This is a genomic window from Pseudomonas sp. BCRC 81390 (assembly GCF_030341915.1).
In the GTDB taxonomy this organism is placed as follows: Bacteria; Pseudomonadota; Gammaproteobacteria; order Pseudomonadales; family Pseudomonadaceae; genus Aquipseudomonas.
The window spans coordinates 264,896-305,379 of record NZ_JATAAG010000013.1 but is presented as its reverse complement, the minus strand read 5'-3'; the positions used below and the strand labels follow the sequence as shown (position 1 = coordinate 305,379).

Sequence of the window (40,484 nt, the reverse complement as noted above, 5' to 3'; positions counted from 1 at the left end):
GCCCGCCCGCTCCCACAGGTACTGCACCGCCCTTACAAGCGGTGCAGTACCTGTGGGAGCGGGCGGGCCCGCGAATCGCCCTCAGCGCCCCATCATCTCCCGAACCATGCGCTGCTGTTCCATGATCTCGCGCTGGCGCTGGTCAATCTGCGCTGCCAGCGGGAAGTTGCCGCCAGCCCGGCGCTTGGCATAGTCCAGCTGCTGGATCGCCTGGTCAAAATCCCCCACCAGCGTGAAGTATTCCGCCCGCGCCCGGTGCAAGCCGATGGTATTGCCCGACAAACCGCGCACTTCGGCCATGTCGTACCACACGTCCGGGTCATCCGGGCGGCTCTTCACCAGTTCGTCCAGCACCTTTTCGGCCTCGGCTGGCTTGTTCTGCTTCACCAGCAGGTCGGCACGTACCTGCTTCAGCGGGTAGTTGCCCGGGTACAGCCCCTGCATGCGCTCGGCCCGCTGCTGGGCATCGGCCAGGCGGTTATTGGTGATGTCCAGGTCGATTTGCGCCAGGTTGTAGGTGATGTCGTTGGGCGCCTTGGCCAGCAGTGGCTTGAGTAGCTCACGCGCTTCGTTGAGCTGGCCGCCCTTGATCTGCGCCAGGGCCAGGCCGTAGCGCGCGGCGTCCAGCTTCGGGTCTTCGTCGAGCTGGGCGCGGAAACGCTTGGCCGCCAGCCCCGGGGTGCCTTCGTAGGTCAGTGCCACCCGGGCGCGGATCAGCTGGTAGCGCATGCTGTCCTCGACGCCGCCCTTGGGTGCCTGCTCGGCACGGTTGCGGGTGTCGGCGATACGCGACTCGGTCACCGGGTGGGTCAGCAGGAATTCCGGCGGCTTGGCGTCATAGCGGTACTGCCGCGCCAGGCGCTCGAACATGGTCGGCATGTTGCGCGGGTCGTAACCGGCCTTTTCCAGGTTCTGGATGCCGATGCGGTCGGCTTCCTGTTCGTTCTGCCGCGAGAAGCGGCGCTGTTCCTGGATCGCCGCCGCCTGGGTACCGGCGATCACGCCGATACCGGCATCGCCACCGCCGCCGGCCGCCAGCACGATACCAGCCAGCAACGCCGCCATCATCGGCAGCTGCATGCGCTGCTGGGCCTCGACGCCACGGGCGAAGTGGCGTTGCGACAAGTGCGCCAGCTCGTGGGCCAGTACCGAGGCGTACTCGCCTTCGGTCTGGGCGTTGAGAAACAGCCCGCCGTTGACCCCGACAATGCCGCCCGGGGCAGCGAAGGCGTTCAGTTCACGGCTGTCGATGAGGATGAATTCCAGGCGCCGGTCCTGTAACTGGCTGGTCTCGGCCAACCGGTACACGCTGGTTTCGACATAATCCTTGAGCTGCGGATCGTTCAGCTGGTTGACCTGGCCACGCAGCAGGCTCAGCCAGGCACGGCCAAGCTGGTGCTCCTGTTGTGGTGAAACGATCGCGGAACTGGCGTCGCCCAGTGATGGCAGGTCGTCAGCATGGCCGGGGAGGGCCATCAGGCAGGCCAGCGTCAGCAGGGTAGGGCGCAGTAGATTCATGCATGAAACTCGCGTCGGTCAAAGATACCTACTGTAGCGGGCTCACACGTTGGCGACCAGTGGCGCTATCCTAGCCGACCTGATCGAGAAGCAGCCTGGCGATGCCTTTGGAGAGCCCCGTAATGAGTGACACCCTGACCTGTGACGCCGAGCTGGACGCCAGTGGGCTGAATTGCCCGTTGCCGCTGCTGAAGGCCAAGATGGAACTCAACCGCCTGGCCAGCGGCGCGGTGCTCAAGGTAATCGCCACCGACGCCGGTTCACAGCGCGACTTCCGCACTTTCGCCCGCCTGGCCGGTCATACCCTGCTGCAGGAGACGGCCGAGGCTGGCACCTACACTTACTGGCTGCGCAAGGCCTGAGTCTTTCCAAGGATCGTCAATGTTCAAAGTGCTTCGCGACTGGATGCAGCGCTACTTCTCGGATGAGGAAGCGGTGGTGCTGGCGGTCTTGCTGTTCCTGGCTTTCACTGCAGTACTGACCCTGGGTGGCATGCTCGCGCCGGTGCTGGCGGGCATGGTGCTGGCGTTCCTCATGCAGGGGCTGGTCAATGCCCTGGAGCGCCTGCGGGTACCGAGCCGGTTGGCGGTGATGTTGGTGTTCGCCCTGTTCATCGGTGCGCTGGCGGTGTTCATGCTGGTGCTGGTGCCGCTGCTGTGGCATCAGTTGATCACCCTGTTCAACGAGTTGCCGGGCATGCTCGGCAAGTGGCAGTCGTTGCTGTTGCTGTTGCCCGAACGTTACCCGCACCTGGTGTCGGACGAGCAGGTGCTGCACGCCATCGAGTCGGTGCGCGGGGAGATCGGCAAGTTCGGCCAATGGGCACTCACCTTCTCGCTGTCCAGCCTGCCGCTGCTTGTCAACGCCATGATCTACCTGGTGCTGGTGCCGATCCTGGTGTTTTTCTTCCTCAAGGACCGCGAACTGATCGGCCGCTGGGTCAGCGGCTACCTACCACGCCAGCGCACCCTGCTGAACCGCGTGGGCAGCGAGATGAACCGGCAGATCGCCAACTATATCCGCGGCAAGGGCATCGAGATCCTGATTTGCGGCATTGCCACCTATATCGCCTTCATCAGCCTCGGGCTCAACTACGCCGCGCTGCTGGCCCTGCTGGTAGGGCTGTCGGTGGTGGTGCCGTACGTGGGTGCGGTGGTGGTGACCGTGCCGGTAACGCTGATAGCGTTGTTCCAGTGGGGCTGGGGTGACCAGTTCATCTACCTGATGACGGTGTACGCGATCATCCAGGCGCTGGACGGCAACGTGCTGGTACCGCTGCTGTTCTCCGAGGCGGTGAGCCTGCACCCGGTGGCGATCATTTGCGCGGTACTGCTGTTTGGCGGGCTGTGGGGGTTCTGGGGGATCTTCTTCGCGATCCCGCTGGCGACCTTGATCAAGGCCGTGCTGGATGCCTGGCCGCGGCAGGAGCCGAGTGTTTCGCCGATGCTTTGATGTAATCGGGGCCGCTTTGCGGCCCTTCGCGGGCACGCCCGCTGCCACAGGTTCCGGCTCGATTTCTGTGGGAGCGGGCGTGCCCGCGAAGGGCTGCAAAGCAGCCCACAGCAATTTCAAGCCTTGTTCAAGGCCTGGGCAGCAGCCAACACGGCATCCACATGCCCCGGCACCTTCACCCCGCGCCATTCCTGGCGCAGTACACCGTCCTTGTCGATCAGGAAGGTGCTGCGGTCAACGCCCAGGTATTCCTTGCCATACAGCTTCTTCAGCTTGATCACGTCGAACAGCTGGCACAGCGCTTCGTCCTTGTCGCTGATCAGCTCGAACGGGAAGCCTTGCTTGGCCTTGAAGTTCTCGTGCGACTTGATGCCGTCGCGCGACACGCCGAACACCACGGTGTTGGCCGCGGCAAAGGCGTCATGCTGGTCACGGAAACCCTGGCCTTCGGTGGTGCAGCCTGGCGTGCTGTCCTTCGGGTAGAAGTACACCACCACCTGGCGGCCCTTGAGTTCGCTCAGGCTCACGGCTTGCCCGCTGGTAGCCTGGGCCTGGAAATCGGCGACCGGTTGGTCGAGTGCTACGGCCATGGTGGCTCCTTACATGGGGTTCTGTGGGCGCCAGGGCTCGATCAGCGCGTCCAGGTTCAGCGCGTCGGCGAAGTCCAGGAACTGGTCACGCAGCCAGCTGATCTGGGTGCCGGCCGGCAGGATCACGGTGAACTGGGCGTTGAGCATGCTGCTGCCGGTTTGCGGTGCCAGGTAGGTGTCGCAGGTCATGGCTTCCAGCTCGACGCGGTGGTCGAGGAAGAACTGGCACAACTCGTTGATGATGTCCGGGCGGTAGGCGGCGCTGACATAGGCCACGTAGGGCAGCGCCTGCGGGCGCACTTCCTGGTCGGCGCTGCGCACCACGTCCAGGGTCAGGCCATGCTTCTTGCCCAGGCCCGGCAGCATGGCTTCGAGGCGTGCCAGGGCATCCCAGCTGCCGCCCACCTGCAGTACCAGGGCGCTGGTCTCGCCATGGCGGCTCAGGCGCGAGGTGACCACCGCGCAGCGGTTCTCGAACGCAGCGCGGCTGAGGACGTTGGCCAGTTCCATGGGGTTCGGGCCCAGGGCACTGATGACAAGGAATTGTTCGCGGACGGTGGGGGTGGACATGCAGCATTCCTAAAGCGATGAGCGGTCGGCACAGGACGGGCGAAAGCCTCCTGTCGGCAGGGCCCTGGGCTCGCATGCGAGGTCGTGGACGCTGGCGGGGAGCAAGGTCGACGGCCCGGCGGGCCGCGCTGCACCGATCAAAGCATCAAGGGTAGCGAAATAAGGCGCCGAGGGGAATGCTCCGCCCGCCTGCTTCGCTTGTGCAAGGCCGATGCCCCCAGTACCATTACCGCTCTCTTTTTCCGGCAGGAGCAGTTACATGATTGCGGGCAGTATGGTGGCGTTGGTCACTCCCATGGATGCACAAGGGCGTCTTGACTGGGACAGCCTCGACAAACTTGTAGACTTCCACCTGGAAAACGGCACCCACGCGATCGTCGCTGTCGGCACCACCGGCGAGTCGGCCACGCTGGATGTCGAAGAGCACATCCTGGTCATCAAGCACGTGGTCGAGCGCGTCAAGCGCAGCAGCCGCCGCGTCCCGGTCATTGCCGGCACTGGTGCCAACTCCACTGCCGAAGCCGTGCACCTGACCCAGAACGCCAAGAGCGCCGGTGCCGATGCCTGCCTGCTGGTCGTGCCGTACTACAACAAGCCGACCCAGGAAGGCCTGTACCAGCACTTCAAGCACATTGCCGAAGCCGTCGACATCCCGCAGATCCTCTACAACGTACCCGGCCGCACCTCCTGCGACATGCAGGCCGAGACCGTGATCCGCCTGTCGAAGGTCAAGAACATCATCGGCATCAAGGAAGCCACCGGCGACCTGGCCCGCGCCAAGGCCATCCTCGATGGCGTCGACAGCGACTTCATCGTCCTGTCCGGCGACGACCCGACCGCCGTCGAGCTGATCCTGATGGGCGGCAAGGGCAACATTTCCGTTACCGCCAACGTCGCCCCGCGCGAAATGGCCGACCTGTGCGAGGCCGCCCTTGCGGGCAATGCCGAGAAGGCCCGCGCAATCAACGAACAACTCATGCCGCTGCACAAAGACCTGTTCTGCGAGTCCAACCCGATCCCGGTGAAATGGGCGCTCGTCGAAATGGGCCTGATGCACAAGGGCATTCGCCTGCCACTGACCTGGCTGAGCGAAGGCTGCCACGAAAAAGTCCGTACTGCCTTGCGCCAGTCCGGCGTACTGGTTTAAGAGGAAGTACACCGCATGAAGCGACTGGCTGGTCTTTCCGCCCTTGCCCTGATCATCTCCAGCACCAGTGGGTGTGGCTGGCTGTGGGGCGAGGATGGCTATTTCCGCGACCGCGGCAGCGATTACCTGCAGGCGCACCCGACCGCGCCGATGCAGCTGCCGCCGGACGCCAGCAACGTCAAGCGCCTTGACCCGCTGCTGCCGATTCCGCGTAACGTTGCCGACGACAACGCCACTGGCGAGTTCGAAGTGCCGCGCCCGCAACCGTTGACCGGTGGCGCCGCCCAGGTCACCGACTACAGCCTGCAGCGCAGCGGCAGCAGCCGCTGGGTGCTGGCCCAGCACTCGCCGGCCGAAGTGTGGCCGGTGGCGCGTCAGTTCTTCGAGGACAACGGCTTCCGCATCGCCGAAGAGCGCCCGCAGACCGGTGAGTTCAACACCACCTGGCAGCGTTTCGATGAACTCTCGGCCTCCCTCGGCCAGCGCCTGGCCAGCACGGCCAGCAGCAGTGACAGCGAAGTGCGCGTGCGCGTTCGCATGGAGCCTGGCGTGCAGCGCAACACCTCCGAAGTGTACGTGGTCAGCGTCGAGCGCCCGGCCGGCAGCACTGCCGAGCCTGACTTCCCGGCTACCTCCAGCAATACCGGGGCCGATGCCCTGCTGGTCGACGAGATGCTCGCCAGCATGAACCGCAGCGCCGAGAAGGGCGGTTCGGTATCGCTGCTGGCCGCGCGCGACTTCGATGCACCCAGCCGCGTCAGCCTGAGCGAAGACGGCAGTGGCAACCCGGTGCTGTACCTGGGTGCCGACCTGGACCGCGCCTGGTCCAGCGTGGGCCGTGCCCTGGAGCAGGGCGGCGAATGGCGCGTCGAGGACATCAACCGCAGCCTGGGCCTGTACTACATCAACCTGTCGGAAAAACCGGAAGACAAGCAGAACGAGCCTGGTTTCTTCGGCCGCATGTTTGGCAGCGAACCGACCAAGGAAGAGCGTGAAGCCCGTGCCGAGCGTTATCAGGTACGCCTGAGCAAGGTCGGTGAGAGCGTACAGGTCACGGTCGAGAAGAACATCAACACCGTGGCCCCGGCCGATGTTGCCCGCCGCGTGCTCAGCGCCATCCAGGATCACCTGGGCTAAGTGCGCTTCGCGGTACTCGGAAGCGGCAGCCAGGGAAACGGCACGCTGATCGCCAGTGGTGACACGTTCATCCTGGTCGATTGCGGCTTTTCCCTGCGCGAGACCGAGCGGCGCCTGGCGCTGCTCGGCGTGTCGGCGGCCCAGCTCAGTGCGGTATTGGTCACCCACGAACATGCCGACCACGTGCATGGGGTCGGCTTGCTGTCGCGGCGCTACAATGTACCGGTCTACCTCAGCCAAGGGACTTTGCGCGGCATGCGCAAACCGGTGGAGGTGGCCGGTTTTCTCGCTTGCGGCGAAAGCCTGCCGATCGGCAGCCTGGAAGTAACTGCGGCGCGGGTCGAGCACGATGCCTACGAGCCGCTGCAGTACGTGGTCAGCGATGGCCAGCGGCGCTTCGGCATGCTGACCGACCTGGGCTCGTACGACACGCGGCTGCTGGAGCGCTACCAAGGGCTGGACGCACTGTTGATCGAGGCCAACCACTGCAGCGACCTGCTGGCACGCGGGCACTACCCGGCCTTCCTGAAGCGGCGGGTGGGTGGCATGCAAGGGCATTTGAACAATCACCAGGCCGCGCGCCTGGTGCACGAGTTGGGCTGGAGCAACCTGCAACACCTGGTGCTGGCCCACCTCAGCAGCAAGAACAACCTGCCACATCTGGCGCGCCAGTGCTTTGTCGACACCCTCGGGTGCGACCCGGACTGGCTCCAGGTGGCGAATCAGGAACACGGGCTCGACTGGCGTGAAATCGCCTAGCCCAACACCTCAAGCAAGCGGAGCCCAATCATGGAAAAACGCGACGAACTCTACCGCGGCAAGGCCAAATCGGTTTACAAGACCGACGACGCCGACCGCTTGATCCTGCTGTTCCGCAACGACACGTCGGCATTCGACGGCAAGCGCATCGAACAGCTCGACCGCAAGGGCATGGTGAACAACAAGTTCAACGCCTTCATCATGCAGAAACTGGAAGAAGCCGGCGTGCCGACCCAGTTCGACAAGCTGCTGGGCGACAACGAATGCCTGGTGAAGAAGCTGGACATGATCCCGGTCGAGTGCGTGGTGCGCAACTACGCCGCCGGCAGCCTGGTCAAGCGCCTGGGCGTGGAGGAGGGCATCAAGCTGGAGCCGTCCACCTTCGAGCTGTTCCTGAAGAACGACGAGAAGGGCGACCCCTTCATCAACGAATCCCACGTTGTCGCGTTCGGCTGGGGCACCGCCGAGCAACTGGCGGAAATGAAAAAGCTGTCGCTGAAGGTCAACGAAGTGCTGAGCAAGCTGTTCGATGACGCCGGCCTGCTGCTGGTCGACTTCAAGCTGGAGTTCGGTGTATTCCACGGCCAGATCGTGCTGGGCGACGAGTTCAGCCCGGACGGCTGCCGCCTGTGGGACAAGGAAACCCGCAAGAAGATGGACAAGGACCGCTTCCGCCAGGGCCTGGGCGACGTGATCGAAGCCTACGAAGAAGTTGCCAAGCGCCTGGGCGTGCCGCTGTAAGCGCTACGTTCACGCAAGCGCCTGATACCACGCGATTTTTTTGAAAAAAAGGTTTGCGTTTCAAAAGAACGCTGGTATGATGCGCGGCATTGGAGAGATGCCGGAGTGGTCGAACGGGACGGATTCGAAATCCGTTGTACTGGCAACAGTACCTAGGGTTCAAATCCCTATCTCTCCGCCATCCATCGAAAAGCCCCGTAGATCAAGGTCTACGGGGCTTTTTCATTTCTGCATTCTACGTAGGCGTTGTACGTAAATTCGCAGCCAGGCTTCAAAATATTGGGACGTTTTTTGATCGGAGCTCTTTGCCATCAGCAGCTCGGTTGCGCTTGTAGTAAGCCTGACGACTAATGCCTAGAAACTGACAAGCCCTGGCAATGCTCAGTCCTGCGACTTGGCCTTGCGAGAGGACTTGCCGGATCGCTTTTTTACGACCGAGACACCATAGTCATTTTTCAGAACACCAACTACCGTCTCAAAGAACTGGGCCTTTTGGCTCATCAGCTCAAGCTGCTGCTCAAGCTCTTTGATCCGCTGCTCTGGAGTGAGCGGTTTGGAGTCAGACATCGCGCAGCTCCTCTTGGCTCGGGCAGAAGCCCCTTGGCTCCAGTCCTGCCGACCATGCTTACGCAACCATACCAGAACCGTTGATCGGCCCTGAATGCCATACCGCTCCTGGGCCTGGCCGTAGGTCATCTCGCCTTTTTCGATCTGATCAACCACCGCCAATTTAAAAGACAGTGAGTAATCACGCTGTGTGCGCTTTACACCTTGCTCCATCTGACTCTCCGGAAACTCGGGATGGGAGGTGTAAACCTTACTCAGGACGGGACAAGCATCCCAATAAAGTGGCGCCACGTAGTCCCTTTAGCCCTTTTCCCAGACCATGCATTCAGTCATCCGGTGGTTACCTACCCTTCGCATGACTTCGGCGAAGCTAGTATGCCTGTGGGGTTCATACGAAAAATTGGGCTCTTCTAATGGTACGTTGACATTACACGATCAAAAGCGCCAAGCTTGCCGTCGTGTTTAGAGCGAACCATAGCTAGGAGGGAACCTTGCCGTACACCCCTAATCCACAGCATCGCAGCAGAGCCTTTGCCGGGATCAAGTCCCAATGGACTGTGCCGTTGAACGACGAAATAACCTGTTTCGAGGATGCAACCAGCGCTCATTGGTTCGCAAATGATTGCTACTGGGGTCTCAAGGTTGATGGGGGTTCCATCCTGCCGCTTGGTATCGCTCCCCCGCCCGATAGCTGCAACGCTCACTTTGCCAAATTTGTGGGCGATTCCCATATGAACTGGCACGGTTATCCAGTAGCCCATTGGATTTCCCCCTGGGACAGGCCTGCACAATCCATACTAAGTGTATGGAAGGAGGGGGGGTACATATCAAAAGTGCAAATGGCCCGTATTGTTAGGGGTAAAAAATGCGCTCTGTGAAAATCAGAATACCAGGTTCATTCTGGGACTCCCAAATATACTCGGGGGAGTTATTGCTGCTTGGGGATGAGGGTGAGTTACATCGGGTAGACTGGGGCGCCTTCATAGATAGGGTTGCGCTTGAAAATTTAGCTATGCAAACAGCAATACGTGTAGCTTTCTCCGACAGCGATCTATTTTACAATCCTAAGGTGAGAAAGATACTTCGTGATCCGCACGTTGAAGCGCCAATAAAGTCACAGCTTTTCTCACTTGCGGATTTTTCGCTTGAGGCTGCCGATAGGCTTCAATCTAAAGATTATTGGACTACTAGTGACAGTCCGTTTGATTTTCTTCCTACTGATACGGAAGTCTATTACAACCAGTTTTTTGCGGGAGGGGAAGAAGGTTTGTTCTCGTTCCCCAGAACTGCAACCGGGAAATCTAAAAAGTCCGAGCTCAATAAACATCATGACGCCAGTGTCTTTCAGGTAAAAGCCTCCGACCGATTCAGTGCCTTAGCGACGGCCGCTGGAGCAGACGGATTGTTTGATTTCAACGTTCCCCGCTTTACAAACCAAAGTGCTGGAAAAATCCTTGGCGATGGACGCCAGTTAGCTACGAATGCTTGCAACGCCTGTGATTGGGCTTTTCAAAGCGTGATGGGTTGGAGCCAAGATCATGGCTTCATGGCGAGCTTTCGAGAAGAACGTGATCCTGGGTCAAACAAAAAATTTAGAGTATTCGATCGCGTGATAGACCAAGAAGAAATTTTTGGTGAAAGTGAAAGCGGTCGTCCTGAAAGCTTTTGGGGGAGTCGTGAGAAAATATATAAGATATCAGATGGTGTGATATCGGTCCTGAACTATGCCGGCACAAAAAGTTTTGCCGGTAGTAATGCTAAGTTTGAGAGAAAAGGTGAGAAGGCTCTGCAGATCAATGAAGAACCGATAGCAACCGGTACAGCTCCATTTGGCACTGTACTTGAAATGAGTGACAAGATCATTGTGCTTCGAAGTGATGGTGAAATTGAAACGTTCCCTGGGGAGCCTGCTCATTGGAGGGTTTTCCCTAGGTCCGAGCACTATAGTAACCAGCTTCATATCGTCTACTCGGACTACGTTGATATCATTTCTTTTACCCATGATTACTTTGTTGATCAAGGTTCTAAGATGTTCGGTTTCACCAAGGGGAGTGACTAACGTCATCTGAAAATATCTAAGATTATTGTATTTGAAAAGCATTGGCAGTAATAATGTGTTCTTGATGTTTGGGGCTCCCTGGGTTATGGCGGGGAGTTTCCAAACGTACTGTTATATAGTTGTTGTCTTGAAAGTAATTTTTTGATTGACTGAAATGTGGTTGCAAACTCAATGTAATGGTAAAAAATCCTCCCCCTAAAAAGGGAGGTAAATTAAGCATTAATTGGGTTTTCGGATTTTCACGTATCGGTACGCATGTATTTCGGCTTCATGGACCTTTGCACGCTGCTGACGTATTCAATGCCTTCGTCACCTTGCGGAACGATGCCCCTTCAGCTTGCATTGCCATCCGTATAGCAGTGTCATCCACAGTCTTTTTACGACCTTGCATACGCCTGATTCCTTAGCCTTTTATTCCTTCCCGCTAACGTGCCTTGACCATTGTGCGCTCAAACTGGGTAACACTGCCCAATAGCGACAGCAATAACTTTTGCATAGGGTTAGCTTTCCAGTGAACAACAATTGTTCGTTATGGAATTGTATGCCGATCATTTTATTGTACAAATCCTTCACCAGCTTCAACAGGTCTTCCAGTGATCGTGCCAGTCTGTCAATGGAATGAACGTGAACGGTATCGCCTTGACGAATAAATCTCAGCATTTCGCTTTGCACTTTTGCAAACACGCCCTTGGTTATCGAAGCCCATATCTTCAAACTACACACACACACACAACAGCGATATCTTCCCATCGTCAGTGCGAAAGGACCATTCATAGCAGTAACCATTCGATTGAGGTTTAGCTATGGGCTTCCCGTCTTTTTTTCTGAACCCCCAAAGTTCGAATGAGACCTACTGATTGAACCTATCCAGTAGGGGTAATACGTGCCAAGGCTGAAGGGGGAAAATTGGGCCGCCCAATTGCAACTGCAACTACAGAAAAGGTTCAAAACTTGAAGGCTTTGGGGTGCATATATACCCAAGTCGCGTCGGATTTGAGTTTAGGTATAGCAACCGTAACTCGACACTGGTCAAATTAGATAGAGCGGCCTCACATTGGAGGCCTCGTAGTACATGTGGGAGATACACCACACACGGTCTAACGGATTTTTGAGTCTCAGGTTGCAGTCACTTTGCTAACAAATTGCATCGTGTGCCTTTCAATCCATTCCCGATTGGCAACCTCTAATGCAACGCCTTTGGGAATATGCACGGGGGTATCCTGTCTGCCTTTAGGACCCCAGATTTCCCAAGTGATTCCGGCGGTTTCCCCTACCACTATCGTTAGCTCTGATGCTGGCCAGCTTGCGGATCGGTTCTGGGATGGAATTAGCAGCCTCATATTAACTCTTGGGGCGACTGTTTCCAGGCTAACGCTAACAGAAACTTCATACCCTTTTTCGGATATAAGTTTTTCAAATTCCCTAAGAACTGGTTCCACCGTAGTGCGGACAAGCTCTAAGGCTGCATTACGTACCCGATCTGCTTGTTCTTTTGCACGTTGCTTTTCCAGCTCTATGCCATTGAGGCGTGCTTCTCGGTCTGCAAAGGCCTGGTCTATACGGCTTTTCAAATCCATGGTGTCCCTTCTGTTTGGTGGTCCGGTTTCGGCAATGTACCCTAAAATGATGGCATTTTGCTGGTTTTCGGGAGTATTGATCAAATTTTGATCATTCTCAATCACTACATGGCATCGAATGCGATAGATGGGACCCCTGAATGTTCACCTCTCCAGGGGCTTTGTCTATGTCTTACTTTTTCATCATCCCCAATTCGGCATCATCCAGCAGCGCCTTCGCCATCGCACTCAGGTAATGCGAAGCCCAGATCAATTTCTGGTCGCCGTCCATCAGGCCGGTGATGGTGAGGTCGCGGACATAGCCCATTAGTTCGGAGGCCTGTTCGCGGGCGTCCTGGCAGGGGATGCCGGGTGCGATGCGAAACAGCGGGTGGGTGTTGTTTTCGCCTTGGTAGAAGCAGGTCTTGCCGGCTGTGGTGGGTTGCTTTGTGTCGTCGGTGGGCATTGTTTTTTTCCCTGGAATCTTGAGTGTCTGGTCCGGCCTCTTCGCGGGCGCGCCCGCTCCCACAGGTACGGCGCAGTACTCGAGTGCAGTGATTACCCCCGTGGGAGCGGGCGTGCCCGCGAAGAGGCCAGGCCTGCTAGTGCAACGTTCGCGGCTCAGCCGGCAAATGGGCCTGCATCTGCAATTGCATCAATGCCGTCTCGACCAGGCCCTGTACCGCCTCCATTTCATGGATAACGGCCTGCATCACGATCGAACTTGGCGCAGCAGGTTTGAGTTGCACGGACTGGCGAGCGACGAACAGCGCGCAGAGTACGTACTCTGAGGATTGGACCAGGGTGTCTTGCAGCGCCTGGGTGGAGTCGAGGGAGTGGGGTGGATCGGGGACCATCTTGCGCATACACATCTCCAGGATCATTGGAGCCGCCGCGAACTTGCTGTCAAACAAGAGGGTGGCAGCTGTACATGGGTTGACAGACCGAGGATCCCGGAGTAACTCGGCGCACACGAGGTGCCCCACGTACAGCCGCCATAAACAGTGCACGTGTGCGGGAAATTGTCGGCCTGTCAAAGCCGGTCGTTGAATTCGCAACGACAAGCCGAGACTAGAGGGCGACTTAATCCGTCGCAACAGTTTGAGCGGTTTGGCAGTATGTTTGGGAAATTGCCTACATGGAAGGGGATTATTCTGAGCTTCAGTTGTAGGGCAGGGGCCGCTTGGCGGCCCATCGCGGCACAAGGCCGCTCCTACAACAGTGCACATTGCGACTTGGATCCAATGCTCGGGTTCTGTATGATCCGCGCGCCATCAGAATGATGGCCGAAGATGATTCATATAAAGGATTTAGTATGAAAAAGCTGTTCAAGGCTACCGTAGCCGTTGCTGTCGTTTCGGGTGTTGCCCTGCTGTCGGGTTGCACTGGCCAGGTTTACAACCAGCCGAAAAACTGCAGCTACGACTACCTGTTCCACCCTTCGGTTTCCATCTCCAAGATCATCGGTGGCTGCGGCCCGATCGATAAACTGCCTCAGCAGCAGTAATCTTGGCGGTACCCTGATCGCGACGCTTGCGGCGTGATCCAAGGCCCCCGGTCATGCACATGGCCGGGGGTTTTTGTTTTCCGGCGCGGCAATCCGTCACTGGGGCAACCCGCCGCGTTGACGCGCCGGGCGGCAATTTGTTTGTGCTGGCAATTCGGTTACAATCCAGAAAAACGATTCAGCGCTGTCGGTCAATTCGACAAAAGGCCGGGTCGTTTTCTGGTTCTCTGGCTGCTGAATAATGAACACAACAAGCCTGCGCTGAAGAACACGCGTCACCTGGGCCAGCCACAGGCCCGCCCTCCGTTCTCCTGACTGGAATTGATCAATGTTCAAGAAAGCTGGCAAGACCTTGCTGGGCCTGGCAGTCGCTGCAAGCTGCATGCACGCGTACGCCGCAGAAACCAAGAAAGTAGACGTGCTGCTGGTCGGCGGCGGCATCATGAGCTCCACCCTGGCCGTGTGGCTGCACGAGCTGGAGCCAAGCTGGTCGATGGAAATGGTCGAGCGCCTGGACGGCGTGGCCGAAGAAAGCTCCAACGGCTGGAACAACGCCGGTACCGGCCACTCCGCGCTGGCCGAGCTGAACTACACCCCGGAAGACAAGGACGGCAACGTCAACATCAGCAAGGCCATCGAAATCAACGAAGCCTTCCAGATCTCCCGCCAGTTCTGGGCCTGGCAAGTGCGCCAGGGCGTGCTGAAGAACCCGCACTCGTTCATCAACACCACCCCGCACATGAGCTTCGTATGGGGCGATGACAACATCAAGTTCCTCAAGAAGCGTTACGACGCGCTGCAGGCCAGCCCGCTGTTCCGCCCGATGCAGTACTCCGAGGATCACGCGCAGATCGCCAAGTGGGTGCCGCTGATGATGGAAGGCCGCGACCCGAACCAGAAGCTGGCCGTGACCTGGACGCCGATCGGCACCGACGTCAACTTCGGCGAGATCACCCGCCAGTTCGTCGGCCACCTGAAAACCCAGGACAACTTCGACCTGAAGCTGTCCAGCGAAGTGCAGGACATCACCCGCAACAAGGACGGCTCCTGGCACGTCGAGTACAAGAACCTGAAGGACGGTACCGAGTCGGCCACCGACGCCAAGTTCCTGTTCATCGGTGCCGGCGGTGGCGCACTCAAGCTGCTGCAGAAGTCGGGCATTCCTGAAGCCAAGGAATATGCAGGCTTCCCGGTGGGAGGCTCGTTCCTGGTGACCGAGAACCCGACCATCGCCATGCAGCACATGGCCAAGGCCTACGGCATCGCCTCGACCGGCGCGCCACCCATGTCGGTACCGCACCTGGACACCCGTGTGCTGGACGGCAAGCGGGTGATCCTGTTTGGCCCATTCGCCACCTTCTCGACCAAGTTCCTGAAGAACGGCTCGTACCTGGACCTGCTGAGCACCACCACCCCGCACAACGTGTGGCCGATGACCAAGGTCGGTATCGACCAGTACCCGCTGGTCGAGTACCTCGCTGGCCAGCTGATGCTGTCTGACGATGACCGCTTCGAAGCCCTGCGCACCTACTTCCCGAACGCCAAGAAGGAAGACTGGAAGCTGTGGCAGGCTGGCCAGCGCGTGCAGATCATCAAGCGTGACGCAGACAAGGGCGGTGTGCTGAAGCTGGGCACCGAAGTGGTTGCCTCGGAAGACCGCACCATTGCCGGCCTGCTGGGCGCTTCGCCAGGTGCTTCGACCGCTGCGCCGATCATGCTGAACGTGCTGGAAACCGTGTTCAAGGAGAAGGTCGCTACCCCTGAGTGGCAGGCCAAGATCAAGCAGATCGTGCCCAGCTACGGCACCAAGCTGAACGACTCGGCAGCGGCCACGCAGAAAGAGTGGAACTACACCGCAGAAGTGCTGCAACTGGAGAAACCACCGGTGATCGACGCCAGCGTCGGCACCACGGTTGCACCGAGCCAGCCGGCGGAAAGCAAGCCTGAGAACGACATGGCGCTGTAAGCGGCCAGCGTTGTGAAACAAGCCACGGGGGAAACCTCGTGGCTTTTTTGTTGCCTGTTCGGTCCTCTTCACGGCAAGCCTGCGAAGAGGACCGAACAGGAAAAATCAGCACTGGCGCAGGATGCAGTCCAACAGCCCGGGGAAGCGCTGTGCCAGCATCTCGCTGCGCAGCGAATTCATGTGGGTGGTGCCGACATTGCGGGTATGCACCAGCCCCGCATCCCGCAGCACGCGAAAGTGGTGGGACATGCTCGACTTCGGCCGGCCGCCGTCCAGCTCGCCGCAGCTGGCTTCGGCCACGCCCGCCAGGTGGCGCACGATGCCAAGGCGCACCGGGTCGCTCAGGGCATAGAGCAGGCGTTCCAAGGTCAGGTCTTCGGAATTGGGATGTTGATAGGCTCGCATGGGCATCATGATAACGGGGCTATCATTAATTGCCATAGTTCGATTAGAATCGAACAAGCGTAATTACATAGCCCGGGAGATTACCATGTCCGCTTTGTTCGAACCCTACACCCTCAAGGACGTCACCCTGCGCAACCGCATCGCCATTCCGCCGATGTGTCAGTACATGGCCGAGGACGGCATGATCAACGATTGGCACCATGTGCACCTGGCCAGCCTGGCCCGGGGCGGTGCCGGCCTGCTGGTGGTCGAAGCCACTGCGGTGGCGCCGGAAGGGCGCATCACCCCCGGTTGTGCTGGTATCTGGAGCGATGCCCACGCCCAGGCCTTCGTGCCGGTGGTGCAGGCGATCAAGGCCGCCGGTGCCGTACCGGGCATCCAGATTGCCCACGCCGGGCGCAAGGCCAGCGCCAACCGCCCGTGGGAAGGTGACGACCACATTGCCGCCGACGACGCCCGCGGCTGGGAAACCATCGCCCCGTCTGCCATTGCCTTTGGCGCGCACCTGCCGAAAGTGCCACGTGAGATGACCCTGGACGACATCGCCCGGGTCAAGCAGGACTTTGTCGATGCTGCACGGCGTGCGCGTGATGCCGGTTTCGAGTGGATCGAGCTGCACTTTGCCCATGGTTACCTGGGGCAGAGCTTCTTCTCCGAACATTCCAACAAGCGCACCGATGCCTACGGTGGCAGTTTCGACAACCGCAGCCGCTTCCTTCTGGAAACCCTGGCGGCAGTGCGCGAAGTGTGGCCGGAGAACCTGCCGCTGACCGCGCGCTTCGGGGTGCTGGAATACGATGGCCGCGATGAGCAGACCCTGGAAGAATCGATCGAGCTGGCGCGCCGCTTCAAGGCCGGCGGCCTCGACCTGCTGAGCGTGAGCGTCGGCTTCACCATTCCCGAGACCCACATTCCGTGGGGCCCGGCGTTCATGGGCCCGATTGCCGAGCGCGTGCGCCGTGAGGCGAAGCTGCCGGTGACGTCGGCGTGGGGCTTCGGTACGCCGCAACTGGCGGAAGCGGCGCTGCAGGCCAACCAGCTGGACCTGGTGTCGGTAGGGCGGGCGCATCTGGCCGACCCGCACTGGGCCTACTTTGCGGCCAAGGAACTCGGGGTGGATAAAGCCTCCTGGACCTTGCCTGCGCCTTACGCGCACTGGCTTGAGCGTTATCGCTGAGGCATAAAGGGGCTGCTTTGCAGCCCATTCGCGGGTAAACCCGCTCCCACAGGATCTCCACTGCCCTCAAGGCTTGTGCAATCCCTGTGGGAGCGGGTTTACCCGCGAAGCGGCCAGCACAGGCTAAAACCTGTCCAGCCGGTAAGCCGCCATATCTGCCCCACTGTCCCTGTCAGCCAAGCGCCCCACCCATTCCGCCGTCAGCGCCGCCTGGGTCAGCCCCAGGTGCTGGTGCCCGAACGCCAGCAGCACCCGCCCATCGCATACCCGGTCGATCACTGGCAACGAGTCTGGCAACGAAGGCCGAAAACCCATCCACGGGGTTGCCCCTTCGGCATTCAACTCGCGCTGGAACAAGCCCTTGCTCAAGCGGTGCAACTGCCAGGCCCGCTGCATGCTCGGGGGTGCCTCCAGCCCGGCGAACTCGACTGTGCCCGCCAGGCGCAAGCCCTCGGCCATGGGCGTCATGATGAACTTGCGCTCCAGGGAGGTGACCGCAAATGGCAAGCGCTGCTGCTCGCCCGGCAGCATCAGGTGGTAGCCGCGCTCGGTATCCAGCGGTACGCGCTTGCCGGTCAGCGCGCCGGTCAGCCGGGCAGAATGCGCCCCACAGCTGATCAACACCTGGCGCGCACTGAGTGCGCCCTGGTCGCTGGCCAGGCTGACCCCGCCGCTGTGCAACTGGCCACCCTCGACTTGCGCCTGGACAAAACGCACGCCACTGGTCTTGGCTGCTTCGAACAGCTCGCACACAACCCGGTAAGGGTCGATGAAGTGCCCGGTACGCGGAAAGAACAGCCCGCCCAGCAGCGATGAACTGAGCTGGGGGGCCGCTGCGCGCAGGCTTTGCGCCGACCAGAAGTCCACCGCCACCGCCTGCTGTTGCATGCGCGCGCGCAGGGCCTCCAGTGCCGCGCGCGATTCGGGCCGCTCGAACACCAGCAACGAGCCATCTTCGCGGAACAGCGCGCTGCGCCCGATCGAGCCCAGCAGCCGCTGCCAGGCGCCCAGGCTGCCTTCGTTCAACCGGCGGATACCGGCCACGCTGCGCTGGTACGGCGCCGGGCGCAGGTTGAGCAGCAGCCGGGTGAACCAGGGCATGGCCCTGGGCAGGTACTTCCAGTCCAGGCGCAGCGGGCCCATCGGGTCCAGCAGCATGCGTGGCAGGCGCTTGAGGATCGACAGGTCGGCAATCGGGAACACCTGCTCGGTAGCCAGGTGCCCGGCATTGCCGTAGGACGCGCCGTGGCCGGGTGCCTGGCGGTCGATCAGCATGACCCGGCGCCCTTGGCGGGCCAGTTGCAGGGCGCAGGCGACTCCGACAATGCCGGCGCCGACCACGGCGATATCGCTTTCACGGTTATCGAGCATGCTCAGCTTTCCCGTTTACCGTCGAGCAGGCGCCGCAAGTGCAGCGGGTTATCCTGCTTCAGCGCCTGCGGCAGCAGGGCATCAGGGAAGTCCTGGTAGCACACCGGGCGCAGGAAGCGCAGGATCGCTGCCGTGCCCACCGAGGTGCTGCGGGCATCGGAGGTGGCCGGGAAGGGCCCGCCGTGAACCATCGCATCGCACACCTCGACGCCGGTCGGCCAGCCATTGACCAACAGGCGCCCGGCCTTGCGCTCGAGAGTTGGCAACAGTTTGCGGGCGCTGTCGATGTCGCCATCGTCCAGGTGCAGGGTGGCGGTCAGCTGGCCTTCCAGGTGCTCGGCAACCAGGCGGACCTGGTCGTCGCTGGCACAAGCCACCACCAACGATGCGGCGCCGAACACTTCGGCCTGCAACGCCGGGTCGGCGAGGAACGCTTCGGCCTGGGTGACGAACAACTGCGCCTGGCACTGGTTGGGGCCTCGCCCGGCCTGGCCAGTGGCGGCGACTTGGGCATTGGCGTTGGCCGCCAGGGCAGCGACGCCGGCCTGGTAGGCAGCGAAGATGCCGGGGGTAAGCATGGTTTGCGCAGTAACCTGGGCAAGCTGCTCGCCAGCAGCTGTGATGAAGCGTTGCAATGCCGGCCCCTGGCGGGCGATCACCAGGCCCGGGTTGGTGCAGAACTGGCCGGCGCCCTGGGTCAGCGAGGCGACGAAGCCTTGCGCCAGCACCTCGGCGCGCGCCTGCAGGGCGGCGTCGAACAGGAACACCGGGTTGATCGAGCTCATTTCGGCGTATACCGGGATCGGTTCCGGGCGCGCCTGCGCGGCCTGGCACAGCGCGATGCCACCGCTGCGCGAGCCGGTAAAGCCAACTGCCTTGATCCGCGGGTCGCTGACCAGGGCGATGCCCACTTCCCGACCGGAGCCGTACAACAGTGAAAACACGCCGGCTGGCAGGCCGCACTGCTGCACCGCGCGGGCCACCGCCTGGCCGACCAGCTCGCTGGTGCCCGGGTGCGCGCCATGGGCCTTGACCACCACCGGGCAGCCGGCGGCCAGGGCCGAGGCGGTATCGCCGCCGGCTACCGAGAAGGCCAGGGGGAAATTGCTGGCGCCGAACACCGCCACCGGCCCCAGGGCTATCTGGCGTTGGCGCAGGTCGGCACGGGGCAGGGGCTGGCGCTCGGGCAGGGCCTTGTCGACCCGTACGTCCAACCATTCACCGGCGCGTACCACGCGGGCGAAAGTGCGCAGCTGGGTGCAGGTGCGGCCACGTTCGCCCTGGATGCGTGCCTCGGGCAGGCCGGTTTCAGCCACGGCGCGGTCAATCAGCGCATCGCCCAGCGCTTCGATCTGCGTGGCGATGCTTTCGAGGAACTGTGCCCGTTGTTCGAGCGAGGTTTCGCGGTAGGCATCGAACGCGGTCCAGGCCAGTTCGCAAGCCAGGGCCACGTGTTCGCCGCTGCCGCCGAGATAGGCCGGCTCCAGCGCCTGGCCGCTGGCCGGGTCGATGGCACGGATGGCTGCGCGGCTGCCGGTTACCGGCGTCTGGCCGATCAGCAGGTTGCCTGTGAGGGACATGGAGCCTCCTTGGGAATCATATTCGAGTATCGCCGGATACCGCAGTGCAGACGCGGGTTTGCCCGCGACCAGGCGACTCGGTGCCTGGCACCGGCTGCGCCGGTGTTCGCGGGTGAACTCGCCCCTGCAAGGGGCTGCGGTTCGGCCTTGAATCAGCTACTCAGGCCACGTTCTGCTCGGCCGACCAGCTGGCATACCAGGTGCGGAACAGCGCGTACTGCTGTTCGGCATAGTTGCGCTGGGCGTCGGTCAGGGCATCGGTCTCGTTGAAGTGCAGGCTGTATTCGCGGTCGCCGTTCAGCACCATCAGGTGCTTGTAATACAGCACCAGGTCGCAGCCTTCGTCGAACGACGACAGCACCGCCAGTGCCGCTTCCAGCTCACGCGCCAGGCGCCGGGCCTTGGCATCGCCCTTGGCCGCCTGCTTGCTCAGGCGCACCAGGTGCAGCACTTCGCGTGGCAGGGCGTTGCCGATGCCGGTGATGGCGCCAGTGGCGTTGCAATTGACGAAGCCATGCACCACCTGGGTGTCGACGCCGACCATCAGGGTGACGTCGTCATCCTTGGAGGTGATGTGCTCGGCGGCGTAGCGCAGGTCGGCGCCACCGCCGAACTCCTTGAAGCCGATCAGGTTGGGGAATTCGCGGCGCAGTTCGAAGAACAGGTCGGCGCGGGTGGCAAAACCGTAGTACGGGCTGTTGTAGATCACCGCCGGCAGCTGCGGCGCGGCAGCGAGGATCGCCGAGAAGTGGTGCTTCTGGGCAATCAGCGAGGCCCCGCGGCTGAGCACGCGCGGGATCACCATCAGGCCGGCGGCGCCCACCTTGGCCGCGTGGGCGGCGTGGGATACGGCTTCGCGGGTGTTCACCGCACCAGTGCCGACGATCGTCGGGATGCCGGCGGCGACCAGGCGGGCCACGCCTTCCTGGCGCTCGGCTTCGGTCAGCAGCGGCCAGTCGCCCATCGAGCCGCAGTACACCACGGCGCTCATGCCGAGGTCGATCAGTTCGCGGCCCTTGCGCACCAGGGCGTCGAAGTCCGGCTTGCGCTCGGCGGTGCAGGGGGTCATCAGGGCGGGCATGGTGCCGGTGAAGATATTGCTGGTCATGGTGTTGCTCCTGGCGGTATTCAGTCTGGGAAAAAAACGGGGCTCAGATGCCCCAGGCGAACGCGTCCTGTTCGTCGATCAGCAAGGTGCTGTCGGCGGTCATGTAGGCGCGGCCGGTGATGAACGGGCGGATGCGTTCGCCGTCGCGCTGGTAGTGGGCGTGGAACTGGCTGCCAGTAATGCTGGCCTGCACCCAGGTCTGGCCCTCAGCAAGCTTGCCGTCGGCGGCCAGGCAGGCCAGCTTGGCGCTGGTGCCGGTGCCGCAGGGCGAGCGGTCGTAGGCCTTGCCGGGGCACATCACGAAGTTGCGGCTGTCGGCATTGGCGTCATCGGCGAACAGCTCGACATGGTCGATCGGCGCCCCGTGCTCGCCGGTGATGCCCTGGGCCTCGAGGGCCTTGAGCATGGCCCAGGTGTAGTCGGTCAGTGCCTCGCGGTTGTCCAGCTCGATGCGCTGGCCGTGTTCGGAAACCAGGAAGAACCAGTTGCCACCCCAGGCGATGTCGCCGTGCACCACGCCGTACCCGGGCACGTCCACCGCCACCTGCTGGCGATAGCGGTAGGCGGGCACGTTGCCGACGGTGACGGCGCCGTCGTCATGCAGGGTGGCAGTGACCTGGCCGACCGGGGTGTCGATCTTGTGTTCGCCCGGGGCAATCAGGCCCAGGTGCTGCAGCGAGGCGACCAGGCCGATGGTGCCGTGGCCGCACATGTTCAGGTAACCGGCGTTGTTGAAGAAGATCACCCCGCAGGTGGCGTCGGCCGAGGTCGGAGGGCAGTACAGCGCGCCGACCAGCACATCGTTGCCGCGCGGTTCCAGCAGGCAGGCGCGGCGCCATGGGTCGTGCAGCTCGCGCAGTTCGTCGCGTTGCTCGGCCATGCTGCGGCCATGCAGTGCCGGGAAGCCTTTCATCACCAGGCGGGTCGGTTCGCCGCCGGTATGCGAGTCGATGACGTGGATGTGTTTCATGGGCTTGTCCATTGGCTAGAGATTCAGGAAGCGACAGCGGGGCGGCTGCTGTAGGTTTCAACGCCAGCTTCGCTTTCATCCTCGCCCTCCAGGCGCACCAGGTGGGCCGGCACGCCAGTGGCTGCGCCCCAGTAGTAGATGCCCAGGGCACAGGCAGCCACGGCCACGGTGTCGAACGGGTGGCCGAGTACCCCCAGGCCGCCGAAGCTGCCCAGCCAGGACAGGAGGATGGTCACCGCGTAGAAGCCGATCAGCCACGCCGACGAGCGCACCTGCCGGGCCAGCGACAAGTGCTGGGTCGGTACGAAGCGGCTGCACAGCAGATACAGCACGAACATCACGATCTGCAGGGCCAGCAGCCACGACACGGTGTTCCAGCCGGACCAGTACACGATCAGCGCGGCGATGATGAACGACAGCGGGCCGAGCACGCCCATGCCCTTGACCCGGAACGGGCGCGGCATGTCGGGGGCATTGCGGCGCAGGGCGGCGACGCTGACCGGGGCCACGGCGTAGCTCAGTACCAGGGCCGCGGAAACCACGTTGATCAGCGCTTCCCAGGACGGGAACGGCAGGGTCCAGAACACCGACAGGGCAAAGGTCAGCCACAGCGCCGGGCGCGGGATGCCGGACTCGGCATCGATGCGGGTGAAGTACTTGAAGAAGGTGCCGGTCTGCGCCCAGCCATAGACCACGCGCGGAGTGGCGTTCATGTAGATATTGCCGCAGCCGCTGGGCGAGATTACCGCGTCGGCCACCACCAGGTAGGCCAGCCAGCCGACACCCAGGGCCAGGGCGATGTCACGGTAGGGCAGGGCCAGTTCCTTGCTCACGCTGGCCCAGCCGTTGGCCAGCATTTCGGTTGGCACGCTGCCGAGGAAGGCCAGCTGCAGCAGGGCATAGATGGCGGTCGACAGCAGCACCGAGAGGATCAGCGCGATCGGGATGGTGCGCTGTGGGTTCTTCACCTCGCTGGCGACCGAAATGATCGGTGTCAGGCCCAGGTAGGCGAAGATGATGCCACCGGCCGAGACCGCCATTTCCACCCCGGACAGGCCGAACGGCGCAAAGCCCTGGACCTCGAAGTTTTCCGGCTTGAAGAAGGTGAACAGCACGCCGATCACCAGCAGCGGCACGATGAACTTGAACACGCTGACCAGGTTGTTGGCCTTGGCGAAGGTTTTCACGCTGCGGTAGTTGAGGAAGAAGAACAACCCTAGCAGGGCGAACTGCACCAGCCAGCCGAGCACGGTCGGGTCGCTGGAGCCGGCTTTGGTCAGCCCGGGGAACCAGGCGGCGGCGTATTGGCGCGAGGCGACCACTTCGATGGCGATCAGGCTGGAAAAGGCAATCAGGGTGATGAAGCCCATCAGGTAGCCCAGCAGCGGGCCGTGCGAGTACACCGGGTAGCGCACCACGCCACCGGCGCGCGGCAGGGCGGCGCCCAGCTCGCAATAGACGATGCCCAGCAAGAGCACGGCAAAGCCGCCCAGGAACCACGAGAGGATGCCGGCCGGGCCGGCAATGGCCGAGACGTGGCTGGCGGCGAACAGCCAGCCGGAGCCGAAGATGGCACCTAGGCCGATGAAGGTGAGGTCCAGCAATGACAACTGTTTCTTGAATTTGCCTGACATGGGGGCGCCTTTTTGTTGGTTATTGGGTAGGCAGTTCTGATGTCACGTGATGCGGCTTGCGTGGGGCATAGAGTGGACCGATCAAGGCGACGGTTCTTGATGGTTTTCTGCAGGACGGATGACGAAATCGGCACAGTTGCAAAAAAACAGTGGTGGCAGGGGAGGGCGGTGGATAGGCTGTAAGCCATACCGCATGAGGGTTGTAGACATTTACTTGCTGTGCCGGCCTGTTCGCGGGTTTACCCGCGAACAGGCCGGCACAGCAAACCGAGACAGAGCAGATGACCAACACCGCCCTGACAACCCTGTACCAGTCCCTCGACCAGCACCGCCCCGCCAACCTCGAAGCCCTGCTGGCCGGTGTGGCGCTGTTGTTGCCGATCCTCGACGCCATCCCCAACGCCGCGATCTTCATCAAGGACCCGGCTGCCCGCTACGTGCTGGCCAACGACACCCTGGTCCGGCGCTGTGGGCTCAAGCGCCTGCAACCGCTGCTGGGCAAGACCAGCGCGGAAGTGTTCCCGGCACAGCTGGGCCCTGGCTATACCGAGCAGGATCGGCGTGTACTCAAGGAAGGCCTGGTGCTGGAAGACCAGCTGGAACTGCACCTGTACGGCAGCCGCGAGCCCGGCTGGTGCCTGACCCACAAGCGCCCGCTGTACAACCAGGCCGGGGAGATCATCGGCCTGGTCGGCATCTCGGTCGACTTGCAGTCAGCGGCCGACACCCACCCGGCCTACCAGCGCCTGGCGGCGGTGGACGAGCACATCCGCCAGCACTTCCACCAACCGATCAGCCTGCGCGAGCTGACCCGCATCGCCGGCATTTCCGTGGCCCAGCTGGAGCGCTACTGCAAGCGGGTGTTCCACCTCACGCCACGGCAGATGATCCACAAGGCCCGCCTGGAACAGGCCCATCGCCTGTTGCACTCGGACCTGCCGATCACCGAAGTGGCCATGCGCTGCGGCTATACCGACCACAGCGCCTTCAGCCGCCAGTTCAAGCAGCTGACCGGCTTCACGCCGCGGCAGTATCGGCAGGCAACCAGCAGTCAGCCGCGTTGAAACAACGCCCGCGCCTCATCAAAGCACTGCTCGGCAATCGCCGAACGTGGCTCGCTGCGACGCAGCAGCAGGCCTACCGGGCTGTGGATGGCGGCGTCGGCCACCGGCAGGATGCGCAGGTGCTCGCTGAGGTCTTCCAGGCCGCAGTCCAGCGGCATGACCGCGCAGCACATGCCGGTGTTGATGGCCTGGATCAGCTGGAAGCTGGAGTCGCTTTCCAGCACCGCATTCGGCTCCAGGCCGCGGCTGCGGAAACTCAGGTCCAGCGACTGGCGGTAGTGCATGCCCTTGCTCAACAGGCCCAGCGGTATGCCGCCGAGTTCGTCCCAGCGCAGGCTGTCGCTGGCGAACTGGAAATGCCGGGTATCGTGCAACAGGCCCATGGTGGTGGTGCCCAGTTCGATCACTTCGAAGAAGCTGGTGTTGACCTGGTCCAGGTAGCAGATACCCAGGTCGAGCTGGTTGCGGCTGAGCCCGTCGATAACCTGCTCCGAGCTCAGCGAGCTGAGCTGGAAGTGCAGCTCGGGGTATTTTTCACGCAGCGGCAGCAGCAGGTGCATAGGGTTGAAGCTGGCCAGCGGTACTGTGCCCAGGCGCAGGCTGCCGACCACCTGGCCACGGCAGCTGGCGGCCTCGGCCTGCAGGCCGTCGTGGGCGGCAAGCAGGGTGCGGGCCCAGGCCAGAATGCGCTCGCCGGCTTCGGTAAAGCCTTCGAAACGCTGGCCGCGCTTGACCAGCACCAGGTCCAGTTCGTCCTCCAGGTTGCGCAGGCGCATGGACAGCGTCGGCTGGGTAATATGGCACAACGCCGCGGCCTGGCCGAAGTGGCGGGTCTGGTCGAGAGCGATGAGGAACTTGAGCTGCTTGATGTCCATGAACGTGCCTGGTATCCGGTTGTGCAGACCTTAACCCACGTCTGCGATAGATGTCATCGATCAGCCGGTACGGCATATCGATTGGACGCCCCTGGGCCATGCCTCTAGCGTGGCTGCAATGCCACTGAAGGAGCTTCGCCGTGCGCGTCCAAGCCGACGCGGTCTTCGTACCGCTCAACATCGCCGTGCTGACTGTCAGCGACACCCGTACCTATGCCAACGACACCTCCGGCGAGCTGCTGGCCAGCCGTTCGGTGGAGGTTGGCCACCGCCTGGTGGCACGGGCGCTGCTCAAGGACGACCTGTACAGGATCCGCGCCCAGGTCGCGACCTGGATTGCCGACGACCAGGTGCAGGTGGTGCTGGTCACCGGTGGTACCGGTTTTACCGGGCGCGACAGCACCCCGGAGGCGGTCGAGTGCCTGCTGGACAAGCGCATCGACGGGTTTGGCGAGTTGTTCCGGGCCTTGTCGATCCTGGATATCGGCACCTCGACCGTGCAGAGCCGCGCGTTCGCGGGGCTGGCCAACCGCACCCTGGTCTGTTGCCTGCCAGGCTCCACCGGGGCTTGCCGGACGGCGTGGGAAGGGATCCTGGCGGAGCAGCTGGATGCGCGGCACCGGCCGTGCAACTTCGTCAAGCACCTGCTGCCGATCGAGGCCTGCGCCAGCCGGGGCTGAGTTTTCTCCTGTACCGGCCTCTTCGCGGGTAAACCCGCTCCCACAGGTACCGTGCAGGGTTCGAAACCTGTGAGGGCCCTGTGGGAGCGGGTTTAACCCGCGAAAGGGCCGGCACAGGCCACGGCATTCTGTCAGCTCAATACATGGCCCACCGGCAACAACGCCGGCGGCAGCTGTTGTTCGCCCAAGCCGGCCAGTACATCGCGCTCCACGGTGCGCACCATGGCATCGGTGGGCAAGTCGTTTTCATCCCGCCCGAACGGGTCTTCCAGCTCGTTGCCAATCGCATCCAGCCCGAAAAAGGTGTACCCCACGATGGTGGTGAACAATGGCGCCAGCCAGCCCAGTGGTTCGGCCAGGGCAAACGGCAGCAACAGGCAGAAGATGTAGATGGTGCGATGCAGCAGCAGCGTGTAGGGGAACGGCAACGGCGTGCCCTTGATCCGCTCGCAGGTGGCCTGCACTTCGGTCAGGCCTACCAGGCGCTGCTCCAGCAGACTGTAGCGCCAGTCACTGATCTGCTGCTGTGTTGCCAGCCGCGAGCAGTGCCCGCCCACTTCGCGCAGGATGGCGTCGCACACATTGTGCGCGCCCAGCGCTTCGGGGCGGGCCAGCCAGGGCCGGGCAGCCGCCAGTTCGTCCTCGTTGCGCAGGTGCGCGTTCAGCGCATGGGCAAAGCCGCACAGGTTGCGCAACAGCTCGGCGCGCAGGGCCGGGTCGGCCATGACCTGGCTCTCGCGCACGAACGAGCGGGTTTCGATGATCAGCTTGCCCCAGGCCTTGCGCCCTTCCCACCAACGGTCGTAGCAGGCGTTGTTGCGAAAACTCATGAAAATCGACAGCGACAGGCCGAGCAAAGTGAACGGGGTGGCGCTGACCGGATAGAAAAACGCCGGGAAATGCCGCTCGACCAGCACGATCAGCGCGGCCAGCAAGGTGATCATCAGGCAGCGCAGGGCAATGCGCTTGACGATCGAGCCCTTGAGGGTGAACAGCACACGCAGCACATCAGGAGCGGGGTGGACGATCATGGCAATCCAGAGACGGCGGCCTAGCCGCCGGTCATGTTCATGAAGCGCAGGATCTGCACGTCGCCACCGACTTCGAAGTGATGGCGGTAGGGTTTGAGGTGCAGCGAGTCGCGAATGGCCTGTTCCAGGCGTTCGGTGTCGCCCGGGTGGGCGCGCAGCACCTGCTTGAGGTCGACCGAATGTTCGTTGCCCAGGCACAGCAACAGGCGGCCCTCGACGGTGAGGCGCACGCGGTTGCAGGTAGCGCAGAAGTTGTGGCTGTGCGGCGAAATGAAACCGATGCGGGTGTTGCTGGCCTCAGCCAGGCGCCAGTAGCGCGCCGGGCCTTGCGACGATTCGGTCGACTCGACCAGGGTGAAGTGCTCGGCCAGGCGTGCGCGCACCTCGTCGCTGGAGCAGAACGACTCGCCGCGCTCATGCTCGTCGATCACGCCCAGCGGCATCTCCTCGATGAAGGTGATGTCCAGCTCGCGGTCGATGGCAAAGCGCACCAGGTCGACCAGTTCGTGGTCGTTGCGGCCCTTGAGCACCACGCAGTTGAGCTTGGTGCGCTGGAAACCGGCGTGGCGCGCGGCGTCGATACCGGCAATCACCTGGTGCAGGTCACCGGTACGGGTCAGTTGCCTGAAGCGCTCGGCATCGAGGCTGTCGAGGCTGATGTTCAGGCGCGTCACGCCGGCGTCGAACAGCGGCTGGGCCAGGCGCCCGAGTTGCGAGCCATTGCTGGTCAGGCACAACTCGCGCAAACCGGGCAGGGCGGCAATGCGCCCGCACAGGTCGACGATGCCCTGGCGCACCAGCGGCTCGCCACCGGTCAGGCGGATCTTGCGGGTGCCGAGGGCGACGAAGCGCTCGGCCACCGCGAACAGCTCTTCGAGGCTGAGGATCTGCTGACGTGGCAGAAACTGCATGTCTTCGGCCATGCAGTACACACAGCGGAAGTCGCAGCGATCGGTGACCGACATCCGCAGGTAGTCGATTTTCCGGTTGAAGCCGTCGATCAGGGCCCGGCTGTTCTGTTCCACGTTCGCGCTCGAATGGGTTGGGACTGAACTCCAAGCTATAACCTGGGGGCAAGGCCGTCAAATTGCTTTGCCCGACCATTTGATCGACCGCTTCTATCATTACTCCCGGCGCATGATCGAAAGCGCTTATCACGCCGTAAGATCTTTCGATTGGACGGCTCTACCCCGCGCTCCATAGGCTGAAAAAAAGCATCGAAGCGTGAGGATTCAGCGCATGAGCCAGGACCGACATATCCGCGACTACAAGGGCGCCGCCGCCGGCTGGGGGGCGCTCAAGAGCGTGACCAAAAGCTGGCTGGGCAGTGACAATGCCTTCAAGAACCTGCGCGCCATGCTCAAGACCAACCAGAACGGCGGCTTCGACTGCCCCGGCTGCGCCTGGGGCGAGTCGCCGGAAAACGACATGGTCAAGTTCTGCGAAAACGGCGCCAAGGCAGTCAACTGGGAGGCCACCGGCCGCTCGGTAGATCCGGCGTTCTTCGCCAGGTACAGCGTCAGCGCACTGGCCGCGCAGAGCGACTACTGGCTGGAATACCAGGGCCGGCTGACCCACCCGATGCGCTACGACGCGGCCACCGACCACTACGTTGAAACCAGCTGGGAAGAGGCATTCGCCCTGGTCGCCCAACACTTGCGCGCGCTCGGCTCGCCCGACCAGGCCGAGTTCTACACCTCGGGGCGGGCCAGCAACGAGGCGGCGTTCCTCTACCAGCTGTTCGTGCGTGCCTACGGCACCAACAACTTCCCCGACTGCTCGAACATGTGCCACGAAGCCAGTGGCGTAGGCATGGCGGAAACCCTCGGCGTGGGCAAGGGCACGGTGGTGTTCCACGACCTGGAACTGGCCGATGCCATCTTCGTCATTGGCCAGAACCCCGGCACCAACCACCCGCGCATGCTCGAACCGTTGCGTGAAGCGGTCAAGCGCGGGGCCCAGGTGGTCTGCTTCAACCCGCTGAAAGAGCGCGGCCTGGAGCGCTTCCAGCACCCGCAACACCCATTCGAGATGCTTAGCAATGGCTCCGAACCGACCAATACCGCCTACTTCCGCCCAGCCCTGGGCGGCGACATGGCGGTGTTGCGCGGCATGGCCAAGTACTTGCTGCAATGGGAGCGCGAAGCCCAGGCCAACGGCGAACCGGCGGTGTTCGACCATGCCTTCATTGCCGAGCACACCAGTGGCATCGACGCCTACCTGAACATCCTGGACGCCACGCCTTGGGCGCACATCGTCGAGCAGTCGGGGCTGACCCAGGCCGAGATCGAGCTGGCTGCGCGCATGTACCGCAAGGCCGAGCGGGTAATCATGTGCTGGGCCATGGGCGTTACCCAGCATCGCCACTCAGTGGCGACCGTACAGGAAATCGTCAACCTGCAACTGCTGCGTGGCAACGTTGGCAAGCCCGGTGCCGGCCTGTCGCCGGTACGTGGCCACAGCAACGTGCAGGGCGACCGCACCATGGGCATCGACGAAAAACCCAGGCCGGCGCTACTCGACGCCCTGGAAAAGCGCTTCCGCTTCCGCGTGCCGCGCGCCCATGGGCACAATGCGGTGCTGGCGATCAAGGCCATGGAAGAAGGGCGGGCCAAGGTGTTCATCGGCCTGGGCGGCAACTTTGCCCAGGCCACGCCGGACACGCCGCGCACCCATGCGGCACTGCGCAACTGCGCGCTGACCGTGCAGATTTCCACCAAGCTCAACCGCTCGCACCTGGTCACTGGCCGCGATGCCCTGATCCTGCCATGCCTGGGCCGTACCGAAATCGACCTGCAGGCCAGCGGGCCGCAAGGCGTGACCGTGGAGGACACGTTCAGCATGGTGCACCTTTCCCACGGCCAGCTGCGCCCGCGCTCGCCACACCTGCGTTCGGAGCCGTGGATCATCGCTGGCATGGCCCAGGCGACCTTGGGCAAGCAGCCGATCGACTGGGAATACGCGGTTGCCGATTACAGCCGTATCCGCAGCATGATCGCCGATGTAATCCCTGGCTTCAGCGATTTCAACGAGCGTCTGCAGCACCCGGGCGGCTTCCACCTGGGCAACCATGCCGCCGAGCGCAAATGGCGCACGGCCACCGGCAAGGCGCGCTTCAGCCCGCAGTTGTTGCCGGCGCAACTGGTGAATGCCAAGGTGCTGGCGCGCGGTGACAAGCCCGACCTGATCTTGCAGACGCTGCGCTCGCACGACCAGTACAACACCACCCTGTATGGCCTGGACGACCGTTATCGCGGGGTGTTTGGCTTGCGTGAAGTGGTATTCGTCAACGAGGTCGACATCCGTCGGATGGGTTTTGAACCGGGCGAGCATGTGGACCTGGTGTCGCTGTGGGAGGATGGTGTGGAGCGGCGGGTGTCGGGCTTCCGCCTGGTGGCGTACGACGTGCCGCAAGGGCAGGCGGCGGCCTATTACCCGGAGACCAACCCGCTGGTGCCGCTGGATAGCTATGGCGAGGGGACCTATACGCCGACTTCGAAATTCGTGGCGATCAAGGTCGAGAGAGCCAAGGCCGGCAACCGGATTGCGGCGCTCAACACTGCAAGCTGAACGGGGCGTTTGCAGGAGAGGGCTGCACAGCAGCCCCCATTACCGAGATACCGGGTACGCCGTGGTGTACTTCATCTGCTCCATGGCAAAACTGGAGGTGATGTTGGAAAGCCCATCGGTGCGGGTGATGAGCTTTTTATAGAAGCGGTCGTACGCAGCGATATCACCCACCACCACCCGCAGCATGTAGTCCCAGTCGCCGGACATGCGATAGCACTCCATCACTTCCTCGAACCCGGTCACGGTCGCGGCAAACTGTTCCAGCCAGGCGCTGTCGTGGCGCTGGGTCTTGAGCTGGACAAATACCGTCAGGCCCAGCCCCAGCCGTTCGGGGTCGAGCAAGGCGACCCGGCCGATGATGTAGCCTTCTTCTTCCAGGCGCTTGACCCGCTTCCAGCAGGGCGTGGTAGAGAGGTTGACGGCCTCGGCCAGGTCCTTGAGCGAGATCGCGGCGTCGCGCTGAAGCAGGGTGAGAATGTGCTGGTCGAAGCTGTCCATGTCGCGTGCGGGCCGTGCAGAAAAATATTTCACAGATTACCCCAAGGCCAGACGATTTGGGTTGTGCGATAGTGGCAACTTTCACTCTGCCAATGGGCCTGACCATGTCCGACAAGCCGCGTAACTTCGCCACCCGTACCATTCATGCTGGCGAGCAGTTCAGCGTCGCTGACAATGCCATTTTCCCGGCGATCGTCACCGCCAGCTCGTTCACCAAACGCAGCCTGGATGACAAGCCGGAATACTCCTACAGCCGGGTTGGCAACCCCACCCGGCATGCCTACGAAACCTGTGTCGCCGCCCTTGAAGAAGGCGTAGGCGCGGTGGCCTGTGCCTCGGGTGTGAACGCCACTGCCACCGTGCTGGAGTTGTTGCCGAAAGACGCTCACGTGGTGGTGATGAATGGCGTCTACGGCGGCACCTTCCGTATTCTCGAAGACTACCGTAGCCGCAGTTCGGGCCTGACCACCACCTACGTCGACCTCAACGACCTCGAGGCCGTGGCCGCTGCCATCCGCCCGGAAACCCAGCTGATCTGGATCGAATCGCCGACCAACCCGTTGCTGCACCTGGTCGACATCAAGGCGGTGTGCGACCTGGCCAAGGCGCGGGGCATCCTCACCTGCATCGACAACACCTTCTGTTCGCCGTGGAACCAGCGCCCCATCACCTTGGGCGTGGACCTGGTCATGCACTCGGCCAGCAAGTACATCGGCGGCCATTCCGACCTGACCGGTGGCGTGGTGGTAGCCGCCAATGATGCACTGCTGGCGCGCCTGCGCCGGATCAGCATGGCCATTGGCGGCGTGCAGGGGCCGTTCGACTGCTACCTGGCCCTGCGCGGGCTGAAGACGCTGGATGTGCGCATGGAGCGCCAGTGTGCCAACGCCCTGCAGGTGGCGCGCTTCCTCGAAAGCCACGCGCAGGTGGAGCAAGTGTATTACCCAGGGCTGGAAAGCCACCCGCAGCATGAGCTGTGCAAGCGGCAGATGCGCAGTGGCGGGGCAGTAGTGGCAATGAAGGTCAAGGGCGACCGCGCGGCGCTCAACCGGTTGGTGGAGGCGCTGCAGATCTTCGTGCTGGCCGACTCGCTGGGTGGGGTGGAAAGCATGATCAACCACTCCTGGAGCATGTCGCACTGCTCGCTGAGCCCGGAGCAGAAGGGCGTGATGGGGATCAGCGAGAACCTGCTGCGGTTGTCGGTGGGGATCGAGGATTACCGCGACCTGGTCGAGGACTTGGATGGGGCGTTGAAAGCGCTGGTTACCAGCTGATGGCTGCTGGCCCTATCGCCGGCTTGCCGGCGACAGGGTCGGTGAATTCAATGGGTTTCAGTCAGGATTTGGGCGGATGAATGATCCGTTCGATCTTGTCCTTGATCAGCAACCGCTCCTTGCGCAAGCGGTTGACGGCCTCGTCGTTGGTACCGTTGCCTTCGGCGGCCAGCACCTCCTTGTCCTTGGCGTTGTATTCCTTGTGCAGTGCGTGCAGCGTCTGGTCCTTGTCGATGAGCGCCTGGAATGCATCAGCGGTAACGTGCAGGTCAGCGAGCAGATCATGCGGAACTGGCATTTCTTCACCTCTGTCGGGGTTGGCGAATGGTCCTGACCTTTGAGGATAGTCGGCTTTGCGCAGGTAGGGGACTGGGGTAGGCTGTCGCATCTCCCCGCGACCCGGAACCTGCGCCATGCCTCACCTGAACCTGGAATACAGCGACAACCTGCGCGAGCTCAACGTCGACGTGCTGCTGCTGCGCCTGAACCACGCCCTGGTCGGCAGTGGCCAGTTCGCCGACGAGGCGGATATCAAGAGCCGTGCCGAAGCCTTCCGGCACTTCCGGGTGGGCACCTCGCCAGGCGAGCGGGCCTTCGCCCATGTGCGCCTGGCGATTCTCGGCGGGCGTTCCCCCGAGGTGAAGGCTCTGCTCTCCAGCAGCCTGCTGGAAGTGCTGCGCGAAGCCATTCCCGAGCAGCCCGGGCTGGATATCCAGCTGTGCGTGGAAGTGCTGGACATCGATCGGGAACCTTACGCCAAGCTGCGCCTGCCAGGTTGAACCGCGGCTTCATGAACTTCTTTTAATGTACAAGGCGCTGGCTAACGGATTTGTTGGCGTCTTTTTCACAAAAAATTGATGGTGTGCTTTCTAGAGTTCGGCCAAGTTTCCGCGGTGCCGCCCAGGCCCTCGGGCTGGTCCTTACCCTTGAATGCGAACACTGATGCCGAACTTCAAATCCCTGCGGACTGAATGGGTCACGCTGCTGGCCAGCCTTTACCTGCTGATCGGCTTCAACTTCTTCCTCTGGCATCACCTCGAACAGGTCGTTCCGCCCGGCTTGCCTGGGCTATGGCTGGGTCTGGCATTCGCCGTGATGATGCTGTTCGCGTTCAACCTGATCCTGACGCTGTTGGCGTTCCGCTTTATATTGAAGCCGGTACTCATTGTGTTGTTCCTGAGTGGCGCCGGTGTTGCCTACTTCATGAACCAGTACGGCGTACTTATTGATGCGGGCATGTTCCGCAATATTGCCGAGACCAATGTGGCGGAAGTGCGCGACTTGCTCTCGCTGAAATTTGCCTTGTATATCCTCGGCCTGGGTGTGCTGCCGTCGATCCTGGTGTGGAAGGCGCCGATCGCCTACCGTGCCTGGCACCGCGAGCTGTTCGGCAAGCTGGTGGTCGGCGGCGCCTGCGTGGTCGCCCTGGGTTCGGTGGCACTGGTCAACTACCAGGGCCTGTCGTCGCTGTTTCGCAATCACCACGAACTGCGCCTGATGCTCACCCCCAGCAATATCGTCGGGGCTTCCTTTGGTTATGTCAGCGAGCGCCTCGGTGCCGCTGCGCAGCCCTTCCAGCATTACGGCGAAGATGCCAGGCGCGATGCCGCCTGGCAAAAACATGAGCGCAAGTCGCTGACGGTGCTGGTGGTGGGCGAAAGTGCGCGGGCAGACCATTTCGGGGTGCTCGGCTATGACCGTGACACCACGCCGAACCTTGCCCGCGAGCAGGGCCTGCTGGCGTTCTCCGATGTACACTCCTGCGGCACGGAAACCGCCGTCTCGGTGCCGTGCATGTTCTCCGGCATGCAGCGCAAGGACTACGATGCCCGCGTGGCGAAGAACCGCGAAGGGTTGCTGGACATCCTCCAGCGTGCCGGCCTGGCGGTGCAATGGCGCGACAATCAGTCGGGCTGCAAGGGCACCTGTGATCGCGTGCAGTTCGTCGATGTCAGCAACCTCAAGGACCCGCAGCTGTGCGCGGACGGTGAGTGTCATGACCAGATCCTGCTGCAGGGCCTGGGCGAGCTGATCGACAACCTCGACAAGGACACCGTGCTGGTGCTGCACCAGATGGGCAGCCATGGCCCGGAATACTTCAAACGCTACCCGGCTGGCGACCAGCGCTTTGCCCCGGTGTGCCAGAGCAATGCCCTGGACCAGTGCAGCGAGCAGGAAATCGTCAACGGCTACGACAACACCCTGGCCTATACCGACAAGGTGCTGGCCGCGCTCATCGACACCCTGCGCAGCAAGCAGGACAAGGTCGACACGGCGATGATCTACCTGTCCGACCACGGCGAGTCGCTGGGTGAATACAACCTGTTCCTGCACGGCACGCCTTACGCCATCGCACCCGAGCAGCAAAAGCACGTGCCGCTGCTGACCTGGTTTTCCGACAGCTACAAGGACGACTTCGGCATCGATACCGACTGCCTGGCCAAGCTCAGCGACGCCCCGTTGTCGCAGGACAACCTGTTCCACTCGATGCTTGGCCTGTTGCAGGTGCACACCGAGGTCTACCAGCAGTCGCTGGACCTGTTCGCCAGCTGTCGGCCATGGCTGGCGGCCAAGCAGTGATCGGTGTGGTGGCTGCGGCCCTGTGGGAGCGGGCGTGCCCGCGAACACGGGCGAAGCCCGTGCCATCCACCGTGGTGCCTGCTTCGCGGGCTTGCCCGCTCCAACAGTGATCGCGCGATCTTCTGAGTATGCACAACAGCACCACTGATCGATATCAAGGATGGCCCGGGTTTCACCAGCAGTGCCCGCGCCGTATATACTGCGCGCCAATGTTAGTGGGAGAGCCTCGTGGCCATCGAAATACACTGGATCCGTGACGACCAGAGCCTGGCCGAACACTGCCGGAACTGGCACGAACTGCCCTTCGTCGCCGTCGACACCGAATTCATGCGGGTCGACACCTTCTACCCCAAGGCCGGGCTGATCCAGATCGGCGACGGCCAGCGTGCCTTCCTGATCGACCCGCTGCAGATCGGCAACTGGCAACCTTTGGCCGAGCTGCTCGAAGACAGCAGTGTGGTCAAGGTGCTGCACGCCTGCAGCGAAGACCTCGAAGTGCTGCTGCGCCTGACCGGCAAGCTGCCCCAGCCGCTGTTCGACACGCAGCTGGCAGCCGGCTACCTGAACCTGGGCTTCTCCATGGGCTATTCGCGCCTGGTGCAGGACGTGCTGGGCATCGAGCTGCCCAAGGGCGAAACCCGCTCCGACTGGCTGCAGCGTCCACTTTCCGAGACCCAGGTCAGCTATGCCGCCGAGGATGCCGTGCACCTGGCCGAGCTGTTCAGTGTGTTGCGCCCACGCCTGTCCGAGGACAAGTACGCCTGGGTGCTGGAAGACGGCGCCGAGTTGGTCGCCCAGCTGCGCCGCGAAGTCGAGCCAGAGAGCCTGTACCGCGACGTCAAGCTGGCCTGGAAGCTGGCCCCCCAGCAACTGGCGGTGCTGCGTGAGCTGTGCGCCTGGCGTGAGCGCGAAGCGCGCAACCGCGATGTGCCGCGCAACCGCATCCTCAAGGAGCACTCGCTGTGGCCGATGGCCAAGAGCCAGCCGAGCAACCTGTCGGCGCTGGCCAAGATCGACGAGATGCACCCGCGCACCATTCGCCAGGACGGTGAGTTCCTGGTCCAGCTGATCAAGCGTGCCGCCAGCCTGCCACCCGAGCAGTGGCCACCAGCCTTGCCCGAGCCGCTACCGATCGAGGCCGCCGGCATCCTCAAGCAGTTGCGTGCCATCGGCCAGGCCGAAGGCGAGCGGCTGGGCATCGCCCCCGAGCTGATGCTGCGCAAGAAAACCCTGGAAGCGCTGCTCAAGAGCGGCTATCCCAATGGCCCCTATCAACTGCCCGATTCGCTGCGCGGCTGGCGCCGTGAGCGCATGGGCCAGGCCCTGCTGGATAGCCTGGCAGGCGCCGGAGAGACCCGATGAAACGCATTTGCTCGATCTACAAGAGCCCACGCAAGAACGAAATGTACCTGTACGTGCTCAAGGCCGATGGCCTGCAGCGCGTGCCCGAAGGCCTGCTGCCGTTCTTCGGTACCCCCATGCACGCCTTTGACCTGGTGCTGACCCCCGAGCGCAAACTGGCCCGCGAAGACATCGCCAAGGTGCTGGAGAACCTCGACACCCAGGGCTACCACCTGCAAATGCCGCCCCCCGAAGACGACTACATCGAGCACCTGCCCGAAGAGTTGCTGCGCCGTAACGACCCGGCCTGATCATGCGCGTACTGATTGCTGAGCATGATCATGCTCGATACGCCGAAATCCTGCGTGCCGCCGCGCCTGAACTGCAAGTGCTGACCAGCGGCGACTCCGCCGAACTGGCCCGCCAGGCACCACAGTGCCCGGTATGGCTGGGCCAGCCGGACCTGCTGGCCAGCCTGTTGCGCCAGGGCCACAAGCCGGACTGGATGCAATCCACCTGGGCCGGCATTACCCCATTGCTGGCCGAGGGCCTGCCGCGTGACTATCGCCTGACCCGCGCCGTGGGCATCTTTGGCCAGGTCATGGCCGAGTACATGCTCACCTACATACTTGGCCATGAGCGCGAGGTGCTGTCGCGCCTGGTCAGCCAGGTCGAACGGCGTTGGGACGACCGCCCGGGGCGGACCCTGGAAGGGCGCAAGGTGCTGATCGTCGGCACCGGCGACATTGGCCAGCGGGTGGCCGAGTTCCTGCAGCCGTTTGGCGTGATCCTGTACGGTGTCGCCAGCAGCGCGCGCGAACAGGCGCCGTTCGTCGAAGTGGCCGCGTTGGCCGGCCTGCCGCGCCTGGTTGGCCAGGTCGACTACGTGCTCAATCTGCTGCCGGACACCCCGGCCACCCACGACCTGTATGACGCGGCGCTGTTCAAGTGCTTCCAGCCCAGCGCGCTGTTCATCAATGCCGGGCGTGGGGCGGCGGTGGTCGACGCCGACCTGGTCGCGGCGTTGAAGGACGGTCACCTGGCAGGAGCGGTGATCGATGTCTGCCGCCAGGAGCCACTGCCCAGGCAGCACCCGTTCTGGACCGCCTGGGGGCTGTTGCTGACCGGGCACAGCTCGGCGCCCACCTCGCCGACGGCGATGGTGCGGTTGTTTGTCGAGAATCTGCGGGCGTATGCGGCGGGGCAGGCGTTGCGAGGCGAAGTGGACTTCGCGCGGGGCTATTGATTTTGAAATGCCTGTGCCGGCCGTTTCGCGGGTTTACCCGCGAAGAGGCCAGTACAGCAAGTGCAAGCCTTACAGGCTGAAATCACCCTCGGCAGCCAGCTCGCTCAGCGGCTTGCGCGGGCTGGGTACTTCGCGCGCCTGCAGGGCTTCGTCCAGGCTGGCCTTGTCGCCCAGCTTGCCGATCGCCACCATGGCATGCAGCACGTAGCCTTCCGGCACTTTCAGCTCCTGGCGTGCCAGCGCCTGGTCGAAACCGGCCATGCCATGGGTGTGCCAGCCGCTGATGCTGGCTTGCAGGGCCAGGTGCCCCCAGGCCGAACCGGTGTCGAAGGTATGCCACAGCGCCGGCTTTTCTTCCGTTGTGCCCGGGGCGGCAAAGGTGGTCTTGGACATGACCAGCACCAACGCCGAGGCGTGCTGCGCCCAGCTGCGGTTGAACGGTACCAGCAGGTTCAGGTAGCGCTCCCAGTTTGGCGTGTCGCGACGGGCATACAGGAACCGCCACGGCTGCGAGTTGTACGCCGACGGGGCCCAGCGTGCGGCTTCGAGGAAGCTCAGCAGGGTTTCTTCGCTGATTGGCTCGGCGGTAAAGGCGCGTGGCGACCAGCGGTTGATGAATTGTTCGTTGATGGCGTAATCGGCAATGCGTGGGCTGGCGCTCATGGCGGCTCCTGCAAACGGACGGGAAACCCGCACGCTACTGCCTTGCGTCGCCACTGACAAGCGGTCTGGCTTTGCCGCGGGCCAGGCTCTAGACTGGCGCCGCCGCGCGCCGCGGCCCCAAGATGAATGCAGGATATCCGTGTCATGATCGCTGAAAACGCCCCGTTCTGGCGGCGCAAGACCCTGGAGCAACTCAGCCCGCAAGAGTGGGAGTCGCTGTGTGACGGCTGCGGTCTGTGCTGCCTGCAGAAGCTCGAGGACGAGGACGACAACAGCGTCTATTACACCCGCATCGCCTGCAAGCTGCTGGACCTGACCACCTGCCAGTGCAGCGATTATCCGAATCGTTTCGCCCAGGTGCCAGACTGCATCCAGCTCACCCCGGGCAAGGCCGATCAGTTCAAGTGGCTGCCGAGCACCTGTGGTTACCGCCTGGTCAGCGAAGGCAAGGACCTGCCGGCCTGGCATCACCTGGTTTGTGGTGACCGCCAGCAGGTGCATGAACAGCGCATTTCCCAGGCGGGGCGTATGCTCAGCGAGCACGAGGTGCACGAAGACGACTGGGAAGACCACCTGATTTTCCGCGCCAGCTGACCGGCGCTGCCCGCTGTGCGGGATACAAGGAGTTTCGCTATGCGTTGCCAGCTGTTGTTGCTGTTGGGCCTTGTCGCCTGCTCGCCAGCCTGGGCCAAGAAGGTCGACCTGGACTACCAGGTGCGCTTGCTGCCGGCCGCCGGCCAGGCGGAAGTCCGCCTTACCTTGGCCGACGGCAGTGCCGTGCGCAGCCTCGATTTCGACCTGGGCAAGGCCGGGGCCTACAGCGGTTTCCAGGCTGACGGCAAGTGGCAGGCGCAGGGCCAGCGTGGTGTCTGGCAGCCGGCTGCCGGCAAGACCAGCCTCAGCTACCGTGTGCAGCTGGAGCAGAAGCGGGGCGGGGCCTATTCGTCGCGCATCAACCCGCATTGGGCGCTGTTTCTCGGCGACCAGTTGGTACCGCCGGCGCACCTCGACCAGCAGGATGGCACCGAATTGGTGGCGCGCCTGGCGTTCGACCTGCCCGAAGGCTGGAACAGCGTCGAAACCGCCTGGCCACGCATCGGCAAGGACAAGTTCCGCATCGACAACGTATCGCGCCTGTTTGACCGCCCGACCGGCTGGATGCTTGCCGGCGACCTGGGCAGCCGCCGCGCACGCCTGGGCGATACCGAGGTAACGGTGGCCGCGCCGGTGGGGCAGGGCATGCGGCGCATGGACAGCCTGACCTTGCTGACCTTCGTCTGGCCGCAATTGCAGGCGCTGTTCCCGCGGAACCCGCCAAAACTGCTGCTGGTCGGCGCTCGTGATGGCATGTGGCGCGGGGCTGCGGCGGCACACGGGTCGTTGTACCTGCACAGCGGCCGGCCGATGGTGAGCGAGAACGGCAGTAGCCCCCTGCTGCGCGAAGTGGTGCAACTGTTTGCGCAGATCCATGGGCGCGACGGCAGCGACTGGCTGGTGGAAAGCCTGACCGACTATTACGCCAGCGAGCTGCTGCGCCGCTCGGGCGGGATAAGCGATGACCGCTACCAGGCCTGGCAGGCGCGTTTGAGCAAGCACGGCGCCAAGGTCACCCGCCTCAAAGGCGAGCATGCCAGCCCGGCGCAGGTGGCGCGCGGGGTAATGCTGTTGCAGGCACTGGACACGGAAATTCGCATCCACACCCAGGCCAGGCGCTCGCTCGACGATGTGGTGCGCGGGCTGATGCGCCTGCCCGGCGTCAGCACCGAAGACTTCGTGCAGATCAGCGAGAACGTGCTGGGGCGGCAGTCAGAGGTGTTGCAGAGCAAGGTATTGCAGTAAAGCTGTTAC

At 62.6% G+C, this 40,484-nt stretch carries 41 protein-coding genes, 1 tRNA gene and 1 pseudogene; 22 read left to right on the top strand and 21 right to left on the bottom strand.

The genetic code is table 11. The features are described from left to right. Positions 1 to 81 precede the first annotated feature (81 nt). Positions 82 to 1,518 carry a M48 family metalloprotease gene (locus tag QSV36_RS07995; protein ID WP_289131103.1) on the bottom strand — a complete coding sequence of 479 codons (1,437 nt, stop codon included), beginning with the start codon at positions 1,516 to 1,518 and terminating at the stop codon, positions 82 to 84. A 122-nt stretch (positions 1,519 to 1,640) separates the two neighbouring features. Between QSV36_RS07995 and QSV36_RS07990 the strand changes: the two genes are divergently transcribed. Beyond that, complete coding sequence (locus QSV36_RS07990; protein ID WP_225778857.1) at positions 1,641 to 1,880, top strand: sulfurtransferase TusA family protein; 240 nt, start codon at positions 1,641 to 1,643, stop codon at positions 1,878 to 1,880. A 19-nt stretch (positions 1,881 to 1,899) separates the two neighbouring features. Next, positions 1,900 to 2,970 carry an AI-2E family transporter gene (locus QSV36_RS07985; RefSeq protein WP_289131102.1) on the top strand — a complete coding sequence of 357 codons (1,071 nt, stop codon included), beginning with the start codon at positions 1,900 to 1,902 and terminating at the stop codon, positions 2,968 to 2,970. Between the two features lie 116 nt (positions 2,971 to 3,086). Here QSV36_RS07985 and QSV36_RS07980 read toward each other — a convergent pair whose 3' ends face one another. Together QSV36_RS07980 and QSV36_RS07975 are read right to left on the bottom strand one after the other, a co-directional pair. Continuing rightward, positions 3,087 to 3,560, bottom strand: coding sequence for a peroxiredoxin (locus QSV36_RS07980; protein ID WP_289131101.1), 474 nt, complete (start codon positions 3,558 to 3,560; stop codon positions 3,087 to 3,089). Positions 3,561 to 3,569: 9 nt separating this feature from the next. Next, positions 3,570 to 4,130 (bottom strand): glycine cleavage system transcriptional repressor, encoded by a 561-nt coding sequence (locus QSV36_RS07975; RefSeq protein WP_013973793.1) that lies wholly within the window; start codon positions 4,128 to 4,130, stop codon positions 3,570 to 3,572. Between the two features lie 259 nt (positions 4,131 to 4,389). On the opposite strand from QSV36_RS07975, the gene dapA reads away from it, so the two are divergent. From dapA to QSV36_RS07950, 5 genes are all read left to right on the top strand, one after another. Further along, a complete protein-coding gene (dapA, locus tag QSV36_RS07970; protein WP_289131100.1) occupies positions 4,390 to 5,277 on the top strand; it encodes a 4-hydroxy-tetrahydrodipicolinate synthase in 888 nt (295 codons plus the stop codon). Positions 5,278 to 5,292: 15 nt separating this feature from the next. Further along, the gene (gene bamC, locus QSV36_RS07965; protein ID WP_289131099.1) at positions 5,293 to 6,414 is read left to right on the top strand and encodes an NlpB/DapX family lipoprotein; all 1,122 of its coding nucleotides are present in this window, start codon (positions 5,293 to 5,295) and stop codon (positions 6,412 to 6,414) included. Beyond that, complete coding sequence (locus QSV36_RS07960; RefSeq protein ID WP_289131098.1) at positions 6,415 to 7,173, top strand: MBL fold metallo-hydrolase; 759 nt, start codon at positions 6,415 to 6,417, stop codon at positions 7,171 to 7,173. Positions 7,174 to 7,203: 30 nt separating this feature from the next. Further along, entirely contained in the window at positions 7,204 to 7,914 is a 711-nt protein-coding gene (gene purC, locus QSV36_RS07955; protein ID WP_004375217.1) for a phosphoribosylaminoimidazolesuccinocarboxamide synthase, read from the top strand. A 91-nt stretch (positions 7,915 to 8,005) separates the two neighbouring features. Beyond that, positions 8,006 to 8,095, top strand: a tRNA-Ser gene (locus QSV36_RS07950). A 93-nt stretch (positions 8,096 to 8,188) separates the two neighbouring features. On the opposite strand, the pseudogene QSV36_RS07945 reads toward QSV36_RS07950, so the two are convergent. Further along, a pseudogene (locus QSV36_RS07945) lies at positions 8,189 to 8,694 on the bottom strand (IS3 family transposase); the annotation flags it as partial. Positions 8,695 to 9,346: 652 nt separating this feature from the next. Here QSV36_RS07945 and QSV36_RS07940 point away from each other — a divergent pair. Continuing rightward, positions 9,347 to 10,540 (top strand): hypothetical protein, encoded by a 1,194-nt coding sequence (locus QSV36_RS07940; RefSeq protein ID WP_289131097.1) that lies wholly within the window; start codon positions 9,347 to 9,349, stop codon positions 10,538 to 10,540. 411 nt (positions 10,541 to 10,951) lie between these two features. Here the strand turns inward: QSV36_RS07940 and QSV36_RS25900 are convergent, their stop codons facing one another. From QSV36_RS25900 to QSV36_RS07920, 4 genes are all read right to left on the bottom strand, one after another. Next, complete coding sequence (locus QSV36_RS25900; RefSeq protein ID WP_353853223.1) at positions 10,952 to 11,200, bottom strand: recombinase family protein; 249 nt, start codon at positions 11,198 to 11,200, stop codon at positions 10,952 to 10,954. Between the two features lie 455 nt (positions 11,201 to 11,655). Next, positions 11,656 to 12,222, bottom strand: coding sequence for a hypothetical protein (locus QSV36_RS07930; protein ID WP_289131096.1), 567 nt, complete (start codon positions 12,220 to 12,222; stop codon positions 11,656 to 11,658). A 67-nt stretch (positions 12,223 to 12,289) separates the two neighbouring features. After that, the gene (locus tag QSV36_RS07925) at positions 12,290 to 12,562 is read right to left on the bottom strand and encodes a DUF3077 domain-containing protein (RefSeq protein ID WP_289131095.1); all 273 of its coding nucleotides are present in this window, start codon (positions 12,560 to 12,562) and stop codon (positions 12,290 to 12,292) included. Between the two features lie 136 nt (positions 12,563 to 12,698). Beyond that, a complete protein-coding gene (locus QSV36_RS07920) occupies positions 12,699 to 12,962 on the bottom strand; it encodes a hypothetical protein (RefSeq protein ID WP_289131094.1) in 264 nt (87 codons plus the stop codon). A gap of 449 nt (positions 12,963 to 13,411) precedes the next feature. Here QSV36_RS07920 and QSV36_RS07915 point away from each other — a divergent pair, with 449 nt between their 5' ends. Then, on the top strand, positions 13,412 to 13,603 hold the full coding sequence (locus tag QSV36_RS07915; protein ID WP_046616491.1) for a YhfL family protein: 192 nt from the start codon (positions 13,412 to 13,414) through the stop codon (positions 13,601 to 13,603). A gap of 96 nt (positions 13,604 to 13,699) precedes the next feature. On the opposite strand, the gene QSV36_RS07910 is transcribed toward QSV36_RS07915, so the two are convergent. Beyond that, positions 13,700 to 13,939, bottom strand: coding sequence for a hypothetical protein (locus QSV36_RS07910; RefSeq protein WP_225778848.1), 240 nt, complete (start codon positions 13,937 to 13,939; stop codon positions 13,700 to 13,702). Between QSV36_RS07910 and mqo the strand changes: the two genes are divergently transcribed. Then, on the top strand, positions 13,932 to 15,569 hold the full coding sequence (gene mqo, locus QSV36_RS07905; RefSeq protein ID WP_289131093.1) for a malate dehydrogenase (quinone): 1,638 nt from the start codon (positions 13,932 to 13,934) through the stop codon (positions 15,567 to 15,569). The genes QSV36_RS07910 and mqo overlap by 8 nt on opposite strands. A gap of 105 nt (positions 15,570 to 15,674) precedes the next feature. On the opposite strand, the gene QSV36_RS07900 is transcribed toward mqo, so the two are convergent. Further along, positions 15,675 to 16,010, bottom strand: a complete 336-nt coding sequence (locus QSV36_RS07900; protein ID WP_289131092.1) for an ArsR/SmtB family transcription factor — start codon at positions 16,008 to 16,010, stop codon at positions 15,675 to 15,677. 49 nt (positions 16,011 to 16,059) lie between these two features. Here QSV36_RS07900 and xenA point away from each other — a divergent pair, with 49 nt between their 5' ends. Next, positions 16,060 to 17,151, top strand: a complete 1,092-nt coding sequence (xenA, locus tag QSV36_RS07895) for a xenobiotic reductase XenA (protein WP_289131091.1) — start codon at positions 16,060 to 16,062, stop codon at positions 17,149 to 17,151. Between the two features lie 123 nt (positions 17,152 to 17,274). Here xenA and QSV36_RS07890 read toward each other — a convergent pair whose 3' ends face one another. The 5 genes from QSV36_RS07890 to QSV36_RS07870 all read right to left on the bottom strand — a co-directional run bounded on the left by QSV36_RS07890 (position 17,275) and on the right by QSV36_RS07870 (position 23,814). Continuing rightward, positions 17,275 to 18,522, bottom strand: a complete 1,248-nt coding sequence (locus QSV36_RS07890) for an NAD(P)/FAD-dependent oxidoreductase (RefSeq protein ID WP_289131090.1) — start codon at positions 18,520 to 18,522, stop codon at positions 17,275 to 17,277. Between the two features lie 2 nt (positions 18,523 to 18,524). Further along, complete coding sequence (locus QSV36_RS07885; protein ID WP_289131089.1) at positions 18,525 to 20,102, bottom strand: aldehyde dehydrogenase (NADP(+)); 1,578 nt, start codon at positions 20,100 to 20,102, stop codon at positions 18,525 to 18,527. A gap of 160 nt (positions 20,103 to 20,262) precedes the next feature. Further along, positions 20,263 to 21,210: a dihydrodipicolinate synthase family protein gene (locus QSV36_RS07880; RefSeq protein ID WP_289131088.1), complete on the bottom strand. Its 948-nt coding sequence runs from the start codon at positions 21,208 to 21,210 to the stop codon at positions 20,263 to 20,265. A gap of 43 nt (positions 21,211 to 21,253) precedes the next feature. Continuing rightward, the gene (locus QSV36_RS07875) at positions 21,254 to 22,180 is read right to left on the bottom strand and encodes a 4-hydroxyproline epimerase (protein WP_289131087.1); all 927 of its coding nucleotides are present in this window, start codon (positions 22,178 to 22,180) and stop codon (positions 21,254 to 21,256) included. 23 nt (positions 22,181 to 22,203) lie between these two features. Beyond that, positions 22,204 to 23,814 carry an APC family permease gene (locus QSV36_RS07870; RefSeq protein WP_289131086.1) on the bottom strand — a complete coding sequence of 537 codons (1,611 nt, stop codon included), beginning with the start codon at positions 23,812 to 23,814 and terminating at the stop codon, positions 22,204 to 22,206. Between the two features lie 281 nt (positions 23,815 to 24,095). Between QSV36_RS07870 and QSV36_RS07865 the strand changes: the two genes are divergently transcribed. Further along, entirely contained in the window at positions 24,096 to 24,878 is a 783-nt protein-coding gene (locus QSV36_RS07865; RefSeq protein WP_289131085.1) for an AraC family transcriptional regulator, read from the top strand. On the opposite strand, the gene QSV36_RS07860 is transcribed toward QSV36_RS07865, so the two are convergent. Continuing rightward, positions 24,866 to 25,753, bottom strand: a complete 888-nt coding sequence (locus QSV36_RS07860; protein WP_289131084.1) for a LysR family transcriptional regulator — start codon at positions 25,751 to 25,753, stop codon at positions 24,866 to 24,868. The genes QSV36_RS07865 and QSV36_RS07860 overlap by 13 nt on opposite strands. A 140-nt stretch (positions 25,754 to 25,893) precedes the next feature. Between QSV36_RS07860 and moaB the strand changes: the two genes are divergently transcribed. Beyond that, entirely contained in the window at positions 25,894 to 26,433 is a 540-nt protein-coding gene (moaB, locus tag QSV36_RS07855) for a molybdenum cofactor biosynthesis protein B (RefSeq protein WP_289131083.1), read from the top strand. A gap of 131 nt (positions 26,434 to 26,564) precedes the next feature. Here moaB and QSV36_RS07850 read toward each other — a convergent pair whose 3' ends face one another. Together QSV36_RS07850 and moaA are read right to left on the bottom strand one after the other, a co-directional pair. After that, complete coding sequence (locus tag QSV36_RS07850; protein WP_289131082.1) at positions 26,565 to 27,464, bottom strand: bestrophin family protein; 900 nt, start codon at positions 27,462 to 27,464, stop codon at positions 26,565 to 26,567. A gap of 20 nt (positions 27,465 to 27,484) precedes the next feature. Next, the gene (gene moaA / locus QSV36_RS07845; RefSeq protein ID WP_289131081.1) at positions 27,485 to 28,489 is read right to left on the bottom strand and encodes a GTP 3',8-cyclase MoaA; all 1,005 of its coding nucleotides are present in this window, start codon (positions 28,487 to 28,489) and stop codon (positions 27,485 to 27,487) included. A 214-nt stretch (positions 28,490 to 28,703) separates the two neighbouring features. Here moaA and QSV36_RS07840 point away from each other — a divergent pair, with 214 nt between their 5' ends. Further along, complete coding sequence (locus tag QSV36_RS07840) at positions 28,704 to 31,034, top strand: FdhF/YdeP family oxidoreductase (protein ID WP_289131080.1); 2,331 nt, start codon at positions 28,704 to 28,706, stop codon at positions 31,032 to 31,034. 39 nt (positions 31,035 to 31,073) lie between these two features. On the opposite strand, the gene QSV36_RS07835 is transcribed toward QSV36_RS07840, so the two are convergent. Beyond that, positions 31,074 to 31,532 carry an Lrp/AsnC family transcriptional regulator gene (locus QSV36_RS07835; RefSeq protein WP_289131079.1) on the bottom strand — a complete coding sequence of 153 codons (459 nt, stop codon included), beginning with the start codon at positions 31,530 to 31,532 and terminating at the stop codon, positions 31,074 to 31,076. Positions 31,533 to 31,624: 92 nt separating this feature from the next. On the opposite strand from QSV36_RS07835, the gene QSV36_RS07830 reads away from it, so the two are divergent. Further along, a complete protein-coding gene (locus QSV36_RS07830; protein ID WP_289131186.1) occupies positions 31,625 to 32,806 on the top strand; it encodes a trans-sulfuration enzyme family protein in 1,182 nt (393 codons plus the stop codon). Between the two features lie 61 nt (positions 32,807 to 32,867). On the opposite strand, the gene QSV36_RS07825 is transcribed toward QSV36_RS07830, so the two are convergent. Continuing rightward, positions 32,868 to 33,104 (bottom strand): HP1242/YdcH family protein, encoded by a 237-nt coding sequence (locus QSV36_RS07825; protein WP_289131078.1) that lies wholly within the window; start codon positions 33,102 to 33,104, stop codon positions 32,868 to 32,870. A 115-nt stretch (positions 33,105 to 33,219) separates the two neighbouring features. On the opposite strand from QSV36_RS07825, the gene QSV36_RS07820 reads away from it, so the two are divergent. From QSV36_RS07820 to QSV36_RS07800, 5 genes are all read left to right on the top strand, one after another. After that, positions 33,220 to 33,585: a 5-carboxymethyl-2-hydroxymuconate Delta-isomerase gene (locus QSV36_RS07820; RefSeq protein WP_289131077.1), complete on the top strand. Its 366-nt coding sequence runs from the start codon at positions 33,220 to 33,222 to the stop codon at positions 33,583 to 33,585. A gap of 163 nt (positions 33,586 to 33,748) precedes the next feature. Further along, positions 33,749 to 35,386 (top strand): phosphoethanolamine transferase, encoded by a 1,638-nt coding sequence (locus tag QSV36_RS07815; RefSeq protein WP_289131076.1) that lies wholly within the window; start codon positions 33,749 to 33,751, stop codon positions 35,384 to 35,386. 228 nt (positions 35,387 to 35,614) lie between these two features. Then, entirely contained in the window at positions 35,615 to 36,748 is a 1,134-nt protein-coding gene (gene rnd, locus QSV36_RS07810) for a ribonuclease D (protein ID WP_289131075.1), read from the top strand. Then, complete coding sequence (locus QSV36_RS07805; protein ID WP_289131074.1) at positions 36,745 to 37,038, top strand: YcgL domain-containing protein; 294 nt, start codon at positions 36,745 to 36,747, stop codon at positions 37,036 to 37,038. Before rnd ends, QSV36_RS07805 begins: the two co-directional genes overlap by 4 nt. 2 nt (positions 37,039 to 37,040) lie before the next feature. Continuing rightward, positions 37,041 to 37,973, top strand: coding sequence for a D-2-hydroxyacid dehydrogenase (locus QSV36_RS07800; protein WP_289131073.1), 933 nt, complete (start codon positions 37,041 to 37,043; stop codon positions 37,971 to 37,973). Between the two features lie 69 nt (positions 37,974 to 38,042). Here the strand turns inward: QSV36_RS07800 and QSV36_RS07795 are convergent, their stop codons facing one another. After that, the gene (locus QSV36_RS07795; RefSeq protein ID WP_289131072.1) at positions 38,043 to 38,636 is read right to left on the bottom strand and encodes a nitroreductase family protein; all 594 of its coding nucleotides are present in this window, start codon (positions 38,634 to 38,636) and stop codon (positions 38,043 to 38,045) included. A 144-nt stretch (positions 38,637 to 38,780) separates the two neighbouring features. On the opposite strand from QSV36_RS07795, the gene QSV36_RS07790 reads away from it, so the two are divergent. Together QSV36_RS07790 and QSV36_RS07785 are read left to right on the top strand one after the other, a co-directional pair. Then, positions 38,781 to 39,230 carry a YcgN family cysteine cluster protein gene (locus QSV36_RS07790; RefSeq protein WP_289131071.1) on the top strand — a complete coding sequence of 150 codons (450 nt, stop codon included), beginning with the start codon at positions 38,781 to 38,783 and terminating at the stop codon, positions 39,228 to 39,230. Between the two features lie 39 nt (positions 39,231 to 39,269). Further along, positions 39,270 to 40,475 carry a hypothetical protein gene (locus tag QSV36_RS07785; protein WP_289131070.1) on the top strand — a complete coding sequence of 402 codons (1,206 nt, stop codon included), beginning with the start codon at positions 39,270 to 39,272 and terminating at the stop codon, positions 40,473 to 40,475. Positions 40,476 to 40,484: the final 9 nt, after the last annotated feature.

Bases quoted from the DNA above. Each gene is read 5' to 3' on its own strand.
- QSV36_RS07825 (WP_289131078.1), bottom strand. From the start codon at position 33,104: ATGCCAGTTCCGCATGATCTGCTCGCTGACCTGCACGTTACCGCTGAT.
- QSV36_RS07815 (WP_289131076.1), top strand. From the start codon at position 33,749: ATGCCGAACTTCAAATCCCTGCGGACTGAATGGGTCACGCTGCTGGCC.
- QSV36_RS07995 (WP_289131103.1), bottom strand. From the start codon at position 1,518: ATGAATCTACTGCGCCCTACCCTGCTGACGCTGGCCTGCCTGATGGCC.
- QSV36_RS07805 (WP_289131074.1), top strand. From the start codon at position 36,745: ATGAAACGCATTTGCTCGATCTACAAGAGCCCACGCAAGAACGAAATG.
- QSV36_RS07835 (WP_289131079.1), bottom strand. From the start codon at position 31,532: ATGGACAGCTTCGACCAGCACATTCTCACCCTGCTTCAGCGCGACGCC.
- xenA (WP_289131091.1), top strand. From the start codon at position 16,060: ATGTCCGCTTTGTTCGAACCCTACACCCTCAAGGACGTCACCCTGCGC.
- dapA (WP_289131100.1), top strand. From the start codon at position 4,390: ATGATTGCGGGCAGTATGGTGGCGTTGGTCACTCCCATGGATGCACAA.
- QSV36_RS07985 (WP_289131102.1), top strand. From the start codon at position 1,900: ATGTTCAAAGTGCTTCGCGACTGGATGCAGCGCTACTTCTCGGATGAG.
- QSV36_RS07830 (WP_289131186.1), top strand. From the start codon at position 31,625: ATGGGCCTGACCATGTCCGACAAGCCGCGTAACTTCGCCACCCGTACC.
- QSV36_RS07850 (WP_289131082.1), bottom strand. From the start codon at position 27,464: ATGATCGTCCACCCCGCTCCTGATGTGCTGCGTGTGCTGTTCACCCTC.
- QSV36_RS07885 (WP_289131089.1), bottom strand. From the start codon at position 20,102: ATGTCCCTCACAGGCAACCTGCTGATCGGCCAGACGCCGGTAACCGGC.
- QSV36_RS07870 (WP_289131086.1), bottom strand. From the start codon at position 23,814: ATGTCAGGCAAATTCAAGAAACAGTTGTCATTGCTGGACCTCACCTTC.
- QSV36_RS07900 (WP_289131092.1), bottom strand. From the start codon at position 16,010: ATGGCAATTAATGATAGCCCCGTTATCATGATGCCCATGCGAGCCTAT.
- QSV36_RS07795 (WP_289131072.1), bottom strand. From the start codon at position 38,636: ATGAGCGCCAGCCCACGCATTGCCGATTACGCCATCAACGAACAATTC.
- QSV36_RS07890 (WP_289131090.1), bottom strand. From the start codon at position 18,522: ATGCTCGATAACCGTGAAAGCGATATCGCCGTGGTCGGCGCCGGCATT.
- QSV36_RS07800 (WP_289131073.1), top strand. From the start codon at position 37,041: ATGCGCGTACTGATTGCTGAGCATGATCATGCTCGATACGCCGAAATC.
- purC (WP_004375217.1), top strand. From the start codon at position 7,204: ATGGAAAAACGCGACGAACTCTACCGCGGCAAGGCCAAATCGGTTTAC.
- mqo (WP_289131093.1), top strand. From the start codon at position 13,932: ATGTTCAAGAAAGCTGGCAAGACCTTGCTGGGCCTGGCAGTCGCTGCA.
- QSV36_RS25900 (WP_353853223.1), bottom strand. From the start codon at position 11,200: ATGCTGAGATTTATTCGTCAAGGCGATACCGTTCACGTTCATTCCATT.
- QSV36_RS07840 (WP_289131080.1), top strand. From the start codon at position 28,704: ATGAGCCAGGACCGACATATCCGCGACTACAAGGGCGCCGCCGCCGGC.
- QSV36_RS07860 (WP_289131084.1), bottom strand. From the start codon at position 25,753: ATGGACATCAAGCAGCTCAAGTTCCTCATCGCTCTCGACCAGACCCGC.
- QSV36_RS07880 (WP_289131088.1), bottom strand. From the start codon at position 21,210: ATGACCAGCAATATCTTCACCGGCACCATGCCCGCCCTGATGACCCCC.
- QSV36_RS07920 (WP_289131094.1), bottom strand. From the start codon at position 12,962: ATGCGCAAGATGGTCCCCGATCCACCCCACTCCCTCGACTCCACCCAG.
- QSV36_RS07940 (WP_289131097.1), top strand. From the start codon at position 9,347: ATGCGCTCTGTGAAAATCAGAATACCAGGTTCATTCTGGGACTCCCAA.
- QSV36_RS07925 (WP_289131095.1), bottom strand. From the start codon at position 12,562: ATGCCCACCGACGACACAAAGCAACCCACCACAGCCGGCAAGACCTGC.
- QSV36_RS07980 (WP_289131101.1), bottom strand. From the start codon at position 3,560: ATGGCCGTAGCACTCGACCAACCGGTCGCCGATTTCCAGGCCCAGGCT.
- QSV36_RS07785 (WP_289131070.1), top strand. From the start codon at position 39,270: ATGCGTTGCCAGCTGTTGTTGCTGTTGGGCCTTGTCGCCTGCTCGCCA.
- QSV36_RS07875 (WP_289131087.1), bottom strand. From the start codon at position 22,180: ATGAAACACATCCACGTCATCGACTCGCATACCGGCGGCGAACCGACC.
- QSV36_RS07975 (WP_013973793.1), bottom strand. From the start codon at position 4,130: ATGTCCACCCCCACCGTCCGCGAACAATTCCTTGTCATCAGTGCCCTG.
- QSV36_RS07820 (WP_289131077.1), top strand. From the start codon at position 33,220: ATGCCTCACCTGAACCTGGAATACAGCGACAACCTGCGCGAGCTCAAC.
- QSV36_RS07790 (WP_289131071.1), top strand. From the start codon at position 38,781: ATGATCGCTGAAAACGCCCCGTTCTGGCGGCGCAAGACCCTGGAGCAA.
- bamC (WP_289131099.1), top strand. From the start codon at position 5,293: ATGAAGCGACTGGCTGGTCTTTCCGCCCTTGCCCTGATCATCTCCAGC.
- QSV36_RS07990 (WP_225778857.1), top strand. From the start codon at position 1,641: ATGAGTGACACCCTGACCTGTGACGCCGAGCTGGACGCCAGTGGGCTG.
- QSV36_RS07865 (WP_289131085.1), top strand. From the start codon at position 24,096: ATGACCAACACCGCCCTGACAACCCTGTACCAGTCCCTCGACCAGCAC.
- QSV36_RS07915 (WP_046616491.1), top strand. From the start codon at position 13,412: ATGAAAAAGCTGTTCAAGGCTACCGTAGCCGTTGCTGTCGTTTCGGGT.